The following is a 57,671-nucleotide window of genomic DNA, read 5'->3' as shown; positions in this document are numbered from 1 at the left end:
TATTTTTAACGCGGGGGATTGAATCATCAATGCCCCGTGTTTTTATTTATTTTAGGCATTTATCCTATTTCCATTCTTCCTAAGCTTTCTGATGTTCAGACCAGACCAAACTGGCTGATCTGGAATAAAGGTTAATCTATGAAACCCGTAATTGCGCTCATTGGTCGTCCGAACGTCGGAAAATCAACGTTGTTTAACCAGATAACCAAGAGCCGTGATGCTCTCGTTGCTGACTTTGCAGGTCTGACTCGTGACCGTAAGTATGGTGACGCGACTTATCAAAATAAATCCTTTATCGTCGTTGATACTGGGGGTATTGGCGAAACTGAGGGCGGTATCGACTCGTACATGGCAGAACAGTCAAAAACTGCCATTAATGAAGCAGATATTATTGTCTTTGTGGTCGATGCGCGCGCAGGCTTATTGGCATCTGATGAGCAAATTGCACGTGACTTACGTACGCTAGGTAAAAAAGTTTATCTTGTTGCCAATAAAGTTGATGGTGTTCATGCCGAAGCAGCTTTAGTTGAATTCTTCAAATTGGGTATGGGTGAACCACTTCAAGTGGCTGCCAGCCATGGTCGTGGTGTTCAGCAAATGCTTGAAGAAGTGTTAGCTGAAGTGCCTGAAGATGAAAGTGAAGAACAACACGATAAAGACACTGGCTTACGTTTAGCGATTATTGGTCGTCCAAACGTGGGTAAATCGACTTTAGTGAACCGTTTGTTGGGTGAAGACCGTGTGGTTGCATTTGACCAGCCGGGTACTACACGTGACTCAATTTATATTCCATTTGAACGTGATGGTCGTAAATACACATTAATTGATACTGCGGGTGTACGTCGTAAAGGTAAAGTGGACGAAATGATCGAGAAATTCTCGATTGTGAAAACTTTACAAGCGATGAAAGATGCGCATGTTGTGGTAATTGTTGTCGATGCACGTGAAGGGATCGTTGAGCAAGACTTGCATTTGATCGGTTATGCGCTTGAAGCAGGCCGTGCGATGGTGATTGCCATTAACAAATGGGACAACATGTCTGACTATGACCGTAAACAGTGTAAATTAGATGTTGAACGTCGTTTTGACTTTATTCCTTGGGCAAAAATTCACTTAATTTCTGCACTTCACGGTACAGGTGTTGGTGATCTTTATCCATCGATCCACCGTGCTTATGATTCTTCGCATTTGAAAGTATCACCTGCGAAAATCACTCAGATCTTGAATGATGCAACTGATGCGCACCAACCACCAATGGTTCAAGGTCGTCGTATCAAAATGCGTTATGCACATATGGGCGGACAAAATCCACCGACGATTGTGATTCATGGTAACAAAGTCGATAAAACGCCAAATGACTATCGTCGTTACCTAGAAAACGTGTTCCGTAAAGTTTATAAACTTGAAGGTACGCCAGTCAAAATTGAATTTAAAACCTCTGATAACCCATTTGAGGGTCGTAAGTCGCAAATCGATGAGCGTACGGCTGCACGTAAACGTCGTTATGTTCAGAAGTTCAAAAAAGCGGAAAAGAAATTCAAACGCTAAGTTTAGATGAACAAAAAAAGCCTGCAGATATGCAGGCTTTTTTATTTCACTTTATTTATCTAAAAAGATGTAGAAATTAGTTTTTACACTTTTTAGCTTGGCGGTAAATATCAATATTATCCAGATTAGTTTGAGCAATTTCCATGGCTTGCTGTGCGCTGCTGCTATCCTGTTGTGTATTTTTATTGCCAGAAAAAGCTGTCGCAAATTGTCCCATACGCGCGGCTGTTTCAGATTGACCTGAAAATGCGGATAGCGCGTTGCCAGCAAGACCAGCCCATTTTGAAACTTGATTATTTTGCTGTGCAGACGCTTGGCTTAATGCCAGTTGCGATGCTTCCAATGTACGTTCGAAAGTTTTACGCTCAACGCTCAGGTCAGTGCAATCTAAGGTTTTTAAATAACTGGTGCTATAAACACTATTGTTGGTTTGGCTAGCTTGATTGAAATTTGAGGCATAGCCACGGTCTGCTTGAGCCACGGCGTTAGCAGCTTCTTGACGGCTTTGATTCATACGAGCTTCAGCTTGGTCCATAATCGCGCCATTTTTGGCACCCATCACTGCAACAGCTGCATCCAATAAACCTGCTTGAGCGAAACATGGTAGGACACAAAGTGAACTGATTAAGGTGATTTTTCTTAGCATCTGGTTTACCCCGAGTTTTAAATTAAAGTTATAAGAATCTAGAGTATTTTATCTAATTGAAGATGTATTTGAAATATTTATTATACTTAAGTATTTGAATATATTTATAATATTAAGTATTTCTTAAGTGGTTAGGAATATTTTTAAACTGAGTTTTAAAATCTCGATAAGTCAAAGGACCGATGCGCTCATCTGTATTGTGGTGTATTTTGTGTCGGAGAGTCGCATAAAATATAGCGTCATGGACGTAGTGTAAAAGATATTGGATCAATAACTTATGGCGAAAATTCAGCTTGAATATAGTGCAATTACTGACTTCTTTGTGGAGCCGCATGGCTTGAGTCGTCAAGAGGTAATTGCCGTGCGTAAACAAGCCATTTACCAATATCGAAATCAATTACTCGGGCAGCGGCTAAATAGGTCAGTTGAAAATTCAGATTTTTCAAAGTCTGCGTTTGGTAAGCCTTTTCTTCCTGATTTGCCACATTTTCATTTTAATCATAGTCATAGCCAGCAGCATTATGTATTGGCCAGCAGTGAAAAAATCGCCAATATTGGTGTGGATATTGAAGATTTAAATCGAAAAGTTCGTTTTGATGCGATGGCTCAACACAGCTTTCATCCCGAAGAATTGCTCAATTGGGACAGTTGTGAGCATAATCCTGATTATTGGTTTAAAGTTTGGACCACCAAAGAGGCGGTACTTAAAGCGTCAGGTTTAGGGATTCGAGTGAACCTGAATGAACTGAATACACAGTGTCATCCTGAGCAGAATGGTGGGATGTGTAGCCATCCCGCAATTGGCACTTTTGCTTATCAGAATATTCAACTACCGCATGTGATGTTGACGGTGGCATGGGAAAGTGAACAATCTTGCCGAGGCTTTCATTTGCCTAATATTGAGTTGAATGTCTTATAAATCGGTATGACATATAAATCACCATGAAAAAAGCCCTGTTCTGGCTGAACAGGGCTTTTTTTAAATCAATCTAAACTGGCTTTAGATTAGATTTTGCATTTTTTAGAACCTTGGTAGATACCAATGTTGTCGATGTTTGCTTGAGCAGCAGATTTGTTCGCTTGTTGAAGTTCAAGGTTGCCTGCATCAGAAGTATCTTGCTCACCAGCCAAGCTGTTTGCAATGTTGCCTGCACGAGCAGCTTTTTCAGAGTTACCACCGAAAGCAGCAAGAGCGCCACCCGCTAAACCAGCAAATTTGCTCAATGATTTGCCTGGCGCTTGAGCAGATGCTTGGATGTTTGCAATGTTTTTGTCAGCAGCTTCTAAAGAGCGCTTAGCATTCGCTTTTTCAACAGCAAGAGTTGCACAATCCATCGCTTTTAATTCTGAAGATGCGAATTGAGTTGTAGCAAAAGCAGAAATTGAAATAGAAGTAACAGTTGCAAGAACAAGTAATTTTTTCATGAAATAATTCACTTTTATTGTTAGAAAATAAACGCCCGAAAGTAATGGGCGGGTGAATATTATTCAAAAAAAGGAATTTTGTCCTGTTAAAATGTGACAATTGTGTAACTTTGTGTAATTTGCGTACAAATATGATTGCAAAATTAAATGATTAGTAACACGTTGCTATTTGGGTTTTTGTGCAATCCAAATATTACTTAAGCGGTTGACAAATTGCGGGCTAAACTTCGATAAATTAAATAAAAATTTAGCTTTCATCCCCACAGGTGTATGTGTGGCCATTAAGACCGTATCCTTTTTTTGTACCAAGGTATAAATTTGCTGAGCGACATCGCTCGGTTGAAGATTGACGCCCATTTTCTTAATGCTTTGGGCATCCATGTCTTGCACCATCGCGGTTTGAACAAATAAAGGCATCACATCTAAAACGCGAATATTGTATTTTTGCCATTCAATATCTAAGCTTTCAGTGAGCCCACGTACAGCAAATTTAGATGTGGCATAGCTGGCTAAATCTGCTTGTCCATAAATAGCTGAAGCCGAAGAGAGGTTAATCACACGAGCAAAATTGCTTTGTTGTAAATAGGGGAATGCCGCATAGCAACCGTTTATCACCCCTTTGACATTGATATCAATCGTTCGGTGGTGTGCAGACAGTTCCGTATGTTCAAAGCTGCCTGAATACAGAATTCCGGCATTATTGACTAAGATATTCAGCTGACCTGCCCAAGCAACAAATTCAGCTAAAGCGCTTTGCCATTGCTCTGGTTGTGTCACATCTAAAAGCCCAGCTTTGGCATGGCTACCGAGTTCAGCAGCTAAGGAGGTGACTTGAGATTGGTTAATGTCGTAAAGCCCAACTTTATAGCCTTGTTGTATGAACAGTCGTGCAATTGCTGCGCCAATCCCTTGTCCTGCACCGCTAATAAAAATACTTTGCATGTTATGCTTCCTTAAATTGAGTTGCTCATTCCCTGAGTAAATTTTGAGCATATCAAATACTGTAATCGAAACAATGTACTGATGAGTAAATAGCTGGAGTTCACATGGAACAATTATTAGCAGTGATGAAAGAATTACGTGAAAAATGTCCATGGGATCAAAAGCAAACCCCAGAAAGTCTGACTCGTTATGCCATCGAAGAAGCCTATGAAGTGGAAGCGGCAGTTCGTTCAGGTCAGAGTGATGATGTACGAGATGAACTGGGGGATTTATTACTGCAAGTGGTTTTTCAGTCGCAGATGTATAGTGAACAAGGCGCATTTGATTTTCAAGATGTGGTGCAAGCCATTACAGATAAATTAATTCGCCGTCATCCCCATGTGTTTCAGGCAGAGCAGTTTTCTGCACTCAATGCGGATGATGTGGCAACACTATGGAAACAGATTAAACAACAAGAAAAAGCAGGGAAATCAGCATCTAGATTAGATGAGGTTAAACATGCACCTGCATTAAGCCAAGCAGATGAAATCCAAAAAAATGTGGCGAAAATTGGATTTGATTTTCCAGATATTGAAGGGGCTTATGGCAAACTTGAGGAAGAGCTAGGGGAGTTAAAAGAGGCCTTAGCAGGCAAAAAATCCGACGAAATATTTGATGAATTTGGTGATTGCTTATTTTCTCTAGTGAATGTTGGACGTAAGATTGGCATCTCAAGTGAGATGGCACTGTTAAGTACCATTCATAAATTTAGAAGCCGTTTTGCTTATATTGAAGCACAGGCCACATTACAACAAAAACATGTAGAAGACTTGTCCCTGACTGAAATGGATCAGTTATGGGAACAGGCAAAACAACAATTAAAACAACAGGCTGAATATGTACCACATCCTAAAGAATAAATACTCTACACAATTACTTGTCTTGGTTTTGGGTTTAATGGCAGATTTAACTTTTGCTCAAAGCCCTTCGGGCTACGCGGAATGGAAAGCCATGCAGCAAGCTCAAGATCAGCAATTAAAAAAGCAATCTGAGGCCTCGAAGTCCAAAGTGGCAACTGCACCGAGCAATGCCAACTATTATTTGTCACGACCCAGCACCCAACAAAATAGTCGAACAGATCAGGTACGTTTAAATACAGCCTCAGTCGATGAACTGCAGACATTGCATGGAATTGGTCAGAAAAAAGCAGAAGCCATTGTGCAATATCGCAAAAGTAATGGCTTATTTAAAAGCATTGATGATATTCAACAGGTTAAGGGAATCGGTCCTGCGCTGTTTGCTAAAAATAAAGCAAAATTGGCACTTTAAGTGAAGTGTAAAAAAAAGAATTAGGTTAAGCTCAGCTTGAGCATCGAGATAATCAAATTGCCCTTTGATTGTGTTAGAGATATCATTAGCGACATCTTAAGAATTTTACGTTCAGACGTAGGAGACAGCGTCTTTTGCAAACTTTGCGCGCGTCCAAATGTGGTTTATCAACCGCACAATTACCTTCTTCCATTTTAGATGTGATTGATGCCTTAACTAAGGCAGGCTATGAAGCTTATATCGTGGGTGGCGGTGTCCGTGACCTAATGTTAGGTCATGCACCTAAAGATTTTGATGCCGTAACTAATGCGACACCAGCTCAGGTGAAAGAAGTCTTCGGGCGACGTTGCCGAATTATTGGTCGTCGTTTTGAGCTGGCGCATGTCTACTCAGGACGTGAACTGATCGAAGTTGCGACCTTCCGTGCGCCACCTAAAAAAGCCGTGACTTCTGCTGCGGGCATGATTTTACGTGATAATAATTGGGGTACGATTGAGCAAGACTTTGCACGTCGTGACTTCTCGATCAATGCAATGTATTACCAACCACGCAAAGGTGAAGTGCTAGATTTTTGTCATGCAGTAGATGACATTAAGCATAAAACGTTGCGTTTATTGGGTGATCCACAATTACGTTTTGAAGAAGATCCTGTGCGGATGCTTCGGACTTTACGTTTTGCAGCCAAATTAAACTTTAATATTGATGAAAAAATTCTGGATGTCTTTACTCCAGAACTTACTCAATTGCTGCGTGATGTGTCTCCACATCGTTTATACGATGAGTCACAAAAACTCTTTACCATGGGGCATCTCAATCGCGTCTTACCGATGCTGATCGATTTTGGTATCTGGTATCAATTATTTGCAGATATCAAACCGGTCGTAACGCCATTTATTGAGTTGGCAGCAAAAAATACCGATCAACGTATTTCGATTGGGAAAACCATTAACCCTGCATTTTTCTATGCCGTATTATTGTGGATTCCGTTCCAAGAACGTTGTACGTTCTATCTGAATAAAGGTGTTGTTCCAGCTGAAGCACGTGCTCAAGCGGGCTTAGATGTATTGAAACGTCAAGCTACACGAACCATTATTCCACGCTTTGCCGAAACGTTTATTCGTGAGGTTTGGGAAATGCAAACCCGTTTGCTGAATCCAAAACCACAGCAAATTGAAGCACTTTCAGGTCATGCACGTTTCCGTGCAGGCTTTGACTTCTTGCTGCTGCGTGAAAAATCGGGTGATACAAGCACGCAAGGTATGGGCCAGTGGTGGGATGCTTATCAGCAGATGAGCACTGACGAAAAAGAACGGGCAATTAGCCAATACAATCGTCAACGTGCCAAGAGTCGTCGTAAAGCGGCGCATGAAGATGTGGAAACGAAAACTTCTGCACATCAGCAAGTTGAAATTGAACCACTTGTGAATGAACCAGAAAGCAGAAGTCGCCGTCAACGTAAGCCTAAATCACATGCCAACAGTCCAGCGACAGTATCAATTGTTGCAGCGTCAGCCAGTGGTGAAATTGGTGCAGATCATCCGATTTTAAAACGTAAACGTGTGAAACGAGATCTGACTCAGGTTATTTTTGGGCCAACACAATGACGCTGACATATATTGGTTTAGGCAGTAATTTAGGTGATTCCCTGCAGATCCTCAGTGAAGCGGTGCATAAACTTGCGACACTCGGTACTGTAAAAGTCTCACAACTGTATCAAAGCCCGCCAATGGGGCCACAAGATCAGCCGAATTATTTAAATGCAGCGGTTGCATTAGAAACTGATCTAGCACCTTTGGCCTTGTTGGATGAATTGCAACGCTTTGAACAAGAGTCGGGGCGTGTACGCCTACGTCATTGGGGGGAGCGTACACTGGATTTAGATTTACTGATTTATGGTGAACAGCACATTCAAAATGAACGTTTGACGGTGCCTCATGTTGGTGTTTTAGAACGTGATTTTGTGTTGAAACCTTTATTGGATTTAGATGAGAATCTACAGATTAAAGGACAACCATTAAAAGATTTACCTATTTTGAATAATCCAAATTTAACTGTATTGGATGCAGGAAACTGGGCCCATCTTTAATTTTTGTATGACCACTTGAGAAAGCCGTCATCTGAGGAATATTGAAATGATTAGTCTAAGTGACTTGAAAAAATTTAAAGCGGAAGGTCGCAAATTCTCCTGCCTGACTTGCTATGATGCGAGCATGGCAAAAGCAATGGAAGTTGCTGAAGTCGATAGCATTTTGATTGGTGATTCATTGGGGATGACCATTCAAGGGAATGACTCAACTTTACCTGTCACTGTTGAAGATATGGTATATCACACTGCTGCAGTGCGTCGTGGCAATAAACATGCGTTTATTTTGACTGATTTGCCCTTTATGACCTATGCCACTTTGAATGACGCTTTAGTGAATTCAAAGATCGTGATGCAAGCAGGCGCGCAGATGGTCAAATTGGAAGGTGGTGCATGGTTGTCAGAAACAGTTGAAGTATTGACCCGTAATGGTATTCCAGTGTGTGTGCATTTAGGGTTAACTCCGCAATCGGTTCATGTGTTTGGCGGTTATAAAGTGCAAGCACGTACACGCGAAACCGCGGATCAACTCATTGCAGATTGTAAAGCTGTGGTTGATGCAGGTGCAGCAATTTTACTTTTGGAATGTGTTCCTGCCCAAGTGGGTAAAGAAATTAGTGAATTATTCCCAAATACACCTGTGATTGGGATCGGTGCCGGTGCAGAAACGGATGCTCAAGTCTTGGTTCAACAAGATATGTTGGGACTGACGTTTAGTCACGTGGCGAAATTTGTTCGCAACTTTATGAAAGAGCAAGCAGGGGAAACAGCAATTGTGGATGCGTTTAAGGCGTATCATGCTGCCGTACTTGATGGTAGCTTCCCTGCCAAAGAACATACATTCCAAATTGAGCTGTAAGACATGAAAACTGAAACAACGATTCAAGGTTTAAGTGCATCGCTAAATCCAGCACGTGCTGCGCGCAAAATCATTGGTTTTGTACCAACGATGGGGAACTTGCATGAAGGTCACCTTAATTTAGTTCGTGAAGCACGTAAACTGTGTGATGTCGTGGTGGTGAGTATTTTCGTTAACCCAATTCAGTTTGGTCCAAATGAAGACTTTGACAACTATCCACGTACTTTGGAACAAGATCAGCACTTATTGGCTGAAGTGGGTTGTGACATCGTGTTTGCACCGACTGTTGAACAAATGTATGGCAACAAACCGCGCTTAACCAATATTAGCGTGGGCGGCATTACCAATGATTTGTGTGGCGAACAGCGTCCGGGTCATTTTGATGGTGTTGCTGTTGTTGTGACAAAACTCTTTAATATTGTTCAACCGAATTTTGCATTCTTTGGGCAAAAAGATTACCAGCAACTTGCAGTGATTCGTCAGTTTGTACGTGACTTAAATATTCCACTAGAAGTGATTGGTGTGCCGATTACTCGTGCTGAAGATGGTTTGGCATTGAGCTCACGCAATGGTTATTTAAGTGCGGAAAATCGTGCGATTGCACCAACGATTTACCAAAGCTTGAAAACGGCTGAGGCGGAATTACATGCTGGAACTCAACTGGCAGATGTGTTAGCTAATATTAAAGCAACATTGACAGCAGCGGGTTTTGTTGTGGACTATGTTGAAGCACGTACACCTGAATTACAGAAAATTGAAGAATTTGATCAAGACGTGGTGTTGTTTATTGCGGCTAAATTAGGCGCAACACGTCTTATTGATAATATGCAGGTTAAATATACTGCAGTTTAAAACGGCTATGGGGTAGCAAGGGATGAAGCGCATTTTAATTGTTACAGGACAATCTGGATCTGGAAAGTCATCTGCATTACAGATACTTGAGGATTTGGGTTATTACTGTATCGATAATTTGCCATTGGCCTTACTCCCCGAAATTGTTGAAAAACTTGATTCAGAAAATAATCTTGAACAATTGGCACTGGGTGTGGATGTCCGCAGTACACGTGCAGATTTACAAGAGTTCGATTTGGTTTTTCAACAGCTACAACGCCATGGCTCAGTCGATATTATTTATTTGACCACGCGTGATCAGGAATTGATTGCGCGATTCAGTTCATCTCGACGTCCCCATCCGTTGGCAAGTCGTTTCAAAAGTTTAAATGAGTGCATACAGGAAGAAAAATCTTTACTGTTGCCGATTCAATTACGCTCGACAGTACATATTGATACTACAGATAAGAGTGTACATGATTTAAAACATACCTTGCTGTCTAAACTTGGACAGGCAGATAATTTAATTTTGATCTTACAGTCTTTTGGCTATAAGCATGGTATTCCACTCGATGCAGATTATGTTTTTGACGTCCGTCATTTGCCCAATCCGCACTGGGATATGGAATTACGCAAGTATTCAGGATTAGATGAGCCAGTTCGTCAGTTTTTACAACAAAGTGAACAAACCAATGAAATGTTCCAAGATATTTATAATTTTTTGGATAAATGGCTGCCGGCATTTGCCGAAGGGCATCGTCATTACATGACGGTGTCGATCGGGTGTACAGGTGGGCAACACCGTTCGGTATATATCGTAGATAGACTAAAAAAAGCACTTGAGGCAAAATGGTCTATTCAGGTTCTACATAGAGAAATGAAGCACTGGTCATGATCGACACAACTGTTGACGTAATTAATAAACTGGGTTTACATGCGCGTGCATCTGGCAAGCTAATCGAAGTCACGACCAAATTTCGCTCGTCGATTCAAATTGGTAAGGGTGGAAAATTAGTAGATGCCAAAAATATTATGTCTTTGCTGATGCTTGGCGCAGGCAAGGGCACAACTTTACGCTTAGTGATTGAAGGTGCAGATGAAGAAAAAGCTTTATCTGAAATTCAAGCACTGTTTGCAGCAAAATTTTACGAGGCAGATTAAACGTGGCACGTCGACCGAACCGCTATACTGAAGAAGACTTTGAATCCTTAGAAGGACGTGCAAGTAAAACTGAGCAAAAGAAAGCTGTACAACGTATGGCTGCTTTGGGCGAGGAACTTGCAAAACTGAATCCTAAACAGATTAAAAATCTTCCTGTTGAAGAGCGTCTGATCGAAGCACTACTAGATGCACAAACAATTACTTCACATGAAGCGCGACGCCGTCAGTTTCAACGTGTAGGTAAATTAGTGCGTAATGAAGATGAAACCATGATTTTATCTTACTTAACCCCGCAGCAAGGTGCGAAAAAAACAGCGCAGCTTCAACGCTGGACTGAACGTATGATTGCCCAAGGTGATCCCGTCATTAAAGAGTTCATGAAAGCACATAATGCTGCTGAACATCATCCTATTCGTCAGCATATTTTGCGTATTCAACGTGATATAGCCAAAAATGTAAGCGAAGAAGAACTGACTGCGTCAAAGTTGAAATTGTTTAACTACATTCAACAAGTGGCTTTATTATCTGATAACTAATGCATGATTAGATAACCAAGTGCTTAGATAGCTCAATGATCAGAGAATTCAACATGATCTGATCATTGAAGCAAAACGTGAAGTTATAGACTTCACATCAAAAAAGCGACCTGATTAGGTCGCTTTTTTTGCTTAAATGATTGAAAAAATCATGCTTGGCTTTTGAGTTTTAACATTAACCAAATTCACCAACAGCGCGCTCTTTAGCCCATTCACGGAGAACGAACTTCTGAAGTTTACCTGTCGAGGTTTTTGGAATTTCGGTAATCACTACATCTTTAGGTACTTTGAAACGTGCAAGGTGCTGCTTACAGAATTCGATCAGTTCTTCAGGCGTTGCTTCTTTACCTGCTTTTAATTCAATAAAGGCACAAGGCACTTCTTGCCAACGAGGGTCAGGTTTTGCAACCACTGCAGCTGTCAGTACAGCAGGGTGTTGATATAGAATTTCTTCTACTTCGAGCGATGAAATGTTTTCACCCCCTGAAATGATCACATCTTTAGAGCGGTCAGTAATTTTGGCATAACCGTCGGGTTGGCAGACTGCTAAGTCGCCGGTATGGAACCAGCCACCGGCAAAGGCTTCAGCCGTTGCTTCTGGGTTTTTCAAATAACCTTTCATAACGATGTTGCCACGGAACATGATTTCACCCATGGTTTGGCCATCATGCGGAACAGGTAACATGGTTTCAGGATCAATGACTTTCATGCCATCTTGAAGCGGGTACGGCACACCTTGGCGAGAATGCAACTGTGCTTGTTCTTGAATGGAAAGATCAGACCAGCCTGCTTGCGATGCGCAGAGTGCAGATGGGCCATAGGTTTCAGTCAAACCGTAAACATGTGTGACATTGATCCCAATATTACGCATCCCTTCAATAATCGCTGCAGGAGGCGCTGCACCAGCCACCATCACTTCAACGCGATGATCAAATTGCGCTTTTTTCTCTTCAGGCGTATTGATCAACATTGAAAGTACGATTGGCGCACCGCAGAAATAATCTACTTTGTGTTCTGCAATCAATTTGAAAATCAGTTCAGGGTCAATTTTACGTAGACAAATATTGGTTCCGCCATTGGCTGCCATTGTCCAAGCAAAGCACCAGCCATTACAGTGGAATAGGGGGAGCGTCCACAGATACGTTGCACGCGGTGTCATGCCGCAAGCAATGATATTACTCGCTGCATTGATATATGCGCCGCGGTGATGATAGACCACGCCTTTTGGATTGCCTGTCGTGCCCGAGGTATAGCTTAAGCTAATTGCATCCCATTCATCTTGAGGTAAGTGCCATTCAAAATTGGCATCGCCTTGTGCCAACCAGTCTTCAAATTCGATTTGTCCAATCGGTTGTGCTGTGCCTTCAAATTCAGTATCTGCAACATCAATGACATAAATCTCTTGATCGATTAAAGCTAAAGCTTCTGTGGCAACCTGAGTGAATTCAGGGTCAACCAATAGGACTTTGGTTTCCGCATGTTTCAGCATGAAGGCAATGGTTTTCGCATCAAGGCGTGTATTTAGCGTATTCAGTACTGCACCGGCCATCGGTACTGCAAAGTGTGCTTCAACCATAGCAGGAACGTTCGGTAATAACACAGACACGGTGTCGTTTTTGCCAATGCCTAATTGTTGCAATTGATGCGCAAATTGACGACAGCGGTTATACGTTTGGCGCCATGAAATATGACGATTGCCGTGGATAATGGCATCCTGATCAGGATAAATATAGGCTGCACGCTCTAAATAACGTAGAGGCGAAAGTGCCACAAAATTTGCCGGGGTCCGTGGCAATTCATCGTATGCGCTAACCATCGTGGTACTCCAAGTCCATGTATATTTGTTTTAAATCTGACTTAACAATAATTCAGTCCATAGGGTCTCTGCATTTATGCTTTAGTCGAGTATTTATACTAATTTTTTAAATGATTGAAAATGAATAAAATAAAATGCAATTCAGTGGCGAAAATGAACCCTGTAGTTCTCAAAATTGATTTTTTAGAATAAATGATTTAGCTGAAAAATAGACAATAATTGTTGGTTTTTTATGCTGATTTTGCAGATATTTCCGTGTGTGATCCTCTTTATTGATAATGTTTGAATGATGCTGATTGAATAATCTAGAGCGTCCTTAAAAGTCTGTCAGGGCTTTCAAACGAATGGTTTTATCTCTTTGATTTATGGATTATTTGCTGTTTTATAACAATAAACTTAAATTTGAGTAGATGCTGAACTTCGTATAATCTAAGTAAAAAATCAAGATGGCTTGTGCATCAACATTGCAAAAGCGGAAATCAAAAATAAAACAATACGGCTGAATACAATAAAAAGTATGGCGATAAGGATGAATATGACAATTCAACACGACATTGCATGGGAAAATTGGTCAGGTGCTCAGAAGTCGATCCCGAAGTCATTTATACAACCGAAAAATCTTGAGCAGTTAATGGAGGTGGTTCAATCCCAACCTAAGATTCGTATGGTTGGCGCAGGGCACTCTTTTAGCCCTTTGGCAAAAATCACAGATACCTTAGTAAGTTTAGATCATCTCAAAGGTATTCTAGATATCGATGCTGAACGCTGCCAAAGTACCGTCCAAGCTGGCACACGATTATTTGATTTGGGCGAGAAGCTCGCGTCTTTTGATCAGGCACTGATCAATCAAGGAGATATTGATCGTCAAAGTTTGGCTGGAGCTATCGCAACAGGGACACATGGCACAGGACTCGAATTGCCGTGTTTATCGGCACTGGTTAAGGGGTTTGAGTTATTAACCGCGCAGGGCGAGTTACTACAATGCAGTGCTGAACAGAACAGCGAAATTTTCCAAGCAGGGCGTGTTTCACTCGGGAGTTTAGGCGTGCTGACGCATGTACAGCTGCAAAATCGACCGATGTATAAACTCAAAGAACAGACGCGATTATGTCCACTGAACGATGTCATGCAGAATATGCAGCAATGGCAATATGAACATCGACATATTGAGTTCTGGGCATTTAGTCATGCCGATCAGGTTATTTTAAAAACCTTAGATGAGACGGAAGATAACCTTCAACCTCGAAAAGAACAGTGGTTAGATGACGACGTATTACTCAAACTTTGTGCAGAATTGACGCGAATTTTTCCACCACTGAATCCATGGCTACAAAAATTATTAGGTGTTTTTGTCAAACCTTCTATCAACGTAGACTGGTCAAGTCGAATTTTTCCTTCTGCTCGAAGTACCAAATTTAATGAGATGGAATACCAGATTCCGCTGCAACACGGGATGAATTGTTTAGAAGAAATTTTGCATACCCTTCGACGACATAAGGTTCCGATGTTTTTCCCGCTAGAATATCGACTTGTACGTGGGGATGATATTTGGCTCAGTCCGTTTTATCAGCAAGATTCGGCCTCAATTTCGGTGCATCAGTTCTATAAGCAAGATTATCAAGTCATCTTTAAGCTCGTGGAGCCGATTTTTTTAAAATATGGCGGGCGTCCGCATTGGGGGAAATTGCATAGCCTAAATGCGCGGCAGCTTCAAAATGTGTACCCCAAGTGGCAAGATTTTTTGAATATTCGACAAGAATTAGATCCTCAGCAAAAGTGGCTCAGTCCAGAGCTACAGCAATTACTGATTGAATAAGCGTCGTGGAAGGTTAAACACTGAAGACCAATTGAACGATATGAAAAAGGGGATGGCATGGATGCATATTTTCAACAGTTGAATACGCTGTTAAAGCAAAACGGGACGGGGATGCCCCAGTTAATCGTGGATGTTGATGCATTAAATCACAACTTGGTGATCACTCAGCAGCAAATACCACATAGTCTGCATCCGCGCTTGGTGGTGAAATCCTTGGCGTGCATGGCATTGCTTCAACACTGTGCTACACAGCTCAAGACACAGCGTTTCATGCTATTTCATTTTGCACATCTGAAAACACTTTTCGAGTCGATGCCACAAGCCGATGTGTTGTTTGGAAAACCGATGCCAATTCAGGCCTTGAAGCATGCAGACAAGGCAGTTTTGCAGGCCACGCAATCGCAAGTGCAATGGCTGATTGATAGTGAACAGCGTTTAGCCCAATACCTCAAATTTGCTGAGCAGCATCAACTGTGTCTACGCATCAATATTGAAATCGATGTGGGTTTACACCGCGGTGGTCTGAAAACGATCGATGAGCTAAAGGCTATTTTGGATGTAATCGTTCAACATCCTCAACATTTAAAATTTTCAGGATTGATGGGCTATGACGCACATGTGGCGAAGATTCCACGACTGATTCAATCTGCTGAACAGACTTATCAACAATCCCAGAAAAGTTATCAACAATTCAAAGCTTATGTACAACAGCGCTATCCAACTTTATGTGATGAACACACCTGTTGGAATGGTGGTGGTAGTCCTAGTTTTAGTTTTCATTATCAGCAGAGCGTCTGTAACGAAGTCTCGTTTGGCTCGATGTTATTAAAACCCGCAGATTTTGAACTGAAAAATTTACAAGCTTTCCAAAGTGCCTTGTGGCTCGCCACACCAGTGTTAAAAGTGTTGCCGCGGACTGAATTACCACAGTTAGAATGGCTCAGTCGTTGGGCAAAATCTCAGGCTGTGTTTATTTATGGAGGCTATTGGCGAGGGGACTATGTTTATCCTCAAGGCAGTCAGCCCCATGCATTATATGGTCGAAGTAGTAATCAGGAACTTGTGCAAATTCCGCAGACAAGTAGCATAGACATAGATGATTATATTTTTTTACGCCCTGCGCAAAGTGAAATGATCATCCCTCAATTTGCACAGCTTTGGTTGTATCAATCAGATCAATTGATCGCCTTAGAGACATTCAGAGAATAAAAAAGCGTCCTTACGTTCTTTGGTTCAATTGTTTCGCAATTTTTTTTACGTGCGTAACATCAGTTATGAATGAGAACGTGATTATTATGTTGACAGCATAAAGCGCATTTCAGTTGAAATCTGCTTGAATTATCAGGAGTCTTGTAAAAGGAGGCAGAAAAATCAACTTCCATGGGATTAGAGGTTTATTAAAGTTGGCAGGGCGTGTAAAATTTAGGTCGAATTTTATTTATCCACCGTTTTTATCTTTTGGGGGGTCTCCCTCGATCATAATCTCGCGGTGACATGCTCCATTGTACGGGGCATCACTCCTTAAGGATTTTTATATGCCAATTATCACTTTGCCAAATGGCGATCAAAAAGAATTTGATCATGCCGTGTCTGTGATGGAAGTTGCTCAAAGCATCGGTCCTGGTCTAGCAAAAAATACAGTTGCGGGTCGTGTAAACGATCGTTTAGTTGATGCGTCTGATTTAATTACAGAAGATGCAAGCCTACAAATTATCACGCCTAAAGATGAAGATGGTATTCACATCATTCGTCATTCTTGTGCGCACTTGGTGGGTCATGCTGTTAAGCAATTGTTCCCAGAAGCAAAGATGGTCATTGGTCCTGTCATTGAAGAAGGTTTCTACTATGACATCTGGATGCCACGTCCGTTTACTTTAGACGACATGGCAGCAATCGAAGAGCGCATGAAAAAGCTCATCGACCAAGACTACGATGTCATCAAAAAAATGACTCCACGTGATGAAGTGATTAAAGAGTTCACTGCACGTGGCGAAGAATACAAACTGCGTCTGATCGAAGACATGCCTGAAGAAACTGAAATGGGCTTGTACTACCATCAAGACTACTTGGATATGTGCCGTGGTCCGCACGTTCCAAATACCAAATTCTTAAAATCGTTCAAATTGACTAAAATCTCTGGTGCTTACTGGCGCGGTGATGCGAAAAACGAACAGCTACAACGTATTTACGGTACAGCTTGGGCGGACAAAAAGCAGTTAGCTGCCTACATCAAACGTATTGAAGAAGCTGAAAAACGCGATCATCGTAAAATTGGTAAAGCGTTAGACTTGTTCCATATGCAAGAAGAAGCGCCGGGTATGGTGTTCTGGCATCCAAACGGTTGGACTATTTACCAAGTGCTTGAACAATACATGCGTAAAGTTCAACAAGCCAACGGTTACCAAGAAATCCGTACACCGCAAGTGGTTGATTTCACGCTTTGGGAAAAATCAGGTCACGCAGCAAACTATGCTGAAAACATGTTTACGACTCACTCAGAGAACCGTAACTATGCAGTAAAACCAATGAACTGCCCATGTCACGTGCAAGTCTTCAACCAAGGTTTGAAATCTTACCGTGATCTTCCAATTCGTTTGGCTGAGTTTGGTTCATGTCACCGTAACGAACCATCAGGTTCATTACACGGCATTATGCGTGTACGTGGCTTTACGCAAGATGATGCGCATATCTTCTGTACCAAAGAACAAATCGGTACTGAAGTTGCAGACTTTATTAAACTGACATTAGATGTATATAAAGACTTCGGCTTTGAAGAAGTACAAATGAAGTTGTCTACACGTCCAGAAAAACGTGTGGGTGATGACAAACTTTGGGACATGGCGGAAAAATCTTTGGCAGATGCTTTAGATGCTGCAGGCCTAGAGTGGGAACTTCAACCGGGTGAAGGTGCATTCTACGGTCCGAAAATTGAATTCTCACTCAAAGACTGCTTAGGTCGTGTATGGCAGTGCGGTACAATTCAATGTGACTTTAACTTACCAGAACGTCTTGACGCATCTTATGTGACTGAAGATAACGACCGTGATCAGCCTGTAATGTTGCACCGTGCAATTCTTGGCAGTTTCGAGCGTTTTATTGGTATACTTATTGAACACTATGCTGGTTTCATGCCACCTTGGTTGTCTCCAATTCAAGCATGTGTGATGAACATTACCGATTCACAAGCTGAAGCATGTGAGTCAGTCGTCGCTAAACTTAAAGAAAGCGGTATCCGCGCGATTTCAGACTTGAGAAATGAGAAAATCGGCTTTAAGATTCGTGAACGTACTTTAGAGCGTATTCCTTACTTATTGGTTCTTGGGGACCGTGAAGTTGAGGAAGGTACTGTAAACGTCCGTACTCGCTCTGGAAAAAATTTGGGTACTATGTCAATTGATGCATTCGTTGACCTAGTAAAAGCAGCCGTAGCCGAACGCGGCCGGTACATTGTGGAGTAAAAGCGATTAAACAGCCTGACCGTAATCAACAGGGCGGAAAATCAAACCGTCCTGCCTTGAATGATGAAATTCGTGCAAAAGAAGTCCGTCTAGTAGACGAAAATGGCGAGCAAAAAGGGATTGTATCTCTTGCTGACGCTTTGCGTGCTGCAGAAGCAGTAGATCTTGACCTTGTTGAGATTGTTGCTAATGCTGAGCCACCAGTCTGCAAAATCATGGATTTTAACAAGCATTTGTTTGATCTAAAACAAAAGCAAAAAGAAGCGAAGAAAAAACAACATCAAGTACAGGTGAAAGAAATCAAGCTACGCCCTGGTACTGATGTTGGTGACTACAACGTTAAACTACGTGCCATTATCAAGTTCCTTGAAGAAGGCAATAAGGTAAAAATCACGCTTCGTTTCCGTGGTCGTGAAATGGCACACCAACAGTTAGGTTTGGCTCAATTGCAAAAAATTGAAGCTGACGTGGTTGACTATGGTGTTGTTGAACAAACACCAAAAATGGAAGGCCGTCAAATGGGTATGCTGCTTGGTCCTAAAAAGAAAAAGTAAGTGTCCATTAAAAAAGCACTGCATTTGCAGTGCTTTTTTTTGCCTATATTTTGGTTTTTTAATCTCAATGATGTTCAAGGGCACCAATAATTTTTGCTGCGTATTGATTGGAAAATAGAGCAAAATTCATGAATGCGAACTTATGTCTGAGGGTATTAAGTAAGATTCTTTAAGAAAGACAAATTTGATTATATTTTAATTGATATTCAATCGTTGTTTCGATTCAGACGTTTTGAAATGCTTTAATTTAGTTTTAATGTAGGTATAAAGTGAGCAAAGCTTTTTATTGAGCTAACTATGTGAGATCTATTTACATAACACCGGCCGTGAGATGGGGATTTTCAGTACCCTCCAATAGATTTTCATCTTGGTAATATTAGGTCGTATATTCCATGTCATAAAAGCAATCAGAACAAAGTACATTTCATAGAAATAGATAGTAATACAAAGTAGGATTATTTTTTGCAAGATACGCCAAAATTGAAAAAGAGTGGATGAACAGCTTGTAAGCCAGACCCACCAAAGATTCATTAAAACACCTATAGGGAGTATTTAGTTTGGAATAAAAAATCAGAACATAAAATTTGCAATCGAGACACTATATTTTTGAGATGGGATGATTTTAATTCTTGTTTATCATGTTACGAATTTAACTATTTTTTCAAAAAAAAGACCCCGAAGGGTCTTTTTTTATGAGGGTTTACTCAGCGCTATTTTCTTGGACAGGACTTTCTATCAATGCCTTTTTGCCAATTGGAATTTGGCGTGGTAGTTTTTCTTCAGGAATAATACGCTGTAAGTCCACTGTCAATAAACCATTTTCATATAGGGCTTGTTGCACTTCTATATGTTCATCTAAGCGTAAAGACAGTTTAAATGTACGACGAGCAATGCCTTTATGCAGGAATTCCACAGTTGTATCTTGCGCTTCAGTTGGTTTACCTGAAATGCTTAGCACTTGATTTTCTAAGTTTAGCGAAAGTTCATCTTCTGTAAAACCTGCGGTTGCCACCACAATGCGATAGCTATTTTCAGCCGTTTTTTCAATATTGTATGGCGGGTAATTTGGTGTGTCGCTTTGCATGGCATAATCAAATAAATCGTTGAAACGATCAAAACCAATGCTACGACGGAAAAGTGGGTTAAGATTTAAACTACTCATAATTAGAACTCTCTTTAATAAGCAAAGTTGTAACAATAAGAAATGTTCAGTGATGCTTGGCATCCACTGTTCACTAACAAGATCGTTTGATCCTTGTACATGTATCAATATCGGTCTGTGCTGATTTTTTTCAAGGGATTTTTATAAAAAAATTATATTTTTTGAACTTTTGTACCTTAAGTGATTTTAAAAGCAAAGTGATAATTCACATTTTAACGTTACTTTTCAGAAAAACTGACAAGCTTTCACTGGATTAAACATGTTATACATAAAGCAAAATGAGATTGCCTTACTGAAAATTGAAAAGGAATATAGATGATTGATCTCTACTATTGGGGTACACCCAATGGACATAAAATTACCATCGCTTTAGAAGAAATGGGTTTGGAATACCAAATTTTTCCGATTAATATCTTGGAAAATGATCAATTTCAGCCAGACTTTTTGAGAATTTCTCCGAACAATAAAATCCCTGTAATCGTGGATCAGAATGGCCCACGAGGAGAGTCAATTTCAGTTTTTGAGTCTGGTGCGATTCTGCAATATCTTGGACGTAAAACAGGTTTGTTTTATCCAGAAGATGAGTTTGAGCGCGTTGAAGTTGAACAATGGTTGATGTGGCAAATGGGTGGTTTTGGGCCCATGTTAGGACAAAATCATCATTTTAGTCGTTTTGCACCTGAACGTATTCCGTATGCAACTGAACGTTATGTAAATGAATCTAAACGCTTGTATAAAGTTTTGAACCATCAGTTGATTGGTCAAAAATTTGTGGCTGGAGAGTATTCGATTGCAGATATGGCTATTCTGCCTTGGGCACTGCGTCATGAATGGCAGCAAATTCAGCTGGAAGATTATCCATACGTGAAAGACTATATCGATCGACTGACGGCCCGTCCAGCGGTACAAAAAGCCTTAGCAATACAGGTTTAAAAAAAGAGCATGGAAACATGCTCTTTTTTTTATGAAATGAATAGAAGCTTTTCCACCAAGGTCTTTGGTTTTCTTTCAGGGTCTTGAGTGAGAAGGGCTGTAGGGCAACAAAGGGGGAGGCTACACCATTTTCGATATAAGGTTTGAACTTGGCACGTAAAAGTGACTGCTCAACCCGCTTATCAATGTGTGTAAGTCCAGAGCTTTTGATTAATTCAGCTTTTTGAACTTCGCCGGTGGCTAAAACATACAATTTAAAACTAAGGTCACGATTTTGATTGCCCAGATCGTCATTGTTGAAGTTAAAGATAGGTCGCTTTTGCCAAATCATTTGATCTTGTGTAATCACGTGTTGTTTGGCAACTTCAGAAGGACTTTGTGCATATAAAGCGGTCAAAATTTGTAATAACACAATAAAACTTAAGCAAAGAATTTTTTTCATAAAGTGAGTTAAAATTATTCAATATTTGCGTGGCAGATTAGAAGTCTCATGTATAAAAGTAAAGTGCGGAAAGACTCACCTTAAGATTTTAGATAGGACGGAAGAAAATTCTAACGCTGTGTTAGAATGCGGCGCTGCCGAAAAGAACGCGTTGTTGACGGCTTAGTTGGACGATTTTGCGATGAAAGACTTTTTCTTAAATTTTACCCGTATTGTTGAAAATAACCCAAGAATCTATTGGAGTATTATTTTTGGTATTGCAGGCTGCTTAGTGCTATTTGTCGCTGAAATTGTGCATGTTCAAAATATTCTTGCAGATTTACATACCAAAGATCAAAACTTGATGCGAGCTGCGATTGAACCGATTTCTTCACAATATAAATGGTCGAGAATCGTTGTAATTGTTGCAGCAGTGCTTTGGTCAAATTTTGAATATTTGAAGTCGAAGAAAAAATTAGGTCTCTAAGCATTCGTTTCGATGTGGTAGTTTTTAGTTTTATTCTTCGCGGCATTTGGGGCTGCGACCTTACTTCCTTTACAGTCCGAAGCCGTATTGCTCGGCTTGTTGAGCTATGGTCAACATAATCCATGGCTGCTGATTGTGGTGGCCAGTATTGGTAATATTCTCGGTTCTTGTGTGAATTGGTGGCTCGGTTTAAAAGTAGAACATTATAAAAATAAAACATGGTTTCCCGTGTCAGAGCTGAAAATGCAGCAGGCACAGGGCATTTATCACAAATATGGCTATTGGTCTTTGCTACTGAGTTGGCTGCCGATGATTGGAGACCCAATTACTTTAATCGCGGGTTTAATGAAAGAAAACTTCTGGCGCTTTGTTTTCATGGTGACCGTAGCGAAAACAGGGCGTTATCTCTGTATTTATCTTATATTTTTAGGTTTTTTCTGAGATAACAAAACAGGGCATTGAAAGATTCAATCCCTGTTTGAAATGTTGCATCTATTATTTATTTACAGCCATTCACTTTAAATTGAATTTCATCTTTAAAGTTCGACTTTTTGTAGATCCAAAGGGTGCTCGCAGTACGTTTAACCGAGATCTGACTATTTCTCAATGCTTCAACGACTTTCTGATCGAGTGCATAAATGCCAGAGCCTTGCTTGATCTTCACCTTTTTTACTTGTCCGTGTTTATCCACTTTAAAGTTAAATTTGACTTTACGATCGTGCTGTTTCAATTCATGAGTAGTGAGATCTAATTTTGGTTGAGATACATATTGGAATGGCGTTTTCTTATCTGCACTTTGTGCATTCCAAACTTTTGAATCAAAGTTGAAATCACATTCAGGCGTATTGCCTTTAACTCTCAAATTAAACGCTTGATAGCCAATAATGGCTTTGGCTTCACCATTTTCTAAATGTGGTTTGACTTTAGCTTTTTTGACAGCAGAAATTAAGATTCGGTCGAGTTGATCGACACCTGTACTTTCTTCAACACTTGCATCGGTAATTGTGCCTTTTGCATTCGCTGTGACACGAATAATGGCTGCGCGATCACGTTGCTTGAGGTCCTCATTGGCATATACTGGTTTTGGGAAAACCGACCAATTTAAACGCGTGGTTAAATGCGCAGGAGCAACTTCAATATTCTGTGCCGGAAGTTGATGGGTTTTGGTTGAAGCACTAAACGCTGTAGAAAATGGAGCGCAGGCCAAAAGGGTTAAGCACAGATATTGTTTCATAAGTCTATTCTTGCATCACGTCGTAGAGTGATATTGAGTCGATATTGCTGCGCAGTATTTCCTGTATTGAAAATACTGGCAAGGTGTAAATGAAAAATATTCTCTTATTTTTTCGACTGGTGAGTAATGTCCACGCCAAATAAATCACGTGTTTTCGCCCAACTGATTGCTACTACAGCCATTGTCATACAGCCACCACATAGGAAGATTGGTCTTTGCCGATGAGCTGGATGCTCATGATTCGCGATCCCATGAGGTTTATAGCAGGCATAGTAAATGAAAAAAATGGCGACTTTTATTCATGGTCACTCTAGCAAATGCAGGTAGATATATTTTTATCAAGCTACATTTTATAGGCTAATTTTAATGATTTAATTATTTTCACAATCACTGCTATCGAGACGAATTTGATCTGTAGCTGTCATTTTAAAAAATGGAAACCATGATTTTTTAGATTGAACTGCTGTATGGGAAATGACTTGTTTGATTTGTTCATCGATATATTGATTACCTGAACTTTCTATCAGTGTAATGTCTGGAGTGGTTACTGTATTTTTTTTCATTGTGAATGTTATGGAGATAGACGGACTAGTTTTAGTGAACAGACTTCGATCTAAATAGATAGATTGCAAAGTTCGTTGATATTTAAATGCGGTTTTTGCGCCTTTGTCTTGAGCTTCATAAACATTTGAATGAAGTTCTATTTTGCATTGAGGTGAAATACGACTTGGGGAATCAGTATTTTCTTCAATAGTTTCTAGTTTAATAGGTAGGTCAGCAACAAATGAAGTGGCTTGACCATGCTCTATATAAGGCTTAAATCTTGCATATCTTAAGGATACGCTGATTTTTCGATCCAAAGCATCTAAGCCTGTACTTTTGAGAGTTTCGACTTGAGTCACTTTACCAGTCTCATTTACATATAAACGTACAAGAAATTCACGAGACTTACCTTTTAGATCATTTGCATTAAAGTCAATTCTTGGTGTTCTAAGCCAACTAACATCACTAGATTTTAATTTAACTTCTTTGGGCATGGTGTTTAGGTTAGTATCAGCATAGGAATAGCCACATAAAATACTGCTCAGTAAAATCAATGTTTTAATTTTCATAAAATAAATCTTAAATTATTAAAATAAAGGAGAAAAATAGAGTGTAAATCATCCATAAAAAAAGGGCAAAATGAATATTTGCCCTTAATATGATCGGTAAATTTATTTTTTTAAATTTTCATTACTTTGGGTGATATCTACTTTAAATAAATCATGTGTTTTTGCCCAGCTGATTGCAACAACAGCCATGGTCATACAACCACCAAAAAGTGTCGCCATGATCGTGCCCATGTATTTTGCTGCAAGTCCCGATTCAAAAGCTCCAAGTTCATTACTGCTAGAAACAAACATGCCATTCACCGCAGCAACACGACCCCGCATATTTTCGGGCGGGTAGAGCTGTAAAATGGTTTGGCGAACTACTACAGAGATGCTGTCACATGCCCCAGTCATTGCCAGTGCAAAGAGTGATAACCAAAGATTGCTTGAAAATGCGAATAAAATGGTAAATACACCAAAACCCGCTACAGCCAATAACATATTACGCCATGCATGATGAGTTGGAGGGAATTTGGTCAATGCAATCATAGTGATCAGGGCGCCAATAGACGGTGCTGCTCGTAAGTAGCCTAAACCTTCAGGCCCCACTTTTAAAATATCTTCGGCAAAAATCGGTAAGAGGGCAATCACGCCACCAAAAAGCACAGAAACCAAATCGAGTGAAATCGCCCAAAGGACAATTTTGGTTTTCCAGATAAAACGAAAACCTTCACTTAAACTATCTTTTAAATTGTCAGATTCAATTTTAGGGAAGCTGCGTTTACTGAGCAGATTAATGAGGACGAAGCAGACTGTCAGTAGCGCCGCAACACTGAGCAAACTGGTTTCACGGCCCAAAAATGCCAACATGAAACCGCCGAGCATTGGCCCAATAATCACCCCACTTTGCCAACCAATCGTTGTCCATGTTGCACCATTGGCATAGAGCTCACGCGGGATTAAAAAAGGCTTAAGCGATGTTGCAGACGGATTATAGAAACCTCGGATGGTTCCAAGCCCAAAAATGACCGCATAAATCCCCCAAGACAGTTGGGTGACATCAATTTGCCCGAGTCCATATTGGTGAAATAACCCCCAAAGAATCAGTGGCATCGGTATAGAAAAAAACAGACAAATTTTCATAATGGTCTGTTTATTGAAACGATCTGCAAAGTATCCTCCCCACAAAGAGAGAGCAATAAAAGGAATTGCTTCGGCTAAACCAATTAAGCCCAGTGTTAGCGGGTCTTTAGTGATTTGATACAGTGAGTAAGCAACAATAATTTCTTGAATCAAAATGGCTAAGGTCAGACAAAATTGATTGAGCGTAACAATCGAGAAATCCCGATAACGTAGGGCTGCAAAAGCATCCTGTGCAGGTTTCATAATGGACATTAATAGTTGGCGTGCCGACATTATATAAGCCTTATTGGGCATCGCTTATAAAATCATCGGAAAATCTATATCAGAAAATTAATTAAGTTCGATATTCGGTAGAAAGATTCGCTTTTGTTTTGAGCAAAGATGCTTTAGAATACTCGCTCCCTTACCTGCAGGGCGTCTTTGCAATGGTGCAGACGTGCCGAACAGGTGTTCAAAAGAGGTTCTTATGCCTAAGATGAAAACTCGCCGTGGTGCAGCTAAACGCTTCAAGCCAACTGCAAACGGTTTTAAACGTCACCAAGCGTTCAAACGACACATTTTGACCAAAAAATCTGCTAAGCGTATCCGTCAATTACGCGGCTGTGTAATGGTTCACGTAAGTGACGTTGCTTCAGTTCGCCGTATGTGCCCATACATCTAAGGAGATTATAAATGGCTCGTGTTAAACGTGGTGTACAGGCTCATCGCCGTCATAAAAAAATTCTTGCTCGTGCTAAAGGTTACTACGGCGCTCGTTCACGCGTATATCGCGTAGCGTTCCAAGCAGTAATCAAAGCAGGTCAATATGCTTACCGTGACCGTCGTCAAAAGAAACGTCAATTCCGTGCTCTATGGATTGCGCGTATCAATGCCGGTGCTCGTCAAAATGGTTTGTCGTACAGCCGTATGATCGCTGGCTTGAAAAAAGCTCAAGTGATTATCGACCGTCGCGTACTTGCTGACATCGCTATGCATGACGCAGTTGCGTTTGCTGCTTTAGCTTCTAAAGCTAAAGATGCATTAGCTGCATAAGTCTTTATGACTTAAAAAAAGACCGCTTTTAGCGGTCTTTTTTTGGGCTTTAAATTCTTATGTAAGCTTAACCAATATTAATCGGTTTTTGTTTTAAGCTGGACATAAGCAAGGTCTCGGTGCTGAAAATGATAGTTATGCCAATGATAATAAATGGGAAATTCATAAATTGCATTTATTTTAAAGTGCGTGTTGTAGAAAGGTGTTTTGGGTAAAATATGAAAAGTTTGCTGGTTGTCTAATAACAACCATTTCTGACCATCTGCATCCATTGAGAGTAATTGCGCATCGGTCATTTTATGAGTGCCAAAATGCAAAGCATAATAACTATGCAATACCGGCATTAGAAAAAAGCTCAGGCTCAGCGTTAAAAATGTACTGGACAGCACGCTTCCTGTAAACGCCATTTTGGGAATATCTTTTTGTATCCACAATACGCTTGGAATGAAAATCAGCAGAAAAATAATGGCCAAACACAGCAAAACCGGATAATTGGAAATGTAAAAGAACTGCGCTTGCGCGTTTAAATATAAGCCCAAAATACCAATAGGAACGCTGCCGATAATCAGGTAGGCGATCCGCGGGCTGATCTTGGTTTGCAGAATTAAATTTTGCAGATCTTCTTGAGAAAGCGTCAGCGCCGCAATCTCATCCTGAAAATTATAATATTGTTTGAGTATTTGAATCGGCTGCCCTTTTTCATGTTCACTTAAGCATGCAAGGTGCAGTTGAGATTGAACATTTTTAAGGGGGAAGAATAAAAGCTGTGGATTTTCTTTGTTGGCAGTCTGATAAATAGGACGCTGCAGCCATGAGATCCGTTTTGGGCGTTTTATACCAAGAATGGCAAATTGACAGTATTCTACCTCCTGCCGCTGAATGAATGTGCTGAGAGGTATTTTCCACAAGCGGTAATAAATTTTATCAGGCGTAATGACCAGTTTAATCTGCGTTTTTAAGTAATCAATGACAATTATAGATACGATGTAGAGCAGGATCAGCTGGGCATGATCGGCTTGCAGCTTGTAAATCGGGAAATTTTTTAGGGTGAATTGCAGGTATTCAATCACTATGCTGACGTTAAGCGGTTGAGCTTGATCTCTAAACCATTTGAAAAAAGGTATAATAAAGACCATCGCAATGCCTAGTAAAATAAGCATTAAAATTGTTGGCCATGAAATCAGCGGTTTTTTAGCATAAATGTCAAATTCTGTTTTCATAAAGTCTCATAATAATTATGTTGAAATTTTATATTTAAGTGTTTGGTTACTATATTTAAATTTTGAATATTTGATCGATGCTTAGCGCTAAATTATATCTGAAAATGAATAGGCTAGGTAGGTGCTGCGCCCCGAGCCACGGTTTGTGCGTATTATGTCGTGATTTCAATGTTTAGCTTCGATCTTGTTGCCTGGCCGGTTTGTTTAATGCTCAGTTGAAGGCCCGCACATGCACACGGTGCTTTTCGCTCAGAACGGGAAGGTATTTATATTGCGCATGTTCATCATAATTGCGGGCAGAATTAATTCATTCATCTGGGGACAGCTAGAATCTGTTTTTTTTATAAGGCGTGCAGATAGGGGGGACGGCCATAAATGAATGGATAAATACCAACTGAAAAATTATTGGATCAATATAGTCTGTGAAAAGTGTGTTTTTATACTGCAATTGAACCTGACTTTATCAATATCGATGCAGATCTTTTAAATTATCGTGAAGAATAAAAGTTAACCTATCTTATCTAATACTGTTATCTTGAAGTAGGTTCACTTGACTCAAGTAGATCATCATGACAATGAAAAAAATAAACGTAGTCGGTACATCTGCTACAGGAAAATCAACATTTTCTAGGGCATTGGCGGAAAAATTAGGGCTGCATTATATTGAACTGGATAACCTATTTTGGCTGGATGATTGGCAGGAGTGTCCTGACGAAATCTTTTTTGCACGTATCGAAGCTGAAATTGCCAAAGCGAAAAATGGTTATGTTATCGATGGCAACTATACTCGGGCGATTCCGGTGAAATGGTCGGAAATAGATACGGTGATTTGGCTCGATCTACCGTTTCCAGTCAATTTATACCGCTCTGTAAAGCGCGCGATTTCTCGGGCTAAGTCCAAACAAGATCTTTGGCCAGATTCAAATAATCAGGAAAGTTTGTGGCGAATGTTTGGTCGAGATTCAATCGTTTGGTGGATGATTAAAACTCATAAAAAAAATCGTGAAAAATATCTACAGATGATGACTGCACCTGAATATCAACATATTCAATGGATTCGATTAGAGACACCAACTGCAGTTGATGCGTTTTTAGAACAATTGGGCTCTTATGTTTTTGATGTTTAAGTTTTATATTGCAAAAATAAAAAGTGCAGCCAAGTTACAGAAATAATCTTTATACCAAGCTTTGCGCCATGCCTAATGTATGGACAGAAAAGAACAAAAGGAAAATAAAATGTTGGCTGAAATAGTTGGTATGGGTCAAGGTAGCATTACTGTAGAGCTCGAAATGATTCCCCGCAAAGGTGAGGCAGTCAAAATCATGTATGGTGCAGACGCAGAGCTTGAGGGGGAAGTAGTCTCTGTCAGTCATTATATTAATCAACATGCCGATCAGCATCGCGTTCGATTGGAAATTCGTCCATTTAATTATTTAACGACCTCATAATTTTGAAATCTTTCATACAGAAGTATGTTTATAAAAAAGCCCTTCTATGAGAAGGGCTTTTTAGTGTTGATCACATTTATACAGTTAAAGTCCGAAGTAATAAGCCAATAAGCAAATCACTACCGTAATAATAATTAAAGTAATCACTCCACCTGCACCGGGTTTATGGGTTGGATTTGGCGTGTGTGCATGTTGAGGATTTGATTTTCTATCCTCAGTTTTAAATCCATCCAGAGGAGAGCTTTCAACCACAGGAGTTAAACGTGCAGTTTTATAGTGATTGGCGACTTTTACGATAAATTTTGCCGTTAAATCTTCAGTTTTTTGAGCAAAATGTCGCAAATTTAACTGTTCTTCAGGTGTATAGATGCTGCCATCTGCGTGATAGGGATGCTGAATTTTAGACTGAATATGGCGGTTTAATGCTTCTAGGCGATGTAAGCTGTCATGTGCGAAATCCGCTTGTGCATCCGTTGGCAAGAGTGCAAGTTTTGTAGATTCATTCGATTCGCTGCTTAGATCAGGCTGCGTACCATAATAAGGTGTGCCTAACACCTCCGGCTCAATAAAACCTTCCGCCGGTTTTTGCAAAAATAATTCTGCTTCAGTGAAGTTATGAATATCATCCCATTTTGGTAACTGCATATCCGCTTCGATGCGTTTAATGAGTTTATGGTTCAGCTCATAGCGCCAAAAAGTTTCGCGACGTATTTGTAGTTGTTGGGATACAGGTGCTTCATAGTCATTTTCTGCGTTATACCACTCGGCAAGTTCTTTACCAAAAATCCATGCCTGCTTTTTATTTTGTTCGTGGCTCACAATAAAATGGGCAAAGGGAAGAAGTTCAACGTTAGCATTCGGATTTTGTTCATCATTTAGCAAGCTAGAGCTATGTAAGCTTAAGCGTTGTACCCCGTGTTTTTTTAAGCCTTCTAGCCAAATTTGGAAATGTTGAGCCAATAAATGCTGTGATAGCAAATCACGAAAATGGAAACTGTGCTGATCAAAAATGTGGTGATTCAACCAACGTTGAAAACTCAAACCTTGGTTGAGAAATTCATTGCCATAAGTGACGAGTGTGAGCTGTTGTTTCCAGATTGGATCGAGTGCCATAAAGATTGGATCCCATTGATATTGTGTTTATCTTATACTTTTTTTAAAACTTGATGCTAATGCAATTTTAACTTGTGAATGCGCTTCATCATAACGGCTAAAAACTGTTAGAATAAGGGGTTTATATTATTTTTTTAAATTGTTGCTTTGAGAGTTACTATGTCACTGGAAGCCCTGACCACTGAAGCGCTCGCTGCGATTGCAGCAGCAGAGGACCTTGCTACACTCGACCAAGTGCGAGTGCAATTTACAGGGAAGAAAAGCCAGCTCGCGGAACAATCGAAGTCGCTCGGTAAAATGGACCCAGAAGAACGTAAAGTTTTTGGTGCTCAAATTCATGCCGTTCGTGAATCGATTACTGGCGCACTGACTGCTCGTCAAGCTGAATTACAAAAAGCTGCATTAGAACAAAAGCTTGCTAGCGAAACGATTGATATTACTTTACCCGGCCGTGGTCAAACGGTGGGTAGTATTCACCCTGTGACCCAAGTTCAAGAACGTATTTGCCAATTTTTTACCAAAGCTGGCTTTACTGTTGCGACTGGTCTAGAAGTTGAAGATGATTATCACAACTTTGAAGCATTGAACATTCCGGGTCATCACCCTGCACGTGCGATGCACGACACTTTCTATTTTGATGCGAATCATTTACTTCGTACGCATACCTCAGGCGTGCAAATTCGTACCATGGAAACGAGTCAGCCACCAATCCGTATTGTGTGTCCTGGTCGTGTATATCGCTGTGACTCGGACCAAACGCATTCTCCAATGTTCCATCAAATCGAAGGTCTGTATGTGGCTGAAAACACTAGCTTTGCAGAGCTTAAAGGTTTGTTGGTGAACTTGTTAAATGAATTCTTTGAAAAAGATTTGAAAGTGCGTTTCCGTCCATCTTATTTCCCATTTACAGAGCCAAGTGCGGAAGTGGATATCATGGATGAACGTGGTAAATGGTTGGAAGTTTTGGGCTGCGGTATGGTGCATCCAAACGTTTTACAAGCCGCTGGCATTGACCCAGAAAAATACAAAGGCTTTGCCTTCGGTTTAGGTGTAGAGCGTTTTGCAATGTTGCGTTATGGCATTAATGACCTGCGTATGTTCTACCAAAATGATGTGCGTTTCTTACGCCAATTTGCTTAAACAGTTTTATACCTCTCCCTAACCTCTCCTGAAAGGAGAGGGGTTGTCCATCATGACTTAGGGTTCGTCTTCTTTCTCTAAAGGGGCGCTAGAGGGGATTAGAAATTTAGATATATAGGTTTTTATAAATGAAAATTAGCGAAAATTGGTTGCGTACATGGGTTAACCCAGCCATTGATAGCGATACACTTTCTGACCAACTGACCATGTTAGGTTTAGAAGTTGATGATTTATCTCCTGCTGCAAAACCATTTACTGGTGTAGTAGTCGGTGAAGTTTTAACAGTGGTTCAACATCCCGATGCTGACCGTTTACGTGTCACTACTGTAAACATCGGTTCAGGCGAGCCGTTACAAATCGTTTGTGGTGCTCCAAACGTACGTGTAGGCATGAAAGCTCCTGTAGCAACCATTGGTGCAGTACTTCCGGGCGATTTCAAAATTAAAAAAGGCAAGCTTCGTGGTGTTGAATCACAAGGCATGCTGTGCGGTGCGTCTGAAATTGATCTTGAAGATAAAATCGACGGTCTATTAGAGCTTCCTGCCGATGCACCTGTTGGTGTAAATGTGCGTGAATATTTAGATCTTGATGACAATGTGATTGATATCAGCATCACGCCAAACCGTGGTGACTGCTTCAGTATTCGTGGTATTGCACGTGAAATTGGTGTGATTAACCAACTCCCTGTGACTGCACCATTGATTACAGAAGTTGCTGCAACAATTACTGATGAGAAGAAAGTTGTTGTTGAAACTGATGGTTGCCCACGCTATTTAGGTCGAGTGATCAAAAACGTGAATACCAAAGCACCAACTCCTGAGTGGATGGAACGTGCATTGGCTCGTGCGGGCATTCGTCAGCACAGCATTTTGGTCGATATTACCAACTACGTTTTAATGGAATTGGGTCAACCATTACATGCATTCGATGGCGGTAAAGTTGAAGGTTCTGTTCGTGTACGTCAAGCAACAGCAGCAGAAAAATTAACGTTGTTGAATGAACAAGAAGTTGAATTATCTGAAAACGTGATGGTGATTGCAGATGATCAAAAAGCCTTGGCGATTGCAGGGATCATGGGTGGCCTAAGTTCAGCCGTTTCTGATGATACCACTGAAATTTTCCTTGAGTCGGCGTTCTTTGATCAACTCTATATCGCAGGTCGTGCACGTAGTTTTGGTTTGCATACTGATGCATCTCAGCGTTATGAACGCGGTGTAGACTTTGAATTGCCGATGACGGCAATGCACCGTGCTTCTCAGCTTATTGTTGATTTAGCTGGTGGTGAGTTTGGTCCAATTACTGTTGCTGAAAAAGTAGAGCTATTACCAAAACGTGAAGCCATTGAACTGAACCAAGCACAAGTCGATCAACTGCTTGGTTATAAAGTTGAATCTGCATTTATTACCGATGCTTTAACGCGTTTGGGTTGCAATGTCACTGTGAAAGCAGAAGGTGAGTGGACAGTTGTACCGCCATCACACCGCTTTGATATGGCGATTTACCAAGACTTGATTGAAGAAGTAGCACGTATTCACGGTTATGACAATATTCAAATCAGCTTGCCGGTGATTGATGTCAAACTGGCGAAATACCAAGACCAATTTGAATTGGTTCAGTTACGTCAAACTGCAGTGGCTTTGGGTTATCAAGAAGCGATTAGCTTTAGCTTTGCAGATGCGAAACTAGAGAAACAATTGAATCCACGGGTTCAACCACTAGCGCTTGCAAACCCGATTTCTAGCGATCTTGCAGTGATGCGTTCAACCTTATTATCAAGTTTGATCCCATGTGTGCAATACAACGTGAACCGTCAGCAAAACCGTGTGCGTTTCTATGAGCTTGGTCTACGTTTTGATTATCAAGGTGCGAACAGCATTCATGATCTTAAACAGATCCCAACCTTTGCACTGGTTGCAACAGGTTCGCGTACGACTGAATCTTGGCATGGTAAAGCACAGCCAATGGATTTCTTTGACTTTAAAGGCGATGTAGAGGAGATTTTAAATTCTGCACGTTTAAATGTTGAATATGTACGTTCAGAGCGTACGTGGTTGCATCCAGGTCAATCTGCTGAAATCTTAGTCAATGGTCAATCAATTGGTTACTTCGGTCGTTTACACCCATCTTTAGAAGATGAGTTGGATTTGGCAACAACTTGGGTCGCTGAGTTGGATCAATCGGCTGTTTTGCAAACTTATGTATCTAATTTTACAGAATTATCACGTTTTCCGTCGGTTCGACGTGATATTGCGCTTTTAATTAGTGATAAGATTAATGTTAGTGAAATTCAGCAACTTATCGAAAAAACCGGCGGTGAGCTTTTAGACGCAGTTTGGTTATTCGATGTGTACACTGGTCAAGGTGTCGAAGAAGGCAAGCGCTCATTGGCATTTGCAATTCAATGGCAACATCCAACACGTACATTAGAAGATGCTGAAATCAAAACCGGTATGGATAACATACTTCAGGTGTTGGAAAACACTTACCAGGCGACATTGAGGGCTTCATGACAGCATTAACAAAAGCAGAAATGGCTGATCATTTAAGTGAGCTCACGAGTTTAAACCGTCGTGAAGCAAAACAAATGGTCGAGTTATTCTTCGATGAGATTAGCCAAGCGCTAATCTCTGGGGAACAAGTTAAACTCTCTGGTTTCGGTAACTTCGAGTTGCGTGATAAACGTCAACGCCCAGGCCGTAACCCGAAAACGGGTGAAGAAATTCCGATTTCTGCCCGTCGTGTAGTGACCTTCCGTGCGGGACAAAAATTCCGTCAACGTGTTGGAAATGAGCAGATCGATTGATCTGCTTTTTTTTGCCTTTGATTTAGGAGGCGCAGTGTTCATCATCTATCGCACAAGTCATGTTGAAGAATATTCGATTTAAGGTGAGACGATATAGTTGAGTTGAGTTGAGTTGAGTTGTCGTAAAGATTGATTGTGGCTTTCTTTGAGCTAAATCTTCAGTTTTTATTTTTCAATAAGCATGGGTTTAGTATTTTGAATATTAGCTATTTTTTATGAACTAAGGTTTAAAGTTTGAGGCAATAAAAAAGAGAGCCAAAGGGCTCTCTTTTTGTGCTGAATAATCGGTTAGATTATTGAGCAGCAGCTTCAGAAGCAGCAGTAGTAGCTTCAGAAGCAGCAGCAGTAGCTTCAGAAGCAGCAGCAGTAGCTTCAGATGCAGCAGCAGTAGCTTCAACAGCAGCAGCGTCAGACGCAGCAACTACTTCAGAAGCAGCAGCTTCAGATGCAGCAGCAGGAGCAGCTTCTTCAGTTTTTTTAGCACAACCAACGAAAGCTAAAGTAGTAGCAACTGCAGCAGCAATAGCGATTTTTTTGAATAACATGGCATCACTCTCTAAAATATGAGATTAAAAAATAACCTGCGTTAGTCTGTTGTGTGCTTTTATTATGCCTAATTTGAATAGGTATTAAAAATGCATAGAGCAGTCTAACTGGTCTGCGTGTATGCTATCACTGAGTATTTTGAAATGCTACTAGTGACTTTGAAAAAACAGTTAAAAATAGGTGAAAAACGGCCATTTTTTAACAGAAAATAACAATTAAGAGAAAGTTTTATATTGGCGAAATAGCAAATAAACTACTAAAAAGAATAGGGTTTTTTAAAATATATTTTTTATAATCATAAACTTGAAAATAAGTTTACATGGAAATCCATCAAATGTTTCTTTGTGTAACCAAAGTCAACCAAATAAAAAGGCCATCGTTATAGATGGCCTTTTCAGTCAAACATTCAACTTAGTTGGATGCTTTACGTTTCATTTGATCAAAGAAATCATCATTGGTTTTGGTTTCTTTCATACGATCAAGCAAGAATTCCATCGCTGCAAGTTCGTCTTGTGTATGAAGCAATTTACGTAAAATCCAAACTTTACGGAGGTTATCTTCAGACATTAGGCGCTCTTCACGACGTGTACCTGATTTTTTGATGTTCATCGCAGGGAACACACGTTTTTCAGCAATACGACGGTCTAGGGTAATTTCTTGGTTACCTGTACCTTTGAATTCTTCGTAGATCACTTCATCCATCTTACTGCCAGTTTCAATCAACGCAGTTGAGATAATTGTCAGTGAACCACCTTCTTCAATATTACGTGCTGCACCGAAGAAACGTTTTGGACGTTCTAAAGCATGGGCATCCACACCACCAGTAAGAACTTTACCAGATGAAGGGATTACAGTGTTGTAAGCACGTGCTAAACGAGTAATTGAGTCAAGTAAAATCACTACATCTTTTTTGTGTTCTACAAGACGTTTAGCTTTTTCAATCACCATCTCTGCAACTTGTACGTGACGCGCTGGTGATTCATCGAATGTTGAAGCAACCACTTCACCACGAACAGTACGTTCCATTTCTGTTACTTCTTCAGGACGTTCGTCAATTAGAAGGACAATCAAGAAACATTCAGGATTGTTACGAACAATCGACTGTGCGATGTTTTGTAACAACATGGTTTTACCGGCTTTTGGCGGTGCAACGATAATTGAACGTTGACCTTTACCAATCGGAGCAACCAAGTCAACCACACGCGCAGTTAAGTCTTCTGTTGTACCATTACCTAATTCCATTACCAATTGTTCGGTTGGAAATAAAGGTGTTAAGTTTTCGAAAAGAATCTTATTACGTGAGTTTTCGGGTGTGTCGTAGTTAATTTGATTAACTTTTAATAATGCAAAGTAACGTTCGCCTTCTTTAGGTGGACGAATCGTACCTGTAATAGTGTCACCAGTACGAAGGTTGAAGCGACGGATTTGTGATGGGCTCACATAGATATCGTCAGGGCCGGCTAGGTAAGAACCCGCTGCAGAGCGTAAGAAACCAAAGCCGTCCGACAGAATTTCTAGAACGCCATCACCAAAAATCTCTTCGCCGTTCATTGCGTGGCGCTTTAAGATGGCAAAAATAATATCTTGCTTACGGTTACGAGCCATTCCTTCGAGGCCCATAAACTCGGCAATCTTGATGAGTTCGCCAATCGGTTTTTTCTTGAGTTCGGTTAAGTTCATAGGTGGTCAGATAGAATCTAAAATTCTGAGGTACAGGTTGGAAAAGGGAGCAACAAATGTGCCGCGATCATGCAAGAAACGATAGCAATTGGTTTGCACAAAACAATTCAGAGATCTGATTCGTTATATGAAGAGAGATGTGAAAAACAATTCTGTTGCCGAGCGGCATTTTATGTGTTGTGTTGTAAGAAAATGACAGGATTTGAGATCCTTAATTTCTTGAGTAAACAATATAAGAGAGAACACAGCATTTGTCAATTTATCAACCAAAAAAATACGCTGTGTAAAACAGCGTATTTTCGAGTGTTTTTATCGGAAAAATATTAGATGTTTTCTTCGATGAAAGCTGTCAATTTAGATTTTGGTGCTGCGCCGACTTGGGTTGCTACAACTTCGCCATTTTTAAACATTAATAATGCAGGAATGTTACGGATGTTGTAGTTTACAGCTGTTTGTTCGCAAGAAGTTACGTCTACTTTAACGATTTTAACTTTGCCTTCAAACTCAGTTGAAAGTACTTCAAGTACAGGTGCAATGGCTTTACAAGGAGCACACCAACCTGCCCAAAAATCTACAAGTACAGGAGTATCAGACTCTAGTACATCGGCTTGGAAGTTTTCATCAGTTGTATTTACGATATTGCCAGACATGGATTTTGCTCCGGAATTAATTTTTAAGTTGACTCTATGTTTATAAGTATTACATAGCCAACTATAACAATGTAGGGGGTTATGTAAATTTTCGACCTGAATGGTCAGTTTGTCTAATGGATGATCACGATGCCGATGATCGTGTATGACTATCATTGCTTCAGATAAAAAATCGATAAGTTCCGCCCGAACTACTCATAAATGGCTTTTAAATTGCATGTATGTGAATTAATCTAAGCACAATTCTGAACAGGTTTTTTTGAATAATGTCTGATTTTTTGATTGATGAAGAATTACTTGCTGCTATCGATATGGGATCGAACAGCTTCCACTTGGCTATCGCACGTGTAGACCATGGTGAAGTGAAAAAAGTTGCATCAATGTCAGAAAAAGTACAGCTTGCCGCAGGTCTAGACGAAAATAAAAATTTGACCGAAGCCGCACAGCAACGAGGATTAGCCTGCCTAGCACGTTTTGTAGGGCGTTTAAATCCTGTCCAAGCCAACCGTTTACGTATTGTGGCGACCAATGCCTTGCGCCAAGCAAAAAATGGTCATGAATTTATTCAAAAAGCCGCTGAAATTTTACCGAAACCCATTGAAATCATTGCTGGTCGTGAAGAAGCCCGTCTCATTTATTTGGGAGTTTCACATACCATGGCAAACAGTGGTCGTCGTCTAGTGATTGATATTGGTGGGGGTTCTACAGAGCTGATTATTGGTGAAGAGTTTGAACCGATTCATACTGAATCCGTGCAAATGGGCTGTGTCGCTTTTACCAAAGCGTTTTTTGCTGATGGTGAAATTAACCTGAAAAGTTTTGATAAAGCGGTAAATGCTGCTCGCAAGGAAATTGCAGGTATTGCTAACACTTATAAAGCTGCGGGCTGGGATACTGTTGTCGGTTCAAGCGGTACGATCAAAGCGTGTCGTCAGATTTGTGTCAATATGGGCTGGAGTAACGATCAGGAAGAACTGACACGTGACGGTCTATTTAAACTCAAAGATAAATTGCTTAAATATAAGCATGTCAATGAAATGGAATTTGATGGTCTAAAAGAAGACCGTCGAGCAGTTTTGCCAGCCGGTATTGCCATTTTATATGCCGTCTTTGATGTGCTGAATATCGATAAATTGGTCTATTCGGATGGCGCATTACGTGAAGGCGTGATGTATGACCTCTTGGGTCGTTTCCAACATGAAGATGTTCGAGATCGTTCTGTACATGCGTTGATGGGTCGCTACAACGCAGATGTGAAACAAGCTGAGCGTGTAGTCAATACCGCGCAACAACTGTTTAATGGTGTGGCGACCGCACTGAATTTGACCAGTGATGACAGTGATTTACTGCGTCGTGCGGCATATCTGCATGAAATTGGTTTAGCGATTAGTCATAGTGGTTACCATCGTCATGGTGCCTATTTGTTGCAACATTCGGATATTCCGGGTTTCTCGCAAATTGATCAAAATCATTTGTCGCATTTAGTGGCGCATCATCGTCGTAAGTTACGCAGTGATGCACGTGTCGATGTGATGAAAGTCGGTGGTAACAAACTTGTTTACTTATGTCTATTGCTTCGTTTAGCAGTTTTATTAAATCATAGTCGCAGCGATGAGATGCTTCCTGCCATTGAATTAAGCGTGGACAATGCGCAACAATGGCAACTTAGTGTTTCTGGTGATGCCAAACAGTGGCCTTTGTTGGTTGCAGACTTGCATGATGAGCAGGTGCAATTTAAGCATTGGGATATTGAACTGAATATCCAGTCGGAACAATTTATCAATTAACAGACCAGTTAAGTTAGGGATAATGATCGACCTATGAAAAATAAAGCAGCTCAATCTAAAGCCTGGACTACGGTTCAGATCGCACGTCATCCTGAACGTCCGCAGTTTTTGGATTATGTTGGCGAAATTTTTACAGAGTTCGATGCTTTGCATGGTGACCGCCTATTTGGTGATGACGGCGCGATGATTGGTGGTTTGGCTCGTTTAGATGGTCAGCCTGTGATGATTGTAGGTCAGCACCGTGGTCGTAGTACACGTGAAAAATTACAACATAATTTTGGTATGAGTAACCCCGAAGGTTACCGTAAAGCACAGCGTTTATTGGATATGGCCGAGCGTTTTAATCTGCCAGTCTTTACCTTTATTGATACCATGGGTGCGTACCCAGGTGTGGGTGCAGAAGAACGTGGTCAGGCCGAAGCGATTGCAACCAGCTTAGCTCAGCTTTCTTCACTCAAAGTGCCTGTAGTGGCAACGGTATTGGGTGAAGGTGGTTCGGGTGGTGCGCTCGGTATTGGCGTGGCTGACCGTGTGATTATGCTATCTCACAGTATTTATTCAGTGATTTCACCTGAAGGCTGTGCATCTATTTTGTGGAAAACTGCAGAGAAAGCAGAACAAGCAAGTGAAGCATTGGCATTGACGGCAGATAAATTGCAGAAGATGGGCATTGTGGAATACGTGGTGGACGAAGCGGAAGGCGCACATTTAAACCCTGAAAAAGTCATGCAGGATTTGAAAGTGGTCTTGAAGCAAGCTTTAGAAGAACTGCAACCAATGGATGCAAACGAACGATGCGAAGCGCGTTATCAGCGTTTAATGAAGTTTGGCAGCGACAATTTAGGGCTGACTGCTTAAGTCAAATTCAGGCGCTGCCTGAACAAAGCCGATTTTTAATAGGATGTAGTGGTGGCATGGATTCCATGTTGCTGCTGCATCTTATGTCGTTTTTGTGCCCTGAAAAAATACGGGTGATTTATATTGATCACCAACTACAAGCGTGTAGTCATGCTTGGGGCGAGTTTGTACGCGCTCAGTGTGCAGCGTTAAATCTCCCATTCATTATACAGAAAGTCCAGGTTGCGCAAGGTAACCTTGAAAATCAAGCACGCTCGGCCCGCTATCAAGCCTTTGCCCAACATTTACAAGCAGATGAAATATTGGTACTCGCGCATCATCAGCAAGATCAAGCCGAGACACTGATGTTGCGGCTACTTTCAGGTGCGGGTGTCCATGGCCTTGCTGCGATGAAAAAATTCGATGTACGTGAAGATTTTGCTTTATGGCGTCCGCTATTGGATCTTTCACGTGAGCAAATTTGCCAATGGGCAGCACAACTGCATGTGCAAAATATTCAAGATCTCACTAATTTTGATACCGACTATGACCGCGCGTGGAGTCGTGAAATTCTATGGCCTGTACTCAGTGGTCGATTTCCTAAAATGCAGCAAGCCCTGAGTCGAACCAGTTATTTGATGCAAGATGCTGATGAAATTTTACACGAGGTGTTGCAACAAGATTTGGCAGCCTGTGGTTCATCGCAAACTTTATCTTTAGTGGTTTTACAACAGCTCAGTCTGGCACGTCAGCGTCAGTTGTTATCGCACTGGATGAAAGGTGAGGGGCAATATCGTCCAAGTTTTGAAATGGTACAGCGATTATTTTCAGAAGTGATTGGCTCACGCGAAGACTCGCAAGCGGCATTACACTGGAATGGATTTTATTATCTGCGCTTTCAACAGCAACTTCATCGGATTACCAAAGCGGATTATCTGCCAGCAGAATCCATTCAAGAGGTTGAGGTTATAACTTGTGTTGCAGGTCAGTCTCTCAAGTTGCCTACAGGCCATTTTGTGATTCAATCCTCAGAAGTTGGCTTATCACCTGAATTATTGGGGCAGCAACTGCAGATTCGCCCACGTCTTGGCGGTGAAAAAATTCATTTATATGGTCGTATCGGAAGTTGGCCGTTGAAAAAAGCCATTCAGCAGGCGCAAATTTTTCCATGGCAGCGTCATACTATTCAAATATTAAGCCGAGATAATGTTATGCTAGGCGTCTTTACGCCTCAGGGCTTTTGGTTGGCGCAGTCTGAATTTTGTACTCAAGCTGGCTGGCAACCGACATTATCTCTTAACGCTAAATCTGCAATATCGGATCTTCAATCATGAGCGCAATTCTAAATTGTAATATCAGTTTCATTGGTGGCGGCAACATGGCACAGGCTTTAATTGGTGGCCTAATTGCACGTGGTGTCCCGACTACACGTATTACAGTTTCAGATCCCGTAGAAAAAGTACGTGAGCTTTTGGCTGAAAAAGATTTGCATGTGACCGATGATAATGTTGCAGCAATTCGAGATGCTGATATTGTACTTTTTGCAGTTAAGCCTCAGGTGTTGGCAAAAGTTTTGGCACCATTACAAGGTTTGCTAGAAGGGAAGTTGGTAATTTCAATTGTTGCAGGTGCAGAAATTGCAACGATTTCAAAATTATTAGGCACAGAGCGTATTGTTCGTGTCATGCCAAATACACCGGCTTTAGTTCAAACCGGTGCGCATGGTTTGTATGCAGGTGAAGCGGTTTCGGCTGAAGATCGTGATCTTGCAAGTCAAGTTTTGGCTTCAACTGGTTTAACACTTTGGGTAAACTCTGAAGCGCAGATTGATGCGGTAACAGCAGTTTCTGGCTCAGGTCCTGCATACTTTTTCTATATGATGGAAAGTATGATCCGTGCAGGAAAAAACATGGGCTTGGATGAAAAAGTGGCTACAGCACTCACCTTGCAAACTGCATTAGGTGCCGCACAAATGGCGATTACCAGTGCCAACAGTCCTGCGGAGTTGCGTAAAAATGTAACTTCTCCAAATGGTACCACACAAGCCGCGATTGAAGTATTTGATCGTGCTCAGATTTCACAAAATATTCAGGCCGCTTTAGCTGCAGCGCAAAAGCGTAGCCAAGAGTTGGCACAAGAGTTAAGCGAAAGCACCAAATAATTCGATTTGATTTAGGAAAGTTCAAGTATGGGCTCTGCTCAAATTTTTGGAATCATTATTAACGTTGCAATTTTGCTCGTATTTTTCCGTTTTTTAATGCAGCTTGCTGCCGTGAGTCCATATAACCCTGTGGTTTTGGCAACAGCAAAAGCAACAAAAATTGTCGACATCTTTAGCCGAATTTTCCCAACTTTGGCCAAAGGTCGAGTGAATACCGCAGCATTGGTGTTGGTGGTGATTCTGTATTTGTTAAAAATGTTTGGTTTGATGTATTTGTCAGGCGTGGCGGTGAATAGTCCATTCCATCTGATCATTATGACCTTTGTGACCATGATTCAGGATTTAATCCGTTTCTGTCGTTACTTAATTTTTGCATCGATTATTTTGAGTTGGGTCGTGATGTTTAGCCAGTCACGTTCGCCTTATATTGAAGTGGTTCAAGAGTTGGCAGAACCGCTACTTGCGCCATTCCGTCGTATTCTTCCAAATATGGGGATGATTGACTTGTCACCAATTTTTGCGATTTTGGCATTGTTGGTTGCGGAAACCATTATGAAGCAAGTCGCAATTGCATTATTGACTGGTCTTTAATCTGAGCTAAGACGAGTTAAATTAAAAAGGACGCCGAGGCGTCCTTTTTTGTGGATTTAATATGTGGTGTAAAACAATAAATATCTACGAGGAGATATCTCACCTCCATCCAACCTTCCTCCTAGAGGGAGAAAGGCGTGAATGAACGTGAATGAGTTAGTGTGCTTCGTCCCAGTTATTACCTTGACCCACTTCCACAATCAGTGGAACGGAAATTTTCAACACAGACTGCATTACTTCAGCCAGTTGGGCAGAGAGTTCGTCGGCAATTGCAGCATCGACTTCAAACACCAATTCATCGTGTACTTGCAGTAACATTTTGGCTTGATCTTTCGGTAAGATTTTATCGACGGCGATCATGGCCAATTTAATAATATCCGCCGCAGAACCTTGTAGCGGCGCATTAATCGCTGCACGTTCAGCGCCTTGTTTCACCATTTTGTTGCTCGCCATAATGTCCGGTGTATACAGACGACGACCTAAAATGGTTTCCACAAAACCTTGTTCACGTGCCACTTGGCGAGTACGTTCCATATATTCTAAAACACCAGGGTAGCGTTGGAAGTATTTACCAATATAGTTACGTGACTCTTCGCGAGTGAAACCCAACTGACGAGTCAAACCGAATTCTGACATGCCATAGAGCAGACCGAAGTTCACCGCTTTGGCTTGACGACGTTGGTTGCTGGTCACTTCATCGAGTGGAATACCCAAAACTTCTGCCGCAGTACGTTTATGTACGTCTTGTCCATGATTGAAGGCATCGACCAAGGCATGATCTTGCGAGAAATGTGCCATTAAACGTAATTCGATTTGCGAGTAATCGGCTGCAAGTAATATGCGACCTTCAGGTGCAATAAAGGCTTTACGGATTTGGCGCCCAATATCTTCACGGACAGGAATGTTTTGTAAGTTGGGATCTGTGGATGATAAACGACCTGTAGCTGTTAACGCTTGGTGATAACTGGTATGCACACGATGTGTGTCATTATTCACTTGCTTTAACAGACCATCGGTATAAGTGCTTTTCAGTTTAGAGAGACCACGATATTCCAAAATTAAATCGGTAATCGGATGATCGATTTTCTCTAGAACACTTTCACTGGTACTGTACTGACCTGTAGAGGTCTTCTTACCGCCTTTTAAACCTAATTTATCAAACAGAATCTCGCCGACTTGTTTAGGCGAGCTGACATTGAAGCTTTGACCCGCAAGATCGGTAATTTCGGTTTCTAAATTTTGAATGGTATTGGCAAATTCCACACCAAGTTGGTCGAGGAATTCCATATCTAGCTCAATGCCGTTTTCTTCCATAGAGGTTAGAACACGGGCAACTGGCATCTCAATATTGTGCAAAATATTGATCAGTTCTGGGTGGGCTTGTAACTTTTTATCGAGTACTTCATACAGACGATAGGTCACATGGGCATCTTCTGCGGCATAATGGGCTGCAGTTTCAAGCTCAATTTGGTTAAAGGTCTTTTGTTTTGCACCTTTACCCGCCACTTGTTCGAACGTCGTAGTGAGATGACTTAAATACAAACGTGCGACGTCATCCATCCCATGACGTGTAGCCACAGAGTTAAGGACATAAGAGGCCAACATGGTATCGAAATACCAACCTGCCAAATGAATGCCATGATTTTCTAAGACATGTGCATCATATTTGAGATGATGACCAATTTTTTGTACGTCATAATCTTCAAGTAAAGGTTTGAGTTGATTCAGGATCGTGTCGCGATCAAGTTGTTTCGGCGCACCTTCATAATCATGCGCAAGCGGCACGTAATAGGCATCATGTGCATCTAAAGCCACCGAGAAACCTACAATCTGCGCCACGCGGTAGTCGAGGCTGGTGGTTTCAGTATCAAAGGCAAAACGCTTTTCAGTACTTAGACGTTTAAATAACACATCCCAATCTTCTTGAGTCAATACCGTGTGATAACGTGCTTCACCAAGTAAGTCATCAACACTGGTTTTGTTCGCTTGATCTTCAACTTCAGGTGCATTGGCTACAGTCGCCGTGGTGTTGATGGCTTTGGCTGCTTGTTTGTAGGTTGCGCCATTGGGGTTGTTCGGATGATCTAAAGACTGCAGTTGGTTACGGAATTCTAGTTCCGTATATAAATCACGCAGTGCTGGAATATTTGGGTCGGCAAGTTTCAAATCTTCGTATTTAAGGCCCATGTCGAGGTCACAAACGATGCTCGCCAGTTGATGGTCAAGAGCAATTCCTTCAACATTGTCTTTAATGTTTTGACCGACTTTACCTTTAATGCTGTCGACATTTTCTAAAATGCCGCCAATCGAGCCGTACTCGGTTAAAAGTTTCGCTGCTGTTTTTGCGCCAACACCGGGTACACCACGGATGCCGTCAGAGGCATCGCCCATCAGCGTGAGGTAGTCAATGATTTGATTCGGCCACACCCCAAATTTTTCAAAAACGCCTTGAACGTCCATCGGTTTGTCTTTGAAGCTATCTTCTAAAGTGACACGCTCAGTAACGAGCTGTGCCATGTCTTTGTCACCAGTGGAGATCAAAACTTGATGACCGGCTGCTTCAGCGCGTTTGGCTAAAGTTCCGATAATGTCATCGGCTTCAGCGCCTGGCAACATATGTAGTGGAATCCCTAGAGCACGAATTAACGCATGAAGATATGGAATTTGTTGTGATAATTCTTCAGGCATGCTTGGACGGTCACCCTTATAAATTGGGGACAATTCATGACGGAAGGTTGGTTCAGGTGTATCGAAAATAACGGCCATGTGCGTCGGTTGGATACGACGCATTAATTTTTGGATGGCAGAAATGGCACCTCGGATTGCATTGGTATGCAAACCGGTTGAAGTGGTTAATGGTGGCAGTGCATGGTAAGCACGAAATAAAAAGTATGAGCCATCGACCAAGACAAATGGTGGCATTGATAATTTCCTAATCCTAAAAACGGTTTTATTGTACGTGATTTTTTGCCCGTACGCTGAGTCTAGATTGTATATGTAACTTACCGAATCACTGATGAATAGTTTTAATCCATCCGTCGGGCTCATGTATCATCAAAACATTCAGGAAAATGACGAAGCAGGTATGCTGAAACAGAATAATGAAATCAAGATGATTTGGTTGATGTCGCTGATTATGGTGGGGATCGGGGCATGGTACTTAGACCTCCGTATCCTGAGTTATATCAGCGGCATTGGTTTTATGCTCAGTGTGATGAATTATGTCGATGATTTACAGCACGGCGCTGATGCACTGAGCTCATCAAAACAATCATTTCAAGTGACATCAAAGGTTCCGTTATATATTGCATCGTTATTAACGGTCGTTGGACTGTTAACAGAATTGGGATACTTGGTTGCGATCGGGATTGGCCTGTGGGTCTATTTTTTTCTGCGTTGGCTGAAACGATTAGAACGTCAGCTGCATCTATTGCAAGGACGTGCGCTTCAGTCGCAATCGAAACATGCAGCTACTTCAATATCAGCGTCGACAATAGACCGTCCTGAAAATTTTGATTCTAACGATACACCATCTGTACATCCCGCGACGGCAGTTGGTACAGCTAGACATCAGGCATCATTCAATTCAACGCCTTCTAATACACCATCCAAGTCTGCGCCAAATCTATCTAGTCAAATTCAGCAATGGCTTTTCCAAGGTAATCCCGTGTTAAAAGTGGCGGTACTGGTCTTGGTGATTGGCGTGGTGCTATTACTCAGATTTGCCACAGAGCATTGGCAACTAAGCTTGGCCATGAAACTGCTGATCGTGAGTTTGATCAGTGCTGGTGTTGTCGGACTGGGTTTTTGGCTACAAACCAAAAATCGCAGTTTTGCCTTGGCTCTAGAAGGTCTAGGTCTTGCAGCGCTGTTTTTGACTTTATTTTTTGCCTATTACAATGCCGTGATTCCGGGCTTTGGCATAGCTTGTCTACTGTATGCTGCACTTATGGTATTGACGATTTGGCTCAGTTTGAAACAACAGTCGGTAGAACTGGCAATCATGGCAATGCTGATCGCCTATCTTGCGCCATTTACCTTGCCTGTTCGTGATGCAATAGCAACGGAATTCATCGCCTATTATCTTGTTATTAATATTGCTGTTGCGGTCATGAGTACTTTAAGACCGTGGAAATATCTGAATCAAATCGCATTTTTGATGACGGTAATCATGGGTGGTGGATATGCTTTTTACCACGGATACACCACCGAACGTCAGATGATGAGCGTGCTGGTTTTAGCCCACGCTGCGATTTTTATCTGGCTCGGTTTTCGTTTTAGTCAGTTATTGGCGAAACAAGATCTTGCGCATTTTCAGCTTAAACCTGCCTTGGATATTGCACTGATATTTGCTGCACCAGTGCTTGCTTATCTAGCATTGTATTTGATGTATTTTGAGGAAACGGTATGGCAGGCGGGGTATAGCTTGCTATTCGCAGCGCTTTTTGCCGCACTGTATAGCATCAGTAAACGTAGTGCGGTGATCCCACTGATTGCACAAAGTTATTTGAGTTTGACCTTAATTTTCTTGGCATTGATTCCACCGATAGTATTGAAAGAGCAGTGGAGTGTGGTCGGTTGGGCAGTTGAAGGTGCATTGATATTTATATATGCCTTATACAAGCAGTCCAATATCAGCCGTTATTTAGGCATGGCGCTCTTGGTGATGGCGGGTTGTTCAAGTCTGTATTATTTGGTTCAACTGCCACATTTCCCTGCACAGATGTATTGGGGCGTGTGTTTGAGCTATTTGGCGGCCATTATCGTGACGCATGCTGTTCCTGCATTTCATAAACAGCTTTCAAGTTCGAGTATTGCCTTTCAATGTGTGCAAATGCTCTCAGCAACTACTATGTTCATCATGTTGCTCTTAGATTGGCTGCAGACTAGCCATCAATTGGCCTTGAGTCTATTGATCGTTAGTGTGGCTTATCTGGTGGTGAATGAAGGCTTGTTAAAACGAAAAGCTTCGTGGAGTTGGTCCATCATTAAGTGGACGGGTCTAGTGCCTGTTTATGTGATGGGGCTGTACCAAGTTATTTCAGTGAGTGAGAACGGTCAGTTAATTTGGCATTCAACGATGGAGCAGATTTATTTTGCATTCGCTGGGCTGAGCTTGACGCTGCTTTGGCTACGACCATTACTCGGTGTGCGTGAAGAAAAAGAATGGGTCAGTCTCGGAATTTTGAGTAGCTTGGCGTGGACCAGTCTGACGCTGATACCCAGTATGCCGTATATCAGTGTGGTAATTTTGCCGCTGATATTTTGTGCATGGTGTTATTGGCAAGCGCAGCAACCGGTCTGGAAAATGTTTTGGCAAACGCGTAGCAGTTTGTTTTTGGCTTTAAGTTGGATCATCAGTTCGCAATTATTTAGTCAGCAGGCCTTTGTGGGATATATCTTGCCGATACTGAATCCTTTTGATGTAGTGAGTTTGCTGTTGTTAGCGGCTTTTTTATGGATGTTGAATCAACAGTTAAAAGCTGGTTTAGATCGTAGCTTGGCTGCCGTGTTGAGTGTCCTTGGGCTACTTTGGTTAAGTAGCTATGTCGTGCTTCGTGCCTTACATAGGTATCTGGATACGCCTTATAACAGTTTAGACATTTGGAGCGATGCGACCGTTCAACTGAGTTTTACTGTGCTGTGGGTGTTATTGGCTTTGGTGAGTATGCGCTTTGCCACTCAGCGCCAATTACGTTCAGTTTGGCTACTTGGTGGCAGTATTTTGGTCTTGGTTACTTTGAAATTGGTCTTGCTGGATTTATCTCATGTCGGCACTCTCATGCGAGTGATTTCATTTATGGCCGCAGGTTTTGCCATGCTTTTGATTGCCTATATTGCCCCCATGCCGAATGACAAGATTGAACCATGATGAAGTTCTTAAACGTACTAGATCACTAAGCTGTAGAGGTCGTTGGCTATAAATAGTAGATAATAAAAAAGCCCTGCACATTTGATGATATGCAGGGCTTTTTATATCAATTCTATAAACCATTATTTGAGTTGAGGCTCTCGTTGGATTTCTTGTGTATTGGCATATTGATCGACGTCGGCATCGCTTGCTTGCGTAGAAAGCGGGTGGTCAACAAAACCCATTTTCGGGACAGGGATTTCAATTTTATTTTCGACAAAAGCATTTCGAATCCGTTCCTGCATTTCATCACGGACTTTCAGGAAATTCTCTCTTTGACACCAAATAGCAAAAAGCAGCTCAATGGAAGATTCTCGAAAGGCAGTGACGGTCACGGCAGGTTTAGGATCGGCCAAGACCAATGGATATTTACTGACGGCATCTAATAAAACTTCGCGGACTTTGATGATGTCTTCATGAAAGTTAATCGCAAGGGTAATTGGAATGCGCCGTATTGGAAACTTAGACAGGTTATGTACAGGTGCCCGAATCAGTTGTTCATTCGGCAAACGGACATAGACATTGTCTTGCGTGAGTAATTTGACCGACAACAAATCAATCGAGATCACTTCACCTTCAATGGTATGCCCGCGAATCAGTGTCAATTGAATGGTATCACCAACCTCAAAAGACCCTTCACCGATCAAGAACATCCCGCTGATCAGGTTGGATGCGGACGTTTGCGAGGCAAAACCCAGTGCGACCGTTAAAATACCTGCTGCACCCAAGAAGACGCTGAGTTTAAAGCCGGCTTCTTTTAAACTTGCCATCACAAAGATTAAAAAGATGAAATAGAAAATCCCGCGACGCCAAACCAACTGCTGATGGGCATTGAAACGCATACCTACAGTGCGGATAAAGGTGTTTGAGATAAAACGTGCAATCAGAAAGCCGATGACTGCCAGTAAAACAGCCACCAATAATTCTGTCAGCCGATCGGTATTGAGATTGGCGACCATTCCTTTTAGGCTGCTGGTAATTTCTGTCGAAATATTTAAATCTGCCATGGCTCACCGTTAGAAAAATGAATCAAACATATTGAATAGTACATTGGCTGACTCGCGTGGCGGATGCAGATAAGTCACGTCACCGGCTTGTGGCGGTGTACGGTTTTCAATTTTGACCCGCGGCGGTTTGTCATGACCTTCATGCACGACTCGAATTTGTGAAGTCCATAAACGTCCTGTACTTTCACTATAAAATAATGGCAAAGCTGGTACAGGGACATTCATACGGTCAAAACGAATCTGTTGATTACTCACGTTATGAAACTCAATAGGGGTTACTGCACGAAAAGCACGAGGTTTGAGTTGTTTAAGTTCTGTACGACCATCAACTGCTGTGGCATAGCAAATTTCACCCATTCGATGATTCGGACCAAACCAGGTATCTTTTGGTAGAATAACAGGTATATCAAACAAGGGTTCTCTAAGACCTTCGACAAAACCAGCAATCCAAAGCGGTGTGCTGATATATAACGTTCCGCGCTGTCCGGCTGGAATATAAATCGGATCGACCGGTTTAATCACCACAGACCGATCTGCCAAACGTGGCATGATTTGAATTTTGTCATGTGTCTGGCGGAACATATAACGTTCCATTTTAATGGGTTGTGGAAAACCAAATTCAGGGTCTTGTATCGGATGCCATTGCTGCTCATAGTCAAACTGAAAGGTTGGGCGATGGTATTCCATACGCCACTCTTGCATGCCGCGCGTCACACGGAACAATAAAGACCCAAACTGCCAACTGCGCGGGTGATTCAGTTCAAATTGATATTCCCCCCACCATTTACGTTTTGGGGATTCCTTTTCAGTCAAATCATTTTCTAATGGCAATGCGTATATCCCTTGTCCTGATAAATCCTAAAAACAGACTTCACGCTGTCAGATGCTTAGAGTACACTCAAAACAACTTTTTTCATCATTATAATGCGTGATGCAAGTACTTAAACAATTACAAATACCATATAGTTTTGCCAAACGTCATGGCGTATTGCTTCGATATGAGGGTGATCAAGCTTTTATTGTGCGTCGTGACAGCACGCCACTACTGGCTTTGCAAGAAGCACGTCGCTATTTAGGGCATCCTGCACAATATCAATTATGTAGTGAGCAAGAGTTTAATCAATTACTCAGTGCAAGCTTTGCCGGAGACACCGGTGAGTCTCAACAAGTGGCAGCGGGTCTGGAAGATCATCCTGATTTACTTAGCCTTGCGGACTCTGTGCCAGAAGCTGAAGATTTGATGGATCAGGAAGATGATGCGCCGATTGTACGCTTAATCAATGCTTTATTGTCGGAAGCAATTCGTGTTGGAGCTTCAGATATTCATATCGAATCTTTTGAAAAAAAGCTGTCTGTCCGCTTACGTGTTGATGGTCAATTACGTGAAATTGTCCAGCCTCGTCGTGAACTTGCGCCATTGTTGGTGTCACGGATCAAAGTCATGGCCAAACTCGATATTGCAGAAAAGCGAATTCCACAAGATGGTCGTATTTCACTACGTTTGGCGGGCCGTGAAGTCGATGTGCGTGTATCAACTTTACCGTCTTCGTATGGTGAGCGTGTGGTGATGCGTTTACTCGATAAACAAGCTGGGCGTTTAAACATGACCCATTTGGGCTTGATGCAGCATGACTATGATCGATTGAAACAACTGGTACATCGTCCGCATGGCATTATTTTAGTTACGGGACCAACGGGTTCGGGTAAAACCACAACCTTATATGCGGCATTGTCTGATCTAAATGATGGTTCAAAAAATATATTGACTGCTGAAGATCCAATTGAGTATCAACTTGAAGGGATCGGGCAGACACAGGTCAATACCAAAGTGGATATGACCTTTGCTCGTGCATTAAAAGCCATGCTTCGACAAGACCCAGATGTGGTGATGGTCGGGGAGATTCGTGATTTAGAAACTGCTGAAATTGCAGTACAAGCGTCATTAACAGGCCATTTGGTACTTTCAACGCTGCATACCAATACAGCGATTGGTGCAGTGACCCGTCTTAAAGACATGGGGATTGAACCCTTTCTACTTTCAAGCTCATTGATCGGTGTGGTGGCACAGCGTTTGGTTCGAACCTTGTGCCGTCACTGTGCGACTTGGCATGATGCCGATGATTTTGAAAAAGACTTATTTAAGCATTTAGATGCATCGGCTGAGTTAAAATTGCCACAACCTAAAGGCTGTGAACAATGCTCGCATACTGGATTTACAGGGCGTACCGCAATTTATGAAATCGTCCCGATTGATGAGCAAACACGTCGCCTCATTCATGGTAATGCTGCTGAGTTTGAGTTAGAAAATCATGTACGTGCAAATGCGGGTTCAATACGTGATGATGGATTGCGTAAAGTTTTGGCAGGTAAAACCACCATTGAAGAAGTGCTCAGAGTGACGAATGAAGCGGCTGAATAGTCAGTGTAAAATATAAATAAAGCCCCGAAGCCTGTGCATGGACTCGGGGCTTTGCTTTAGTTAATCTTTTCAAAATGAATAACAGCATCGTATGCTTTATCTGTCAGAGTGAGGTGAGTTGCATCACTGAGTTTCATTTCAATGCTATTGCTCTCTTTATATTTCAAAACATCATGGCTCACTTCGGCCATACCTGATGTAGTACTAGAAGTGCGCTCAGTATTATTTTTATCGAGCCAAAATTCGTCTTTAATTTGGTAGTCATCGCCTTGTTTGCTAATGGAAAGTTTGCGTAGGCTCTCCGTGTCAGGTGTTTGTTTCCATTCTCCTGAAAAATCAGGCGCAGGTGTTTGGCTACATGCGGCTAAGGCCAAGCTTAGAAAAAGCATCGAAAAGTATGTTTTCATTGTAAAGTCCTGAAAATGATTTTAATTTTTTTATGGATGTATAGTTAATTATAGTTTGAATATTAAACATTTTTTTAATTTTATTCATTATTCTTTCTATCGAATATCTCATGATTTTTTATTTCTAATTTGACTAAAAACAGCCCAAAAATATGGGCTGTACAGTCTTTCACTTACCACAAACTGACAATTTTCTTCATTAATTCAGCACGAATGGGCGCGGTTGGGTTACCTGCATTGCGCTGCGTTTCATTTTCATAAAACTTTTGCCAAGTTTGAACTATCTCTAAAGTGACATCTTGAGTTTTAAGCTTTTCAACGTCGGCTTTGGTGATATTGGCTAAGCGCGCTGCAGCACCTTCTGGGCCTGTACCCCAACCAATGATGCCTTGACCATAGGCAGGTAAAGACATGTTGTTCGGTGTTGGCGGTAGCGCAAGACGTTGAATATCTGGATTGACCAAGGATTTAATTTGAGGACGGACTTTTTCAGACAGGGTTAATTCGGCAAAACTTAGTGTGGATGCGCTGATTAGCAATGTACCGATAAGGAGAGATTTAAGCATCATAGATCAACAAATGAATGTAAATAAGAATCGTTATATATTTTAGCAAGGTTTTGGCGGCTGAATAAGAATATTTAAATGTATTGGAAATGGATAAGATTTTATTTTGAGCTCAACTGTAGATTTGTAGAAGTCAAAAAGTTCAAAGCACTATTTTATAAGAAATTAAAACAGTGCTTTGTATAGATAGCTGAAAATGGATTTAAGTCAAAACATTTAAAGTGACATTAATATTGTTTCGGGTAGCATTTGAATAGGGGCACACAATATGCGCGGCATCGACTAATTTTTGTGCCTCACTTGCATCCATACCCTCAAGATGAATATTAAGCGTCACTTCGATACCAAATCCTGTTGGAATAGGGCCGATACCAACATCACCCTCGACGTAGGCAGCAGGGGTAATCGAAATTTTATCTCGGTTAGACACAAATTTCATTGCACCTAAAAAACAGGCTGAATAACCAGCGGCGAAGAGTTGTTCAGGATTCGTACCATTACCTGTACCCCCCCATAATTTTCGGCACCGCCAATTGAACATCTAAATGACCATCGGACGTCGTTGCACGACCACCAGTGGCTTTTGCATGGGCTGTATAAACTGCTTTTTCTAAAGTCATTTTTCTAATCCCTCAGATGATGGTTCAAAATCATATCGTGGGGGATTTTGTTTAAATAATATTCAGTTTTTTTGTAATTTTATACAGAGTGAAAATCAATATTGAACCAAAACACGGTGCTGCATCAGTGGCATTGATGCACGAATCTGCTGCTGTTCGTCTAAGTCAAAAGGAAATGTGAGTAGTTGAGCGCCTTCTTCTGCGGTGATTGCTAAAATTTGACCACGGCTGTTGCTTGCTCCAGCATGACCCCAAGTTTGACGCTTTTCACCATGCCAGCCTTGTTGTGCGGCACCTAATACAGCACATTGACTATCCATGGCACGAGCTTGCAGTAACAACTGCCAGTGCATTTCACCCGTGGTATAAGTAAAAGCTGCAGGCGCCGTTAAAATGTTTGCACCTTGGCTACGAAGTTTCAAAGCCAGTTCAGGAAAGCGCAAGTCGTAGCACACCATCAGGCCAATATTGCCAAAAGGTGTTGTTGCAACTACGGTTTCAGTACCAGGTTCAAAAAATTTTGATTCTTGATAGCCACCGACAGCGTCACCAACTTGCACATCAAATAAATGAATTTTGTCATAACGTGCTTCGGTATGTTCAGGGCTGATACACAGGCTAACAGTACGGACACGGCCATCTTGAATGATTGAACCATCTGGACGATAAGGGCATGGGAGTGTGCCCGCAACAATCCAAAGTTGATAACGATGTGCGAGTTGTTCTAGTCGCTGCTGAATACTTTCAAATTGCGCCGCGGTTTCGCGTTGTTTACCTGCGGCAAAACAGACAAAATTTTCGGGAAATACAATGAGACTCGCACCTTGAGCCTGACTTTGTTGCATCAATGACTCGATCACTTTGAAGTTATCTTCAATGTCATTTTGAGAATTCATTTGTGCAACGGAAAGTAAAGTCATGCGAAGAGAGTCTCTGCTGTGATTAACCTAAATTAGACATTTTGCTGCTTGGGTTGCTCTAGATTGTCCTGCTCTTTTTGCAGTTGTTTGACCAAAGGCTCAAACATATTTTGGTTGCTATCATTTAGTTTCATCAGCGTTTTGTGTGCATCTAAAACCGTATTCAGCATATTGCTATGGGTAATGTGTTCTTCCATAAGTGCGCGAGTGCATACACTTGGATCACCACAATAATTCAAAATAACAAACACCTGACCTAAACCCATGCTATTGGCAAGCGTTGTGATATCAGAGTTTGTAGACAACATTACCGCTTGGATTTGGTGAACTTGTTTGAGCTTCAAACCCAGTTTCGCCAAAATGCCAAGAACAGTACTATCGATAAATGTCGTTTGGGTTAAATCAACGATTGCACCGACGACATTTTGTTGCTGTTCAATTTTGTTTAATAACTTGTCTAGACTAATACAAGATTGGGCACGCACTTCGCCAATAAGCTTAAAAATATGCGTTCCGTTCAAGCTTGCATATTCAACATGACCTGTTGACATATAAATGCCATTTGCAGAGAAGGATAGTAAATTATCCCATAGGGGCACAGCTTACTCAAGTAGCCGAGTATGATCAGAAAGTCGTATTCGGTTTAAGTGATTGATTTCGTGATTAATTGATTCGACGTAAACTTAGGATGGCAATATCATCAGCAACATGGTCTGGTGCTTGAAATGATTGATTTTGCAAGTGATAAACCAATTGACCTAGCTGTTCATTCAATCCACCGTCAAAAGGTTCAAGTGCGCCATCCGAGCAAATTACAAAGCGAGAATAACGATTTAAGGTAAATTCAAACTCTTCAACTTCTAGATCTTCAGTTAAGCCGAGTGGGAAGCTGCTGGTATTTAAAATTCGCGCAGGAAGACCGGGTTCAAATAAAATGGCCGGCGGATAATGCCCTGCACTAGACCATTTCAAGACATGCGTATCGAGATTGAGTATCCCAGCAATCATGGTAATGTGCTTTTCAATATTTTCTTGAACCAGCATGCCATTGAGCTTTTTGATGAGTTCTCTCGGGGTTTTTGAACGACCGTGGAAAGCAGCCATCCATGAGGTCAGTAAACTACTCGTTACCCCATGACCAGACACATCTGCGAGATAAAACATAATTTCTTTATCGCTGATTTTCCAGTAATCGTACCAATCACCCGATAAATAAGCAGAAGGTTGGAAGAATGTTTCAACTTTATAATTGTGGAGTTCGATTGGATTTGGCAGTAAGCGTTTTTGCAAATCTGCAGCAGAAGGGAGGTCGCGGCTGTCTTGATTGCGTTTGTATTGCGCATCAATTTTAGTGAGTGCTGCTTGGAGGTTAGTTGGAATATGATCCCACACCCATCCTGCTAAAGCACCTTGTTGCCACGCTTGAGCCAATGCAGCGCCCTCATGCTCAAAAGCGAGCACAATGGTAGGAAGTGTCCATTGGTGATTTAAAAAGTCGGCAACATCAGCAATTGCAATGATCGTTGGATCATACAAGTCTAGATCTTCAATGTTAATCATTTGTACGCTAGGAAGCGCATCAAGTACCTGATCTAAATATGGAATATCACGAGTAGGTTGAATGAAATACATAAAGAATTAGATGAATCCTTCGATAGACAATAAGTGTACTATAGCAAGCTAATGATGGCTGGAGGGAAAAACCACACCAGCCAATTGAAAAATTTTATTTATTCAGTTGTTACCGTGTCGGTATCATCTGAACTGCTATCATCAATGAAATCGGTAGAATCATCAGATGAAACATCTGTTGAATTATCTTCAGATTCATCAATATCGTCATCTTCTTCATCAATAAATAAGTTTTCTTCAGCAATACCTTTTTTCTCGGCAATAGAATAGTTCAGGCGTTGCAAATAGATATCACGAATTTGAGCGTATTTATCGCCTTGCAATACACCTTCGATATCCAGTAATTGAGCGCGAGTATCAATTCCACGTAAAGTTTGCTCAGACCAGTAAGCTACATCATGACCATCAAGCATATATTTCTGTGGACGTCCTTGACTATCTACAGCTAGACCAACGGTTTGGCGCAATGTGCTTGGGCCAAGCACTGGTAGAACAATATAAGGACCAGAAGGAATACCGTAATATCCTAAAGTTGCACCAAAATTTTCATCTTCGGTTTCTAGGCCTAGGCGACTCGCAGGGTCAGCAAAGCCTAAAGTTGTCAGTGTATTAACAGTAAAGCGACCTAGACTTTTTGCGGCACGTGTCGGTCGTCCTTGGATGAGTTGGTTAAACGCATTCCAAGGTTCGCCTAAATTTTTACGGAATAAACGATAAGATTCACGAATATCCTTTGGAGTTTTTGCGACATATTGCACAGCAGCAGGGCGGGCAATATGGACATCTAAATAATCATTAAATGCGTAAACTTTCCGGTTGATCGGTTGGAAAGGGTCTTTATCTTCTTCTGATTGTGCTGCATTCGCATTAACAGATAATTTTTTTGCAACTTCAGATGACTTGACCATCGCAGCATGCGCAAGTTGTTGTGTTTTTGATTTATTGGCAGCTTCTGAATCTTGAGCAACAGGTGCTGAAGCTTCGTCATTTGCAAATACAGGTGTTGTTACGACAAGTGACAATAATCCTGCATATAAAAAAGAAGTTTGGCGCATATATAGTCCTGACGCTTTTAGCGCGGCAAAATGTTTGCCGTATAATAAGTAAAAACGTTCAAATAATCCTGATTTATTACTATTAAACCAAATTTGATCAAAATATGAATGAAAAAATGTAATTTGAGTGAAAAATGTGCGTTCAAAATAATTATTTTAAAAAAGGTGTTGCAACGGTGCTGAAATACTGTAGAATGCACATCCATCGGCGGTGATGAAGATTAAAACTTCTGATAAAACAATGACTTGGTTGAATTGATTAAGTTGGGTTTTATTTGATAAGTTTAAAAATAATTTGAATTGCTGGTTGACTCTTTAGAAATAAAGAGTAATATAGCTGACCTAGCTTGCTGGTGACGAACCAACAAGAAGATCATTAAGAGATTATGAAGAACAACTTGTGTGGATTTTTACTGATTGATTGATCGAAATATTATCATTGATTGATTGGTTTAAATTACTCGAAGTTTATTTGAGCGAAATTTAAGTCAGAAAATTGATGAGCCAGATTTGGAAGTTTAGATTAAAACTTCAAAATGATTTTAACTGAAGAGTTTGATCATGGCTCAGATTGAACGCTGGCGGCAGGCTTAACACATGCAAGTCGAGCGGGAATAGGTAGCTTGCTACCGATTTCTAGCGGCGGACGGGTGAGTAATGCTTAGGAATCT

The 57,671-nt window shown here is 41.2% G+C and carries 53 protein-coding genes, 1 rRNA gene and 2 pseudogenes; 33 read left to right on the top strand and 23 right to left on the bottom strand.

Going from position 1 to position 57,671, the window contains the following annotated elements; translation table 11 throughout:
* Nucleotides 1-138 precede the first annotated feature (138 nt).
* On the top strand, nucleotides 139-1,548 hold the full coding sequence (gene der, locus FTT88_RS10375) for a ribosome biogenesis GTPase Der (RefSeq protein ID WP_078189606.1): 1,410 nt from the start codon (nucleotides 139-141) through the stop codon (nucleotides 1,546-1,548).
* Between the two features lie 76 nt (nucleotides 1,549-1,624).
* Here the strand turns inward: der and FTT88_RS10370 are convergent, their stop codons facing one another.
* Nucleotides 1,625-2,194, bottom strand: coding sequence for a hypothetical protein (locus FTT88_RS10370; protein ID WP_180005381.1), 570 nt, complete (start codon nucleotides 2,192-2,194; stop codon nucleotides 1,625-1,627).
* A gap of 277 nt (nucleotides 2,195-2,471) precedes the next feature.
* Here FTT88_RS10370 and FTT88_RS10365 point away from each other — a divergent pair, with 277 nt between their 5' ends.
* Nucleotides 2,472-3,113 (top strand): 4'-phosphopantetheinyl transferase superfamily protein, encoded by a 642-nt coding sequence (locus FTT88_RS10365; RefSeq protein WP_180005382.1) that lies wholly within the window; start codon nucleotides 2,472-2,474, stop codon nucleotides 3,111-3,113.
* Nucleotides 3,114-3,199: 86 nt separating this feature from the next.
* Here FTT88_RS10365 and FTT88_RS10360 read toward each other — a convergent pair whose 3' ends face one another.
* Both FTT88_RS10360 and FTT88_RS10355 read right to left on the bottom strand, forming a co-directional pair.
* Nucleotides 3,200-3,619, bottom strand: a complete 420-nt coding sequence (locus tag FTT88_RS10360) for a hypothetical protein (protein WP_078192655.1) — start codon at nucleotides 3,617-3,619, stop codon at nucleotides 3,200-3,202.
* A 165-nt stretch (nucleotides 3,620-3,784) separates the two neighbouring features.
* Nucleotides 3,785-4,561, bottom strand: coding sequence for an SDR family oxidoreductase (locus tag FTT88_RS10355; protein ID WP_180005383.1), 777 nt, complete (start codon nucleotides 4,559-4,561; stop codon nucleotides 3,785-3,787).
* Nucleotides 4,562-4,665: 104 nt separating this feature from the next.
* On the opposite strand from FTT88_RS10355, the gene mazG reads away from it, so the two are divergent.
* From mazG to yjgA, 9 genes are all read left to right on the top strand, one after another.
* Nucleotides 4,666-5,460 (top strand): nucleoside triphosphate pyrophosphohydrolase, encoded by a 795-nt coding sequence (gene mazG / locus FTT88_RS10350; RefSeq protein WP_111884738.1) that lies wholly within the window; start codon nucleotides 4,666-4,668, stop codon nucleotides 5,458-5,460.
* Nucleotides 5,438-5,869: a ComEA family DNA-binding protein gene (locus FTT88_RS10345; RefSeq protein ID WP_180005384.1), complete on the top strand. Its 432-nt coding sequence runs from the start codon at nucleotides 5,438-5,440 to the stop codon at nucleotides 5,867-5,869. The genes mazG and FTT88_RS10345 overlap by 23 nt, the downstream gene beginning before the upstream one ends.
* 134 nt (nucleotides 5,870-6,003) lie before the next feature.
* Complete coding sequence (pcnB, locus tag FTT88_RS10340) at nucleotides 6,004-7,473, top strand: polynucleotide adenylyltransferase PcnB (RefSeq protein ID WP_180005385.1); 1,470 nt, start codon at nucleotides 6,004-6,006, stop codon at nucleotides 7,471-7,473.
* Entirely contained in the window at nucleotides 7,470-7,955 is a 486-nt protein-coding gene (folK, locus tag FTT88_RS10335) for a 2-amino-4-hydroxy-6-hydroxymethyldihydropteridine diphosphokinase (RefSeq protein ID WP_180005386.1), read from the top strand. The genes pcnB and folK overlap by 4 nt, the downstream gene beginning before the upstream one ends.
* A 46-nt stretch (nucleotides 7,956-8,001) precedes the next feature.
* Complete coding sequence (panB, locus tag FTT88_RS10330) at nucleotides 8,002-8,811, top strand: 3-methyl-2-oxobutanoate hydroxymethyltransferase (RefSeq protein WP_180005387.1); 810 nt, start codon at nucleotides 8,002-8,004, stop codon at nucleotides 8,809-8,811.
* A 3-nt stretch (nucleotides 8,812-8,814) separates the two neighbouring features.
* Nucleotides 8,815-9,663 carry a pantoate--beta-alanine ligase gene (gene panC, locus FTT88_RS10325; RefSeq protein WP_078192648.1) on the top strand — a complete coding sequence of 283 codons (849 nt, stop codon included), beginning with the start codon at nucleotides 8,815-8,817 and terminating at the stop codon, nucleotides 9,661-9,663.
* 22 nt (nucleotides 9,664-9,685) lie between these two features.
* Nucleotides 9,686-10,537, top strand: a complete 852-nt coding sequence (gene rapZ / locus FTT88_RS10320; protein ID WP_078189595.1) for an RNase adapter RapZ — start codon at nucleotides 9,686-9,688, stop codon at nucleotides 10,535-10,537.
* Nucleotides 10,534-10,803 carry an HPr family phosphocarrier protein gene (locus FTT88_RS10315; RefSeq protein WP_067763492.1) on the top strand — a complete coding sequence of 90 codons (270 nt, stop codon included), beginning with the start codon at nucleotides 10,534-10,536 and terminating at the stop codon, nucleotides 10,801-10,803. Before rapZ ends, FTT88_RS10315 begins: the two co-directional genes overlap by 4 nt.
* Nucleotides 10,804-10,805: 2 nt before the next feature.
* Nucleotides 10,806-11,339, top strand: a complete 534-nt coding sequence (yjgA, locus tag FTT88_RS10310) for a ribosome biogenesis factor YjgA (protein ID WP_180005388.1) — start codon at nucleotides 10,806-10,808, stop codon at nucleotides 11,337-11,339.
* Nucleotides 11,340-11,514: 175 nt separating this feature from the next.
* Here yjgA and FTT88_RS10305 read toward each other — a convergent pair whose 3' ends face one another.
* A complete protein-coding gene (locus tag FTT88_RS10305) occupies nucleotides 11,515-13,155 on the bottom strand; it encodes an acyl-CoA synthetase (RefSeq protein ID WP_180005028.1) in 1,641 nt (546 codons plus the stop codon).
* Nucleotides 13,156-13,690: 535 nt separating this feature from the next.
* On the opposite strand from FTT88_RS10305, the gene FTT88_RS10300 reads away from it, so the two are divergent.
* The 4 genes from FTT88_RS10300 to infC all read left to right on the top strand — a co-directional run bounded on the left by FTT88_RS10300 (nucleotide 13,691) and on the right by infC (nucleotide 18,983).
* Entirely contained in the window at nucleotides 13,691-14,971 is a 1,281-nt protein-coding gene (locus FTT88_RS10300; protein ID WP_180005047.1) for a D-arabinono-1,4-lactone oxidase, read from the top strand.
* Between the two features lie 57 nt (nucleotides 14,972-15,028).
* Nucleotides 15,029-16,180 (top strand): alanine racemase, encoded by a 1,152-nt coding sequence (locus tag FTT88_RS10295; RefSeq protein ID WP_168378469.1) that lies wholly within the window; start codon nucleotides 15,029-15,031, stop codon nucleotides 16,178-16,180.
* 326 nt (nucleotides 16,181-16,506) lie between these two features.
* Nucleotides 16,507-18,429, top strand: a complete 1,923-nt coding sequence (gene thrS / locus FTT88_RS10290) for a threonine--tRNA ligase (protein WP_078189589.1) — start codon at nucleotides 16,507-16,509, stop codon at nucleotides 18,427-18,429.
* A 5-nt stretch (nucleotides 18,430-18,434) separates the two neighbouring features.
* Complete coding sequence (gene infC / locus FTT88_RS10285; RefSeq protein ID WP_078192643.1) at nucleotides 18,435-18,983, top strand: translation initiation factor IF-3; 549 nt, start codon at nucleotides 18,435-18,437, stop codon at nucleotides 18,981-18,983.
* Between the two features lie 700 nt (nucleotides 18,984-19,683).
* Here the strand turns inward: infC and FTT88_RS10280 are convergent.
* Entirely contained in the window at nucleotides 19,684-20,145 is a 462-nt protein-coding gene (locus FTT88_RS10280; RefSeq protein ID WP_168378471.1) for an Hsp20 family protein, read from the bottom strand.
* A gap of 315 nt (nucleotides 20,146-20,460) precedes the next feature.
* Between FTT88_RS10280 and FTT88_RS10275 the strand changes: the two genes are divergently transcribed.
* The 3 genes and pseudogenes from FTT88_RS10275 to FTT88_RS10265 form a co-directional block, all read left to right on the top strand.
* Nucleotides 20,461-21,078: a glutathione S-transferase N-terminal domain-containing protein gene (locus tag FTT88_RS10275; RefSeq protein WP_180005029.1), complete on the top strand. Its 618-nt coding sequence runs from the start codon at nucleotides 20,461-20,463 to the stop codon at nucleotides 21,076-21,078.
* Nucleotides 21,079-21,701: 623 nt separating this feature from the next.
* Nucleotides 21,702-21,986, top strand: coding sequence for a hypothetical protein (locus FTT88_RS10270; RefSeq protein ID WP_078192639.1), 285 nt, complete (start codon nucleotides 21,702-21,704; stop codon nucleotides 21,984-21,986).
* Nucleotides 21,987-22,007: 21 nt separating this feature from the next.
* Nucleotides 22,008-22,427: pseudogene (locus FTT88_RS10265) on the top strand (YqaA family protein); the annotation flags it as partial.
* A 58-nt stretch (nucleotides 22,428-22,485) separates the two neighbouring features.
* Here FTT88_RS10265 and FTT88_RS10260 read toward each other — a convergent pair.
* From FTT88_RS10260 to FTT88_RS10250, 3 genes are all read right to left on the bottom strand, one after another.
* A complete protein-coding gene (locus tag FTT88_RS10260) occupies nucleotides 22,486-23,220 on the bottom strand; it encodes an energy transducer TonB (protein ID WP_180005031.1) in 735 nt (244 codons plus the stop codon).
* A gap of 371 nt (nucleotides 23,221-23,591) precedes the next feature.
* Nucleotides 23,592-24,332: an energy transducer TonB gene (locus FTT88_RS10255; RefSeq protein ID WP_180005032.1), complete on the bottom strand. Its 741-nt coding sequence runs from the start codon at nucleotides 24,330-24,332 to the stop codon at nucleotides 23,592-23,594.
* Between the two features lie 102 nt (nucleotides 24,333-24,434).
* Complete coding sequence (locus tag FTT88_RS10250; protein WP_180005048.1) at nucleotides 24,435-25,697, bottom strand: MFS transporter; 1,263 nt, start codon at nucleotides 25,695-25,697, stop codon at nucleotides 24,435-24,437.
* Between the two features lie 223 nt (nucleotides 25,698-25,920).
* Here FTT88_RS10250 and rpmI point away from each other — a divergent pair, with 223 nt between their 5' ends.
* Both rpmI and rplT read left to right on the top strand, forming a co-directional pair.
* Entirely contained in the window at nucleotides 25,921-26,115 is a 195-nt protein-coding gene (gene rpmI, locus FTT88_RS10245) for a 50S ribosomal protein L35 (protein ID WP_065994397.1), read from the top strand.
* 11 nt (nucleotides 26,116-26,126) lie between these two features.
* Nucleotides 26,127-26,486: a 50S ribosomal protein L20 gene (rplT, locus tag FTT88_RS10240; protein ID WP_004647525.1), complete on the top strand. Its 360-nt coding sequence runs from the start codon at nucleotides 26,127-26,129 to the stop codon at nucleotides 26,484-26,486.
* Between the two features lie 77 nt (nucleotides 26,487-26,563).
* Here the strand turns inward: rplT and FTT88_RS10235 are convergent, their stop codons facing one another.
* A complete protein-coding gene (locus FTT88_RS10235) occupies nucleotides 26,564-27,706 on the bottom strand; it encodes a hypothetical protein (RefSeq protein ID WP_180005033.1) in 1,143 nt (380 codons plus the stop codon).
* Nucleotides 27,707-28,281: 575 nt separating this feature from the next.
* On the opposite strand from FTT88_RS10235, the gene FTT88_RS10230 reads away from it, so the two are divergent.
* Together FTT88_RS10230 and FTT88_RS10225 are read left to right on the top strand one after the other, a co-directional pair.
* Nucleotides 28,282-28,833 carry an AAA family ATPase gene (locus FTT88_RS10230; protein ID WP_180005034.1) on the top strand — a complete coding sequence of 184 codons (552 nt, stop codon included), beginning with the start codon at nucleotides 28,282-28,284 and terminating at the stop codon, nucleotides 28,831-28,833.
* Between the two features lie 109 nt (nucleotides 28,834-28,942).
* Nucleotides 28,943-29,155 carry a hypothetical protein gene (locus tag FTT88_RS10225; RefSeq protein ID WP_111884721.1) on the top strand — a complete coding sequence of 71 codons (213 nt, stop codon included), beginning with the start codon at nucleotides 28,943-28,945 and terminating at the stop codon, nucleotides 29,153-29,155.
* Nucleotides 29,156-29,239: 84 nt separating this feature from the next.
* Here the strand turns inward: FTT88_RS10225 and FTT88_RS10220 are convergent, their stop codons facing one another.
* A complete protein-coding gene (locus FTT88_RS10220; protein ID WP_180005035.1) occupies nucleotides 29,240-30,268 on the bottom strand; it encodes a hypothetical protein in 1,029 nt (342 codons plus the stop codon).
* 159 nt (nucleotides 30,269-30,427) lie between these two features.
* Here FTT88_RS10220 and pheS point away from each other — a divergent pair, with 159 nt between their 5' ends.
* The 3 genes from pheS (at nucleotide 30,428) to FTT88_RS10205 (ending at nucleotide 34,211) form a co-directional block, all read left to right on the top strand.
* Nucleotides 30,428-31,408 (top strand): phenylalanine--tRNA ligase subunit alpha, encoded by a 981-nt coding sequence (gene pheS, locus FTT88_RS10215; protein WP_180005036.1) that lies wholly within the window; start codon nucleotides 30,428-30,430, stop codon nucleotides 31,406-31,408.
* Nucleotides 31,409-31,536: 128 nt separating this feature from the next.
* A complete protein-coding gene (gene pheT, locus FTT88_RS10210) occupies nucleotides 31,537-33,918 on the top strand; it encodes a phenylalanine--tRNA ligase subunit beta (protein WP_180005037.1) in 2,382 nt (793 codons plus the stop codon).
* Nucleotides 33,915-34,211: an integration host factor subunit alpha gene (locus FTT88_RS10205; protein WP_004649746.1), complete on the top strand. Its 297-nt coding sequence runs from the start codon at nucleotides 33,915-33,917 to the stop codon at nucleotides 34,209-34,211. The genes pheT and FTT88_RS10205 overlap by 4 nt, the downstream gene beginning before the upstream one ends.
* A 293-nt stretch (nucleotides 34,212-34,504) precedes the next feature.
* On the opposite strand, the gene FTT88_RS10200 is transcribed toward FTT88_RS10205, so the two are convergent.
* The 3 genes from FTT88_RS10200 to trxA form a co-directional block, all read right to left on the bottom strand.
* Nucleotides 34,505-34,756 carry a hypothetical protein gene (locus FTT88_RS10200; protein ID WP_180005038.1) on the bottom strand — a complete coding sequence of 84 codons (252 nt, stop codon included), beginning with the start codon at nucleotides 34,754-34,756 and terminating at the stop codon, nucleotides 34,505-34,507.
* Between the two features lie 412 nt (nucleotides 34,757-35,168).
* Nucleotides 35,169-36,437, bottom strand: a complete 1,269-nt coding sequence (gene rho, locus FTT88_RS10195; protein WP_067731074.1) for a transcription termination factor Rho — start codon at nucleotides 36,435-36,437, stop codon at nucleotides 35,169-35,171.
* A 323-nt stretch (nucleotides 36,438-36,760) separates the two neighbouring features.
* Nucleotides 36,761-37,087 carry a thioredoxin gene (gene trxA / locus FTT88_RS10190; RefSeq protein WP_078192629.1) on the bottom strand — a complete coding sequence of 109 codons (327 nt, stop codon included), beginning with the start codon at nucleotides 37,085-37,087 and terminating at the stop codon, nucleotides 36,761-36,763.
* Between the two features lie 266 nt (nucleotides 37,088-37,353).
* Between trxA and ppx the strand changes: the two genes are divergently transcribed.
* Genes ppx through FTT88_RS10165 form a run of 5 tightly spaced genes read left to right on the top strand, consistent with a single transcriptional unit; the run spans nucleotide 37,354 to nucleotide 42,463 of the window.
* Nucleotides 37,354-38,874, top strand: coding sequence for an exopolyphosphatase (gene ppx / locus FTT88_RS10185; RefSeq protein ID WP_078189571.1), 1,521 nt, complete (start codon nucleotides 37,354-37,356; stop codon nucleotides 38,872-38,874).
* A gap of 33 nt (nucleotides 38,875-38,907) precedes the next feature.
* Complete coding sequence (locus FTT88_RS10180) at nucleotides 38,908-39,732, top strand: acetyl-CoA carboxylase carboxyltransferase subunit alpha (RefSeq protein ID WP_078189570.1); 825 nt, start codon at nucleotides 38,908-38,910, stop codon at nucleotides 39,730-39,732.
* Complete coding sequence (gene tilS / locus FTT88_RS10175; protein ID WP_180005039.1) at nucleotides 39,669-41,045, top strand: tRNA lysidine(34) synthetase TilS; 1,377 nt, start codon at nucleotides 39,669-39,671, stop codon at nucleotides 41,043-41,045. Before FTT88_RS10180 ends, tilS begins: the two co-directional genes overlap by 64 nt.
* The gene (gene proC / locus FTT88_RS10170; RefSeq protein WP_168378486.1) at nucleotides 41,042-41,872 is read left to right on the top strand and encodes a pyrroline-5-carboxylate reductase; all 831 of its coding nucleotides are present in this window, start codon (nucleotides 41,042-41,044) and stop codon (nucleotides 41,870-41,872) included. Before tilS ends, proC begins: the two co-directional genes overlap by 4 nt.
* Before the next feature lie 27 nt (nucleotides 41,873-41,899).
* Nucleotides 41,900-42,463, top strand: a complete 564-nt coding sequence (locus tag FTT88_RS10165; RefSeq protein ID WP_078189567.1) for a YggT family protein — start codon at nucleotides 41,900-41,902, stop codon at nucleotides 42,461-42,463.
* Between the two features lie 156 nt (nucleotides 42,464-42,619).
* Here FTT88_RS10165 and polA read toward each other — a convergent pair whose 3' ends face one another.
* Nucleotides 42,620-45,385, bottom strand: a complete 2,766-nt coding sequence (polA, locus tag FTT88_RS10160) for a DNA polymerase I (RefSeq protein ID WP_180005041.1) — start codon at nucleotides 45,383-45,385, stop codon at nucleotides 42,620-42,622.
* Between the two features lie 163 nt (nucleotides 45,386-45,548).
* On the opposite strand from polA, the gene FTT88_RS10155 reads away from it, so the two are divergent.
* A complete protein-coding gene (locus FTT88_RS10155) occupies nucleotides 45,549-48,335 on the top strand; it encodes a DUF2339 domain-containing protein (protein WP_180005049.1) in 2,787 nt (928 codons plus the stop codon).
* A gap of 122 nt (nucleotides 48,336-48,457) precedes the next feature.
* Here FTT88_RS10155 and FTT88_RS10150 read toward each other — a convergent pair whose 3' ends face one another.
* The gene (locus FTT88_RS10150; RefSeq protein ID WP_180005042.1) at nucleotides 48,458-49,381 is read right to left on the bottom strand and encodes a mechanosensitive ion channel family protein; all 924 of its coding nucleotides are present in this window, start codon (nucleotides 49,379-49,381) and stop codon (nucleotides 48,458-48,460) included.
* A gap of 9 nt (nucleotides 49,382-49,390) precedes the next feature.
* Nucleotides 49,391-50,212 carry a hypothetical protein gene (locus FTT88_RS10145; RefSeq protein ID WP_180005043.1) on the bottom strand — a complete coding sequence of 274 codons (822 nt, stop codon included), beginning with the start codon at nucleotides 50,210-50,212 and terminating at the stop codon, nucleotides 49,391-49,393.
* A gap of 100 nt (nucleotides 50,213-50,312) precedes the next feature.
* Between FTT88_RS10145 and gspE the strand changes: the two genes are divergently transcribed.
* The gene (gene gspE, locus FTT88_RS10140) at nucleotides 50,313-51,800 is read left to right on the top strand and encodes a type II secretion system ATPase GspE (RefSeq protein WP_111884711.1); all 1,488 of its coding nucleotides are present in this window, start codon (nucleotides 50,313-50,315) and stop codon (nucleotides 51,798-51,800) included.
* Nucleotides 51,801-51,856: 56 nt separating this feature from the next.
* Here the strand turns inward: gspE and FTT88_RS10135 are convergent, their stop codons facing one another.
* The 7 genes and pseudogenes from FTT88_RS10135 to FTT88_RS10105 form a co-directional block, all read right to left on the bottom strand.
* Nucleotides 51,857-52,207 (bottom strand): hypothetical protein, encoded by a 351-nt coding sequence (locus FTT88_RS10135; protein ID WP_111884710.1) that lies wholly within the window; start codon nucleotides 52,205-52,207, stop codon nucleotides 51,857-51,859.
* A gap of 173 nt (nucleotides 52,208-52,380) precedes the next feature.
* Nucleotides 52,381-52,773, bottom strand: coding sequence for a DUF4951 domain-containing protein (locus FTT88_RS10130; RefSeq protein ID WP_180005050.1), 393 nt, complete (start codon nucleotides 52,771-52,773; stop codon nucleotides 52,381-52,383).
* A gap of 202 nt (nucleotides 52,774-52,975) precedes the next feature.
* Nucleotides 52,976-53,393, bottom strand: a pseudogene (locus tag FTT88_RS10125) (organic hydroperoxide resistance protein).
* Nucleotides 53,394-53,488: 95 nt separating this feature from the next.
* On the bottom strand, nucleotides 53,489-54,313 hold the full coding sequence (locus FTT88_RS10120) for a carbon-nitrogen hydrolase family protein (protein WP_180005044.1): 825 nt from the start codon (nucleotides 54,311-54,313) through the stop codon (nucleotides 53,489-53,491).
* A gap of 32 nt (nucleotides 54,314-54,345) precedes the next feature.
* Nucleotides 54,346-54,864: an anti-anti-sigma factor GigB gene (gene gigB, locus FTT88_RS10115; protein WP_180005045.1), complete on the bottom strand. Its 519-nt coding sequence runs from the start codon at nucleotides 54,862-54,864 to the stop codon at nucleotides 54,346-54,348.
* Between the two features lie 112 nt (nucleotides 54,865-54,976).
* Nucleotides 54,977-55,945: an RsbU family protein phosphatase GigA gene (gigA, locus tag FTT88_RS10110; RefSeq protein ID WP_180005046.1), complete on the bottom strand. Its 969-nt coding sequence runs from the start codon at nucleotides 55,943-55,945 to the stop codon at nucleotides 54,977-54,979.
* A gap of 98 nt (nucleotides 55,946-56,043) precedes the next feature.
* Nucleotides 56,044-57,000 carry a VacJ family lipoprotein gene (locus tag FTT88_RS10105; protein ID WP_078189556.1) on the bottom strand — a complete coding sequence of 319 codons (957 nt, stop codon included), beginning with the start codon at nucleotides 56,998-57,000 and terminating at the stop codon, nucleotides 56,044-56,046.
* A 543-nt stretch (nucleotides 57,001-57,543) separates the two neighbouring features.
* Between FTT88_RS10105 and FTT88_RS10100 the strand changes: the two genes are divergently transcribed.
* Nucleotides 57,544-57,671, top strand: a 16S ribosomal RNA gene (locus FTT88_RS10100); the annotation flags it as partial.

Source organism: Acinetobacter sp. YH01024, assembly GCF_013420195.1.
In the GTDB taxonomy this organism is placed as follows: Bacteria; Pseudomonadota; Gammaproteobacteria; order Pseudomonadales; family Moraxellaceae; genus Acinetobacter; species Acinetobacter amyesii.
The sequence above is the reverse complement of the archived record's forward strand: the minus strand, read 5'-3'. Positions and strand labels throughout refer to the sequence as shown.

Coding starts and splice junctions, on each gene's coding strand:
- der (WP_078189606.1), top strand. CDS start 139: ATGAAACCCGTAATTGCGCTCATTGGTCGTCCGAACGTCGGAAAATCA.
- FTT88_RS10370 (WP_180005381.1), bottom strand. CDS start 2,194: ATGCTAAGAAAAATCACCTTAATCAGTTCACTTTGTGTCCTACCATGT.
- FTT88_RS10365 (WP_180005382.1), top strand. CDS start 2,472: ATGGCGAAAATTCAGCTTGAATATAGTGCAATTACTGACTTCTTTGTG.
- FTT88_RS10360 (WP_078192655.1), bottom strand. CDS start 3,619: ATGAAAAAATTACTTGTTCTTGCAACTGTTACTTCTATTTCAATTTCT.
- FTT88_RS10355 (WP_180005383.1), bottom strand. CDS start 4,561: ATGCAAAGTATTTTTATTAGCGGTGCAGGACAAGGGATTGGCGCAGCA.
- mazG (WP_111884738.1), top strand. CDS start 4,666: ATGGAACAATTATTAGCAGTGATGAAAGAATTACGTGAAAAATGTCCA.
- FTT88_RS10345 (WP_180005384.1), top strand. CDS start 5,438: ATGTACCACATCCTAAAGAATAAATACTCTACACAATTACTTGTCTTG.
- folK (WP_180005386.1), top strand. CDS start 7,470: ATGACGCTGACATATATTGGTTTAGGCAGTAATTTAGGTGATTCCCTG.
- panB (WP_180005387.1), top strand. CDS start 8,002: ATGATTAGTCTAAGTGACTTGAAAAAATTTAAAGCGGAAGGTCGCAAA.
- panC (WP_078192648.1), top strand. CDS start 8,815: ATGAAAACTGAAACAACGATTCAAGGTTTAAGTGCATCGCTAAATCCA.
- rapZ (WP_078189595.1), top strand. CDS start 9,686: ATGAAGCGCATTTTAATTGTTACAGGACAATCTGGATCTGGAAAGTCA.
- FTT88_RS10315 (WP_067763492.1), top strand. CDS start 10,534: ATGATCGACACAACTGTTGACGTAATTAATAAACTGGGTTTACATGCG.
- FTT88_RS10305 (WP_180005028.1), bottom strand. CDS start 13,155: ATGGTTAGCGCATACGATGAATTGCCACGGACCCCGGCAAATTTTGTG.
- FTT88_RS10300 (WP_180005047.1), top strand. CDS start 13,691: ATGACAATTCAACACGACATTGCATGGGAAAATTGGTCAGGTGCTCAG.
- FTT88_RS10295 (WP_168378469.1), top strand. CDS start 15,029: ATGGATGCATATTTTCAACAGTTGAATACGCTGTTAAAGCAAAACGGG.
- thrS (WP_078189589.1), top strand. CDS start 16,507: ATGCCAATTATCACTTTGCCAAATGGCGATCAAAAAGAATTTGATCAT.
- FTT88_RS10280 (WP_168378471.1), bottom strand. CDS start 20,145: ATGAGTAGTTTAAATCTTAACCCACTTTTCCGTCGTAGCATTGGTTTT.
- FTT88_RS10275 (WP_180005029.1), top strand. CDS start 20,461: ATGATTGATCTCTACTATTGGGGTACACCCAATGGACATAAAATTACC.
- FTT88_RS10270 (WP_078192639.1), top strand. CDS start 21,702: ATGAAAGACTTTTTCTTAAATTTTACCCGTATTGTTGAAAATAACCCA.
- FTT88_RS10260 (WP_180005031.1), bottom strand. CDS start 23,220: ATGAAACAATATCTGTGCTTAACCCTTTTGGCCTGCGCTCCATTTTCT.
- FTT88_RS10255 (WP_180005032.1), bottom strand. CDS start 24,332: ATGAAAATTAAAACATTGATTTTACTGAGCAGTATTTTATGTGGCTAT.
- FTT88_RS10250 (WP_180005048.1), bottom strand. CDS start 25,697: ATGAAACCTGCACAGGATGCTTTTGCAGCCCTACGTTATCGGGATTTC.
- rpmI (WP_065994397.1), top strand. CDS start 25,921: ATGCCTAAGATGAAAACTCGCCGTGGTGCAGCTAAACGCTTCAAGCCA.
- rplT (WP_004647525.1), top strand. CDS start 26,127: ATGGCTCGTGTTAAACGTGGTGTACAGGCTCATCGCCGTCATAAAAAA.
- FTT88_RS10235 (WP_180005033.1), bottom strand. CDS start 27,706: ATGAAAACAGAATTTGACATTTATGCTAAAAAACCGCTGATTTCATGG.
- FTT88_RS10230 (WP_180005034.1), top strand. CDS start 28,282: ATGAAAAAAATAAACGTAGTCGGTACATCTGCTACAGGAAAATCAACA.
- FTT88_RS10225 (WP_111884721.1), top strand. CDS start 28,943: ATGTTGGCTGAAATAGTTGGTATGGGTCAAGGTAGCATTACTGTAGAG.
- FTT88_RS10220 (WP_180005035.1), bottom strand. CDS start 30,268: ATGGCACTCGATCCAATCTGGAAACAACAGCTCACACTCGTCACTTAT.
- pheS (WP_180005036.1), top strand. CDS start 30,428: ATGTCACTGGAAGCCCTGACCACTGAAGCGCTCGCTGCGATTGCAGCA.
- pheT (WP_180005037.1), top strand. CDS start 31,537: ATGAAAATTAGCGAAAATTGGTTGCGTACATGGGTTAACCCAGCCATT.
- FTT88_RS10205 (WP_004649746.1), top strand. CDS start 33,915: ATGACAGCATTAACAAAAGCAGAAATGGCTGATCATTTAAGTGAGCTC.
- FTT88_RS10200 (WP_180005038.1), bottom strand. CDS start 34,756: ATGTTATTCAAAAAAATCGCTATTGCTGCTGCAGTTGCTACTACTTTA.
- rho (WP_067731074.1), bottom strand. CDS start 36,437: ATGAACTTAACCGAACTCAAGAAAAAACCGATTGGCGAACTCATCAAG.
- trxA (WP_078192629.1), bottom strand. CDS start 37,087: ATGTCTGGCAATATCGTAAATACAACTGATGAAAACTTCCAAGCCGAT.
- ppx (WP_078189571.1), top strand. CDS start 37,354: ATGTCTGATTTTTTGATTGATGAAGAATTACTTGCTGCTATCGATATG.
- FTT88_RS10180 (WP_078189570.1), top strand. CDS start 38,908: ATGAAAAATAAAGCAGCTCAATCTAAAGCCTGGACTACGGTTCAGATC.
- tilS (WP_180005039.1), top strand. CDS start 39,669: ATGCGAAGCGCGTTATCAGCGTTTAATGAAGTTTGGCAGCGACAATTT.
- proC (WP_168378486.1), top strand. CDS start 41,042: ATGAGCGCAATTCTAAATTGTAATATCAGTTTCATTGGTGGCGGCAAC.
- FTT88_RS10165 (WP_078189567.1), top strand. CDS start 41,900: ATGGGCTCTGCTCAAATTTTTGGAATCATTATTAACGTTGCAATTTTG.
- polA (WP_180005041.1), bottom strand. CDS start 45,385: ATGCCACCATTTGTCTTGGTCGATGGCTCATACTTTTTATTTCGTGCT.
- FTT88_RS10155 (WP_180005049.1), top strand. CDS start 45,549: ATGCTGAAACAGAATAATGAAATCAAGATGATTTGGTTGATGTCGCTG.
- FTT88_RS10150 (WP_180005042.1), bottom strand. CDS start 49,381: ATGGCAGATTTAAATATTTCGACAGAAATTACCAGCAGCCTAAAAGGA.
- gspE (WP_111884711.1), top strand. CDS start 50,313: ATGCAAGTACTTAAACAATTACAAATACCATATAGTTTTGCCAAACGT.
- FTT88_RS10135 (WP_111884710.1), bottom strand. CDS start 52,207: ATGAAAACATACTTTTCGATGCTTTTTCTAAGCTTGGCCTTAGCCGCA.
- FTT88_RS10130 (WP_180005050.1), bottom strand. CDS start 52,773: ATGCTTAAATCTCTCCTTATCGGTACATTGCTAATCAGCGCATCCACA.
- FTT88_RS10120 (WP_180005044.1), bottom strand. CDS start 54,313: ATGACTTTACTTTCCGTTGCACAAATGAATTCTCAAAATGACATTGAA.
- gigB (WP_180005045.1), bottom strand. CDS start 54,864: ATGTCAACAGGTCATGTTGAATATGCAAGCTTGAACGGAACGCATATT.
- gigA (WP_180005046.1), bottom strand. CDS start 55,945: ATGTATTTCATTCAACCTACTCGTGATATTCCATATTTAGATCAGGTA.
- FTT88_RS10105 (WP_078189556.1), bottom strand. CDS start 57,000: ATGCGCCAAACTTCTTTTTTATATGCAGGATTATTGTCACTTGTCGTA.